Raw genomic sequence first — 56,445 nt, 5'->3', positions numbered from 1 at the left:
TGACCGCCGCCGAACTTCCCGCCCTGCACGCCGCCGTCCTGCGCGAGTGCGACGCACGGGACGGCCTGGCCGACGGCCAGATCGACGACCCTCGCGCCTGCGAGTTCGATCCGCGGAGCCTGCGCTGCGCGGCCGGGAGCGACAGCGCCGGCTGTCTCACCGACGCGCAGATCGACGCCGTACGCAAGCTGTACGACGGACCACGCGACGAGCGCGGCCGGCGGATGTACCCCGGTGGTGAGCCCGTGGGTTCGGAAGCGAACTGGGCTCGCTGGGTCACCCCGACCGCCGCCGGTGCCCCAGCCGTGGCCGAGGGCAACGCCACGAACGCGCTGAAGTACCTCGCCTACCCGTCCGCCCGGCCGTCGGCGACCCTGCGCGACCTGCTCTACGACTCGGCGACGTTCCGTGAGATCTACCAGCGGGCCGGCATCTACGACGCGAGCGACCCCGACCTGACGGCCTTCCGCGCCGCCGGCGGAAAGCTCATCCTCTGGCACGGCTGGGCCGACCCGGCGATCTCTCCGTACGGGACGATCGCGTACTACCACGCCCTCACCGAGCGCATCGGCGGCAGAGAAGCCACACAACAATTCGCCCGCCTGTTCATGCTGCCCGGTGTCGCCCACTGCGGTGCCGGGCAGGGGCCGGACGCGATCGACGCGCTCACCCCCGTTCTCGCCTGGGTCGAGCACGGTGTGGCCCCCGACCGGCTCGTCGCCACGAAACGCCAGGACGATGATGTGGTACGCACGCGGCCGGTCTATCCCTATCCGGCCGTCGCACGCTACGACGGGAGCGGCAGCACCGACGACGCCGCCAACTTCGCCCCCGCGGCTCCGCCCACGCGCTACTCCGACGACATCGCCTGGCTCGGGTCGTTCCGCTCCGGCTACGAGCAGACCTGCGGCTGGCACAACGGCCACTGGTCCTGCACCCCGGCCCGAAAGCCGGGCTCGAGCCGGTAGGTGTCGCGCCGGTGCTCGCCCCGCCGGGCAAACCCCACACCAACCCCGACGCGACGGTGACTCAGCTCCCGACGGGCACCGGGATCAGCTGGGCGGTGACCTAGGTAGGTGTTCGTCGCGGGTCGGCGGTAGAGGTCAGGATCATCGTGGAAGCCTCACTGGCGGGCGTCCAGGTCGGTGGTTGGTTGATCTGGGGCCGGCGGTTCCGCGGAAGGCGCGCGGCTGCTGGCCAGCACCTTTTGGAGGGCGCCGGCCACGTCAATGGTGCTCGCCACCAGGTCTATGTGGTCTTCGTGGGCCTGTCGGAGGGCGGCGAGGAGGTTCCGGCTCGTTTTCGATCACCTCCTTCAAGGATTCGTAGGCGTGGCGGCGGTGGGATCGCACGGTGCTCGGCTGGATGCCCAGGATGCCGGCGATGCCGGCGTCGTCGAAGCCGTCCAGTTCCAGGGCTATGACGGTGCGCTGCTTGTCCGGCAGGTGCTTCAGCCAGCGCACCAGGCGGTCGCGGCTGTCGATGTCGTCGTGTGGGTGGTCGTTGCGTTCGTGGCCCCAGCCACCCCTGACCGCCCGGGGCAGTTCCTCGCGTTGTCGGCGGCAGGTGCGTAAGGCCACGCGATAGGCGGCCGTGCGTATCCAGGAGGCCGGGTGTTCGATGCTTGTCCAGGCGGAGTAGGCCGACGTCATGGCTTCGGACGCGGCGTCTTCGGAGTCAAGGGCGGAGAATCCAGCCGCGCGGAGGAATGCCACCACCCGCGGAAAATCGTCATGAAAGTACTTTTCGAAGGCGGGCTCGACCGTGGGCCCGGATCGGCGGGAGGTCAACGCACTCGGATCCTTCCTGGCCGCTCGACGGATCTCAGGCGTGCGTCGTTGGACGCCGAAGTCCCATCAGCGGTCGTGCCGGTGCATAGCAGGAACGGTGGAGCCACTGCGGAGGTCCGGGTGGACGGCGCTGTCCCCTAAAGGTTCCGCGGCGGCGATAGTGCTTCGGCTCTTCAGTGCATGTTGCGAGGCCGAGTGTGCAACGAATATGTGAGTCGGGACGTGTTGTTCGCGGGCCGCCTGCTATCCGCCCGGTGCCGCGCCGGTGCCGGCGGGTGTGCGCTGCTGCTCGTTGCCGCTGTCGACGTGGATCGGCGGCGGCACGACAGCGGTGCTCGGCGGCACGTAGATCTCGCCGTTCTTGCAATAGACGATCACCCGGCGTACGGCCCCGCCCCCGATGTACGCGCCGGGGTTGCCCTGCCGGGCGAACTCCGCGGCCACCTCGGCCCGGGTCACGTTGGGCGCGGTGATGTGCGTCTCGACGTCCCGGAAGCCGAACCGGACCGCCTTCTCGCGGGCGACCACCGCGGACTCGTACACCGCTGCCGTGCCCGCCCGGCCGGCCTGCGGCGGCCCCTTGAGCTGCAGCGGGCGTGGCGGCCGGCCGATCGTACCGTCGATGCCGCCGAAGCCGTCGCCGAACAGCTCGACCGGCTCGCCGGTGGCCCGGGCGATGCCCTGGGCCTGGCTGATCTCGGTGGCCGACGGTGGCACCTCGTTGTAGCGGATCCGCACGTTGCCGCCGGCGTCCTGGGAGTGTGCCATCACCGGGTCGAGTGGGTTAGAGCGGTTGGTGGCGTTGGCCCGGTCCTGTGCCGCCTGGGCGTCCGCGACGTCCGGCTGCTTGCCGATTTCCCGGGCGGCCACCCGGCGCAGCTCGTCCGGCGACATGGCCTTGAGCCGCGCCTCGAACTCGGGGGTGAGCTTGCCGGCGGCGCGTTGGCCGGCGATGAACCGGTCGAACGCCGCCTGATCGCTCGCGGACAGCCGGGCCCGCCCTTGGAATTCGACCGCCTCGCGTGCGACCGGCGGCGCGCTCGGGGTGTCCACCACCGGCCGGGTGGTCGGCGGGGGGTTCGGCAGCCCGGCCGCGGCCCGGGCCCGCAGCTTGATCCGTTCCCGCACGGCGGCCAGCGCTCCGGCCGCCCGGGGGAAGCGGGCCACGAAGACTTTGGCCAGCTTCTGGCCGACCGCGGCGATCAGCACCAGCGCGAGCGTGATGCCGAGTGAGATCACCGAGTCGGCCATCACCCCGTAGTCGTCGCCGAGCTGCTCGGTCGTGCGACCCGGGCGGCCCAGGTTGGACCATGCCTTGGCGATGCTGGCCACCTGGACGACCACGTCGGCGGCCAGCAGCGAGAGGCCGACGGCCAGCATGGCGCCTTCGCCGACGATCGGGGTGCCGAGGATCGACCCGGCGATGAACGCGGCGATGGACAGCTGGGCGAACAGCGTGGACAGGATGGCCATGAGCTCGCGGGCGGCGCGCAGGCCGGCGTCCACGGCGTCACTGAACCGGCCCGCGAACAGGTCCGTCAAGGCTTGCCCGGCGGCGCTGAGCATCGGCGGCAGGTGCCGGTAGAGCGAGACGAACGGTACGAAGATCTCGAGCAGTACGTTGAGGATGACGCTGCCCCAGTTGCCGGCCAGATAGGACAGCCGCGCCTTCAGGAACTCCCACAGGATGTCTCCGTGCGACGGCGATGCCGCCTCCTGCTGCCGGGCGGGCACGGGCGTGGCCTCCTGGCGCTGGACCGTATGCCGGCCGCCCGGCGCCGCGGCTGTCTCGTCGCGTCCGCCGCCGAACAGGGGCGCCACGTGCTCGCCGTACATCTGCTCGGCCTTGGCCGGCACCGTGGCGATCATGGCGCCGACCTGGGCCCGGTACGGCGCGACGAAGGCGCCCGGGTCCTTGACCGCCCGCGCGATCCCGGACAGCACCTTGCTGCCGGTGACCCGCAGCAACTCGCGGACCTTCCCGGCGTACGCCAGCACCGCGCGACCGGCCGCGATCAGCCCGCGCACCAGCCCGCCCAGCCGGTCCCGCAGCCAGCCGCCGGCCGTCCGCAGCGCCGACCACAGGGCCCGCAGCGCGCCGGCCGCGAGGTCACGCAGCCGGTCGACGAGCCGGCCGAGCGCGGCCCGGGCCGCGGCGACCGCCCGCCGGATTGCCCCGACGGCGGCGCGGGCCGCGCCGGCCAGGCGCGCGCCGACCCGCCCGGCGATCTCCCGGGCGGCGTCCACGAACCGGGCGACGCGGTCGGCGATGGCCTGGCGGACGCGGTCGAACAGGCCGCGTACCCGGTTGAGGGCCGCGTCCAGCACCGACCGTGCCGCCGACGCCACCGCGGACAGGCCCGAGCGCACCGCGCCCACCGCTCGTCCGGCCGCGCCCTTGATCCGGCCCCACAGGGAACGCTGCACCGCCTGCACCGGCGCCGCCGCCGGGGCCTGCGCCTCGCTGCGGGCGGTCGACATGATCGACGTGGCCTCGGAGTTGGCCGCGCCGGCCTGCTGCTCGATGTCGGCGCCCGCGCCCGCCCGCAGGGTACGCAGCTCGCCGCGGGCGGCGGCGGTGACGCGGCCGCCTTCGGCCCGCCACGCGAGCCGGTGTTCGGCGACCTCGCCGGCCGTCCGGGTGCCGAGGTCCCGGGCCTCGCCGCCGACCGCCTCCTGTTCCGTGTCGACGGCCTCGTCGTGCGCGGCCCGGGCGTCGCCGGTCGCTCGCGTGTGCTCGGCGACGGCCGCGTCCCGTTGCTGCTGGGCGGCACCGGCGGCGGCTGCCAGCCGGCCGCCGAACCCACGGTCGAGCACGCGCGCCACGGCCGGTTCCAGGGCCGGCAGACCGGCCAGGTCGGGTGCCGGCGCGGGGGCGGAGGGCAGTGGGCCGGTGGTGAGCGCGCCGATCGCGGCGGGCGCGCCCAGCGGGCCGATCCGCATTGCGTCGGCCTGCCCGGCCGCGTCCTGCCCGGCGGCGTCGACGGCAGCGCCCTCGACCTGTTCGCGGGCGGCCAGCCCGGCGGTGGTGGGCCCGGTGGCCAGGCTGTCGCCGTCGGCGGCCGGGATCGGCGGCGCCGCGCCTCCCGGTCCGGCGACCGCCGGTGCGGGCGGCTCGGCCAGGTCGGGCTCCGGGGTCACGGGCAGGCCCGCGGGTGCTGATGCCGCCGTCAGTAGAGCGCCCGCCCCCTCGCCGGCCTGCTGATGCGCGGTGGTCATGCCGGCCGCCAGGGCGGCCACGTCACCGGCCAGGGTGCTGGGCTTGATCGCGCCGGCGCCGCCGCCCGCGCCGGCCCCGCCCATCAGTCCGGTGACCGCGCGGTTCCCGGCGGCACGCTGTAGTGCGAGCACGGCGCTCATCGGGCCGGCGGCGGGCGTCCGTCCGCTCCGCGGTTTCGCGGCCGGCGTGCCGTCGCGGTCCGCTGCGGTGTCGGCCCGGCGGTCCACGGCGCGACCGTACCCGTCGTACCGGAATGATCACTATCGGTGAAAAGACACGGATTCCTGACCGATCAGGTCAGGTGCCAGCCGGCGACGTGCTCGAACTGTCCGAGGTAGACGCGCGCGGCCTCGGCGACGCCGCCGTCGCGGGTGGGCAGCCGGGTGGCGGCGATGAAGGACTCCGGGTCGCCATCGCCGCCGGTCGTGGCCACGAGCTGGAGGTCGTCGTCGACGAACCGGCCGCCACCGGCGATCGCCGCCGCCAGCGCCAGGGCCAGGCCGGTGACCACGGCCGCGGCCCGCCGGGCCGGGCTGAACACCAGGCCGCCGCCACCGGCCGCGGTCGGCAGGATCACCACGAGCGGCTCCGCGGCCGCGCCGACCGCCTCCACCAGCGGATCGGGGACGCCCGGCCCGACCAGCGTGGACCGCAGGCCGGCTTGGTCCAGTGGCCGGCCGGGATCCACGACCCGGCCCCACTCGCGACGGCGGCCGGCCACCAGCGCGGGCGCCGGGACCTCGGCCAGCCCGAGCAGGTCGGCCTCGACGCGGCGGGCGCCGGTCACGAGGTCGCTCAGCGGCAGCGGCCGCCGGATGCGGGCCTGGAAGTCGAGCGACACGGCCTTCAGGCTACCGGCATCACCACAAGCACTTCGGCGTCGAGGCCTGATGCGGCGTCAACCCTGGGCGGCGGCCGCGGCGAGTTCCTGGTGGCTGCGCAGGATGCAGAACTCGTTGCCCTCCGGGTCGGCCAGCACCACCCAGCCGCTGCCGTCGGGTTTGCGGAGGTCGCTGACCTGGGTGGCGCCGAGCTCGAGGAGGCGGTTCAGTTCCTTGTCGCGGGCGCCCTCGACCGGGCGCAGGTCGAAGTGGATGCGGTTCTTGACCTGCTTGGCGTCGGGCACCTCGATGAACAGCACCGAGTGCCGGCCGTCGGCCGAGAAGATCGGGCATTCCTCGTCGCCGGGGCGGTTGGGGTCGTCGGGGTTCTCCCGGTAGTCGAGGGCCTTCTCCCACCACTTCGACAGGGTGTAGGCGTCGGTGCAGTCCACGGTGGTGTGCGAGATGAACGAGGTCACGCACCCCAGCCCAGCAGAGCCGACGCCGGTACGGCAACTCGAATGACCCGGAAGGGCCGTCAGTGTCGGATACCAGCGTTCAGAATGCCGGCCCAGGCGTCGTCGTCGTCCTCGATGCCGATCGAGACGACCAGGTGGCACAACATGCCCCGGGCGAAGAACATCTGGACCGGGCCGTCCTCGGCGCCGGACCAGCGGGCGACATCGGTGACCAGGTCGCGGTAGGCGGCCCGGACCACGGTGCGGATCGCCGGTTCGGCCGCGGCGGCCGCCTGGGCGTGCAGTTGCACGCGGAGCAGGCGGCCGTCGGCGATCAACTCGACGTAACGCTCCGCCATGGCATCCAGCAGTTGTTGCGGGGTGGCCGTGCCGCGTTTCTCCGCCGCCTCGTGGAAGGCCTGGCTGATCAGCCGGAACGCGTGCGCGATGGCTTCGGTGAACAACTTCTCGCGGTTGCCGTACAGGCGATAGACGTAGGGTTCGGAAATCGCCGCCCGCCGGGCCACGTCCTGGACGCTGGCGCCGTGGTAGCCACGTGCGGCGAAGACCGTTACGGCGGCGTCGAGCACCTCTTCGCGGCGAGCGGCACCGGTCGATCTATTGCTGTTAGGCACGTGACTCAGCGTAGCCGGTCCTCGGGGTGCTGCCGAATGACGGCGACAGACACCAGGAGGGCGGCGGCGCTGAGGGCGGCCATGACCACGAACGGGGGACCGTAACCGCCCAGCACGGTCAGGGCGGCGAGGCCGACGGCGCCGCCGACCTGGCGGGTGGCGTTGATGAGACCGCCCGCCAGCCCGGAGTCGGCCGGCTCGACCCCGCTGGCCGACAGGCCGGTGAGCTGAACGAACGCCGTGCCCAGGCCGAGGCCGATGAGCAACGTCGGCGCGATCAGGTCGAGGAACAGGCCGGCGTCGGCCGGCGTACGGGAGAGCCACAGCAGACCCGCGCCGAGCAGCGCGAATCCGCCGAGCAGCGTGACCCGGGGGCCGAAACGCCGGGCCAGACCGGGTGTGACCGAGGAGCTGAGCATGATCATGATGGCCATCGGCAGCTGCGTCAGGCCGGCCCGCAGCGGTGAGTAGTGCAACACCTGTTGCTGATACAGCGGCAGCACGTAGAACAGGCCGATCCAGACCGCGCCGAGCAGCAGCATGGTCAGGTTCGCGCCGGCCACCGCGCGGATCCGGACGACGCGCAGGGGTATCAGCGGCTCGGCCGCGCGGGCCGGCCACGCGACGAACCCGGCCAGCAGCACGGCCCCGGCGATCAACGCCACCGTGGGCCCGGCCGCGGGCACGCCGCCGACCCCGTACGTGAGCAGAAGCAGCCCCGCGGTGAGCGCGACAGTGCCGGGCAGGTCGAGGCGACGCCCGGGTTCGGACCGGTCGGAGCGCACCGTGCGGGCCGCGCCGGCCAGCACCACGATGCCGAGCGGGACGGTGGCCAGGAAGATGCCACGCCAGCCGAACGCCTGGGTCAGGACGCCGCCGAGCAGCACCCCGGCGGCGCCGCCGGCCCCGGACACCGCACCCCACACGCCGAGCGCGCGGCCGCGTTCCCGGCCCGGCGGGAAGGTGGCCAGCACGAGGCCCAGGGCCGCCGGGGCCAGCAGTGCGGCCGCGATGCCCTGCACGGCCCGGGCGATGATCAGTACGGCGCCGGAGCCGGCCAGGCCCGCGACCGCCACAGCGACCGTGAACAGCGCGAGCCCGCCGAGAAAGACCCGCCGGCGGCCGGCCAGGTCGGCGATCCGGCCGCCGGGCAGCAGCAGGGCCCCGAAGACCAGGACGTACGCGTTGACCACCCAGGCCAGGCCCGAGGCCGACAGGTTCAGGCCCTCGCGGAGCTGCGGCAGTGCGATGTTGACGATCGAGGTGCTGAGAACGACGAGGAACTGGGCCGCGGCGAGGAAGGTGAGCGCGGCCCAGGCGGCGCGTCCGGTGGTTTCGCGTACGCCGGTCATGGGTCAGCCGATCCGCGAGTCCGGGATCCAGGAACCGTGGATGCCGCTGGGTACCCGCCGGGGCAGCGCGACCGACGCCGTCACGGACAGATCGTGCGCGTCCAGGACGAGCAGTTCGGAGGCGTCCTCGCGAAGGTCGCTGACGATCGTCAGGAGCCAGCCATCGTCCTCGGCGATGCCGTTCGCGGCCGGCACGAACACCGCCTCGCCGGGCTGGCGACCGGGCCCGGCCGGGTGGACGATCCGCTCGCCGGTGGTGGTGTTGAGCTTGACCAGGGCGTACTCGTGCAGACCGGCCCCGGGAAAGCCGGCGTGGTAACTGATCGCGCTGGCCCGGCCGAGCCGGTCGTTGTTGATCGTCGGGAAGTCGGTGGACAGGTCGTCGAGGTCGGTGCTCCGGGCGGTGCCGCGGGCCGGGTCGAGGATCCAGCGGGTGGCGGTCGCGCCGGTGACCGGCACGTCGGGGCAGCCGGGCGAGCCGACCCACCACTTCCACGAGGTTTCCCAACCGGCCCGGTCGTAGCGCGGGCCCTCCAGGACGACTGTGCCGTCCGGGCCGTCGTACGCGTTGGTGGTGTGCAGCACGGCGGCGGGCTCGACCGCGATCCAGGTGACGTCGACGGATCCGTCCCGCGCCATCACGCCGATCCGCGCCGGGTAGTCGTCGTGCCACCGGTAGGGGATGCCGGAGGTCTCGGCCTGGTCGAACACCACGGGCAGGTCGAGCCAGACGACCTTGGTCTCGGTGATCGCGAAGTCGTGCATGAGGCTGGGGCCGGCGCCCGGCACGACGTCGCTGCGCACGATCGTCCCGGTGGCGTCGGCCACCAGGTACGTCAGGTAGGGAGGGAAGGGGGAGTAGCTGAAGAAGTAGAGGTTCCCGTTGTCCGGATCCTCTTTGGGATGGGCCGTCATGGCCGAGGTGAGCTTGCCGCCGAAGTCGAACGGGCCGACCGTGTCCAGGCCGGGGGTGACCTCGAAGGGCAGGTTGGCCTCCTGGAGGGCCAGCAGCCGGCCGCCGTGCTCGATGATGTGGGTGCCGGCGACGCTGGCGGTCAGGTCGACCGAGCCGTCCGGGCGTACCAGCGGGGCGCCGTCGAGGGCCGGCGTGCGTACCCACCGGTTGCGGTACCACCGGGCCTGGCCGCCGGCCAGTTCCACGCCGTGCAGCATGCCGCTGCCCCGGAACCAGTGTGTCGGGGTGATGCCGGGTTTGGGGTTGTGGCCGTTTCGCAGGTAGCGACCGTTCAGCTCGGGCGGCACGGTACCGCTGATCTTGAGGTCGGTCCCTTCGATCTCGTCGGGGACGGGCAGGTAGTGGTCACTGATGTACGGCTGGTAGCTCACGGTTCCTCCGATAGTGAGTGTGTCCTCACACTCACCATGCCCGGCCCGGAGCTGACTCCAAACATTCAGAGTCAGGGGGTACGCCGTGCGCGGCCGGGGCCGGGCGCGCCGGCGAACGCCTGAGCCATCGACATCCACTCGGCGGCGGCGTCGCCCTCGATCGTCAGCGTCGTGTCGTCGACGTGGCGGCGCTGGGTGACGACGAGGCAGAAGTCCAGCGCCGGCCCGATGACCCGGTCGGCCGCGCCCGGATCGCCCCACGTCCAGCCGGTGCCGGACGGCGCCCGCAGTTCCACCCGTACGCCGGCGTCGGGGGTGGTCCGTCCGCGCAGCGCATAGCTGAAGCCGCGGGTCGAGACGCCCAGGTGGGCGATGTGGCGGAGCCGGTCGGTGGGTGTCCGCCCGGCGCCGAGGGCATCGGCCACGTCCTGACCGTGCGCCCAGGTCTCCATGATCCGGGCGGTCAGCGCCGAGGCCACACTCATGTCCGGGCCGAACCAGGGCAGCCGCGTCCGGGCCGGCAGGCCGCCGTAGACGTCGAGCAGCGCGGTCCGGGCGGTGGCGAACCAGTCCCGCGCCGCCGCGGCGGTCAGGTGGGCGTGGCCGGCGGCGATCCGGTCGGGGAAGTCCATGCCCGCGGCCATGAGCTCGGCCGCCTCGGTCCGGAAACGATCGCCGTCGGCCACCGCCAGCACGGCGGCGTCGTCGAAGAAGGCGAGGTGGGTCACCTGGTCGCGGATCGTCCACCCGGCCGCCGGGGTGGGCGCGGCGAACGCGGCGTCGTCGAGCGGGTCCAGCAGCGCCCGCAGGTCGAGCGTCTCGGCGCGCAGATCGGCGATCAGATCGCCGACGGAGACGGGCATCGCCGGCCTCCTTCAGCAGGTCCGCGGCAGGGGAGTCGTCAACGCGCCTCAGGCGGAGCCGGCGAGTGCGGTGACCGTGCGCGACGGGCTCGGCCGGCCCAGAATTCCGGCCATCCATTGGCTGGTGGCGACCAGTTTGCCGAGGTCGATGCCGGTCTCGATGCCGAGGCCGTGCAACTGCCAGACCAGGTCCTCGGTGGCGAGGTTGCCGGTGGCGCTCTTGGCGTACGGGCAGCCGCCGAGCCCGCCGGCCGAGGCGTCCACGGTGGTCACGCCGTGCCGCAGGGCGGCCAGCGTGTTGGCCAGCGCCTGTCCGTAGGTGTCGTGGAAGTGCACGGCGATCCGGTCGACCGGTGTGCCGGCCTCCCCGAGGGCGTCGAGCAGGGCCACGACCTGGCCGGGGGTGGCGACGCCGATGGTGTCACCCAGGCTCAGCTCGGTGCAGCCGAACTCCATCAGCCGGCGCGCCACGGCCACCACCTGGGGGATCGGCACCTCGCCCTCCCAAGGGTCCCCGAAGCACATGGAGACGTAGCCGCGTACGCCCAGACCCTCCTTGCGGGCCCTGGCCACGACCGGCTCGAACATCAGCAGCGACTCGTCGACGGTGCGGTTGAGGTTGCGCTGGGCGAAGGACTCGGTCGCGCTGGCGAAGACCGCGACGTCGCGGACGCCCAGGGCCAGGGCGCGGTCGAGGCCGCGCAGGTTGGGGACCAGGGCCGGGTAGCGGACGCCCGCGCTGAACGTCAGCCGCTCCAGCAGCTGCTCGGCGTCGGCGAGCTGGGGAATCCAGTTGGCGGGTACGAAGCTGGTCACCTCGATCGAGGTGTGTCCGGCGTCGACGAGGCGTTCGATGAACTGCGCCTTGGCCTCGACCGGCACGACGGCCGACTCGTTCTGCAGCCCGTCGCGCGGGCCGACCTCGTGGATGGTGACGCGCGACGGCAGGCCGGTCAGGGGCGTGACGCCGTAACGCGGATCCGGTACCACGTCTCCTCCTCGGACGGCTGGGTCAAGACCTTACGAACCTAACTGACCGTCCGTACGGTCAGCAAGGTTTTCGTATAGTTGTCCGGTGACCGCCCGGAACCCGCGTACGAGCTCCCGCGACGCGATCCTGCGCGTGTTCGCCGAGCAGGTGGCCGAGCGCGGCTACGCCGACACCAGCCTGGGCGACGTGGCCGCGCACCTGGGCCTGAGCAAGGGCACGATCGTCCACCACTTCCGCAGCAAGCAGGCGATGCTGGGCGAGCTTCACGTGGCCTATTTTGGCCGGCGCTTCGCCGAGGCGGAACACATCCTCGCGGAGCTCGACGACCCCGTCCGGCGGCTGATCGCGATCATCTACGCGTTGCTCAAGTCGCACCGGGACGACCGCGCCGCCAGCCTGGCCTGCCTGCGCGAGCTGGTCCGGTATTTCGAGGGCGAGCTGAACGAGTACGTCCGCAAGCAGCGGACGGCGTACACCGACATCCTGGTCGGCGTCCTGCGCGACGGTGTCCGGCAGGGCCTGCTGCACACGGCCGACCCGGGGATGACCGCGCTGCACATCTTCGGCATGTGCAACTACGCCTGGAGCTGGTACAGGCCGGACGGGGCGCGGTCGGTGGAACAGATCGCCGCCCAGTTCGCCCGGGAGACCCTCGGCGGTCTCACCCACCCGGCCACCGACGACCCCGGTCTGACGGAAAAAATCGACCAGGCCCTCGCGACGGTACGCCGCGCGCCCACCGGAATCCCGGACGCGGCGGTCCTCCGGGGCTGACCGGCCCATTCCACGGCTGAACGTCAGGCGATTGCGCGACGGTAAATCGTCGGTTTACCAGAGTGCATTGGATTTTCGTACCCGGTGCGAATTAGCGTCACTGCCTGCCGCCGGACCTGGCGAAGTTCCTATGGAAAGGACCACATTCCCTTGATCGACTGGGTGGTGCTCACCGAGTCACTGGGTTCGTCCTGGTGGCTTTATCTGATCCTGATGTCGGTGTCCCTTCTGGACTCCTTTCTGCCGCTGATCCCGAGCGAGCCCGTCATCATCCTGGCCGGCGTCTTCGCCGCCACCGGCGCCACCAACCTCGCGCTGGTCATCGTCGCCACCTCCGTCGGGGCCTTTCTGGGCGACCAGATTCCGTACGCGTTCGGCCGGGGGCTGGGCGGCCGGGTGCTGAAGCGGCTCCGGCCCGGCACCCGGCGACGTGCCACGCACGACTGGCTCTCCCGGAACCTGGACGCGCGCGGCGGATTCGTGCTGGTGAGCACCAGGTTCATTCCGGTCGGACGGTACCTGGTGACCATCACCACCGGGATGGTGCGCTACAGCTACCGGCGCTACGTCCTGTTCACCGCCATCGGGGGGACCGCCTGGGGCGCCTACACCGTCATGACGGGCTATGTGGGCGGCGTGCTCTTCCAGGACAACGCTCTGCTGGCCTTCCTCGTCGGCATCGGGCTGGCCGTGCTGGTGTCGGGGGTGATGGAGGTGATCCGTCGTGTCCGCGCCCGGGACGCGGTGGCGTGAACGGCGCGTTGTTGCGTGCCGGTAAATCGTGGCTTTACCACATGGCAGTGGATTGCGATCAATTCGCGAATTAGGGTGGCGTCATGAACATGTTGCTCGACCATCTGCGGATCAGTGACGTGGTCGCCAATTTGGCCCACGCCCAGGACTCCAAGGACTGGGAACGGTTTCGCGGATTGTTCGCCGATCGCGTGACACTCGATCTGACCGGGCGGTCCGGTGAGCCTGTCGAGGAGTTGACGGCCGACGAGATGACCGCCATGGGCCGTAAGATAATCGACGGTTTCGCCTGCACGCACCACGCCAGTTCGAATTTGCTCGTCGAGATTTCCGGTACGACAGCGTCGTGCCGGGCGCATATGGTCGCCTATCACCATGTCCCGACCCCGGGTGTCGACCATCTCACCATGCGGGGTTACTGGCATCTGGAGCTCGTAAATGACGACGAGAAATGGTTGATCCGCCGGTGGACAATCGTGCGGACAGCGCCGTGGGAAGGCAATCAGGACCTGTATCGCATCGCGCGTGAAGGCGCCTAGCTCGTCAGTGTTCGCCGCGGCGCCACTCGCTCAGGGCGATCAGCGTCTTCGTACCGTTGATCCCGCGGCCCTTGCGGAGTTTGTTGATGACCGCCTGCAGGTGCTTGTGGTCGCGCGCCCGCAGATGCACGAGGGCGTCGAGGTCGCCCGCGATCGACCAGATCGACTCGACCTCGGGCAGGTGCTGCGCGATCTCGACCATGTCCTCGGGCGTGCCGCTGCCGAGGTAGCGGACCTCCGTGAACGCCTCGACCTGCCAGCCGAGCTTGGTGTGGTCGATCTGCACGCTGAACCCGGTGATGATGCCGAGGTCGCGCAGGCGGTCGACCCGCCGCTTGGTCGCGGCGACGGAGAGGCCGACCTCCGCGGCCAGCGTCGTGAAGGTGGCGCGGCCGTCGCGCGCGAGCAGGCGGAGGAGCTCGTGGTCGATCTCGTCGGTGCTGTCCGGGTCCATACGCGCAAAGAATAGCGGCACCTTCGCACATTTTCCTCCGACGGACGGACCGGATCCTGACAAGCGCGGGCATCGAATCAGCGGAGGTCCAATTCGTGGCATCAGGCATCGGCGTGGAATTCACGTACCGTCGTCCGGGTCGTGTGGGGTATGCGGTTCCGCTCGTCTTCCCGCAGCACTTCCGCGGGAACATCGCCAACGGGGACCCGCTGCTCGTGAACACCATTGCGGCGCAGCCCGACGTCATTCCCTTCGACAACACCGGGATCGGGGCGAGCAGCGAGACCCCGCGAACGGTCGAGTGGATGGCGCCGGACGCGCCCGCCGTCCTCGGCGCTTCGTGTTGTACGACCAGGTCAACGGCCAGTCAGGCCGCGCCGAACCAGCGCTTCAACGACTGATCGAGGGTGCCGGCCCGCGTTCCGGCCCACGCGACGTAGCCGTCGGGACGGATCAGCATCGCCTCCGTACCCGAGGCCGGCTCTACGGCGACGGCCGTGACCCGGTCGCTCCACGGGCGGAGCGCTCGCTCGAACTCGTCGTCCCGAGCCGGGTAGATCAGCACGGGCCGTGCGTCGCGGAGCAGGTCCGGCAGCCGCGCCGACCGACCGCCGGCCAGGGTGAGCGGGATTGACGGCGCGAACCGGCCGACGACGCCGGACGGCTGATCGACTCCCATGTCGTACGGGACGTCGGAACCGGCCATCAGGTCGGCGATCCGCCGTACGTTGCCGCGGTCGGTGAGGAACTCGGTGAACAGTTCCCGGAGGGCGGTGACGTCGGAGCCGGGGGACATCAGGGCGGTCTGCGCCTGGGTTTGCGTGAAGACACGCCGGCCGAGCGGATGCCGCTCGCTCTCGAAGGTGTCGAGCAGGCCGTCGGGCGCCCATCCATGCAGGTCGGCGCCGAGTTTCCAGGCGAGGTTGGCGGCGTCCTGAAGGGCGAGGTTCAGGCCGGGGCCGCCGGCGGCCGAGTGCACGTGCGCGGCGTCGCCGACCAGGAAGACCCGGCGGTCCCGGTACCGGTCGGCGACCCGGGTGTTGCGGCCGCTGATCCGGCGCAGCAGGGTCGGTGCTCCCTCGGGCGGTGGGCTCAGGGTGACGGCGACGCCCAGGACGCGTTCGATGCTGGCTTCCATCTCGGCGAGGGTCATCGGCTTCCCCGGGCCCGGGTGGCTCTCCTCGGGGTGATCCTCCCATTCGGCCGTGTACACCAGTGGCCGCTCCGGGTTCCGCATCGCGATGGTGAGTACGCCGCGTTCGGTGCGATGGAACGTGTCCGGGATCGTGCCGAGCCCCTGGACGTGGACCAGGCCGGGGCCGGCCGGGGTGAGCTGCCTGGTCGGCGCGATCAGGGCGGTGCGGTCGACGATCCGGCGGTCCGTGTGGCCCGGGAAGCCGATGCCGGACTGCTTGCGTACCGTGCTTCGCGCTCCGTCGCTGCCGACGAGATAGCGCGCGGTCAGGGTGCTCCCGGTCCCGTCCGACGTGTTCGTGACCGCGACCTCGACGTGGTCGTCGCGCTGCTCGAACGTGCGCAGCTCGAAGCCGCGGCGAAGGTCGACGCCCAGTTCGGCGGCGCGCTCGTTGAGGACCCGCTCGAGATCGCGTTGATTGATCGGCAGCAGGTACATCGGGTTGTCCTGGCCGAGCACGTGCAGCGGCAGCGGCAGGGCGCCGAAGAAGAAGGCCGGCGCCGGCACCGGGACCGGTGTGCCGCTGCACCTCTCGAACAGGCCGCGGTGATCGAGCAGCCGTACGACCTGGCCGGTGAGCCCGTGTGCCTTGTCGCCCTGGTTGATCTCGGGCAGACGCTCCAGGACGACGGGGTTCAGCCCGGCCAACTTGAGTTCGCAGGCCAGGAAGATCCCGACCGGCCCGCCTCCGACGATGACCACGTCAAGCATGGTTTTCCTCCCTCTCGATAACACTACACCGTGCAGTGTAGCTCAGGGGGAGTACCGGTTTCATGCCACACCCGTGTCGGGCGGCGCTGACGCCTCTCGATGATCAGTAGAACTGTTGGCAACCGGCCCGCTGCCCCTCGTGAGGAGAACGCCATGTCACTGATCACCGACTACGACAGCAACGGCTACGACTACCGGTCCTACTGGGACGACCGGGACTACGAGGCCTGGGCCGAGGACCACGCGCTGGAGAACACGGTGCCGTGGCTGGGGAGTCCCGAGTGGATGGTCGACTTCGGCGGTGGTTTCGGCCGGAACGCCAAGCACTACCGCACGCGGGCCCGCCGTTACGTCCTCGTCGACTACTCGACCACCAACCTTCGCAACGCCGCCCAGGGCTTGGCCGGTGACGTCGCGGACGGGCGGGCGTACCTGATCCGGGCCGACCTCAACCGCCTGCCGTTCGTCGACCACGCGTTCGACGCCGCCATGGTCGTCCGGGTCCTGCACCACCTGAGCGATGTGGAGGGCGCGCTCGCCGAGATGGGCCGGACCGTCCGCGACCGCTGGCTGCTGGACATCCCGATCAAGCATCACGTTCTCGGCCTGGCCCGCGCGGCCGTGCACGGCGACCTGGCGGCGATGCGCGGGCCGGAACCCGTGGTCACCGGCCACAGCGAAACCCCGTTCTACAACTTCAAGCTCTCGGTCGTACGGCAGCGGCTGCTCGACGCCGGTTGGAACACCCGCTTGGCCGGCAGCGTCAACAACCTGCGCCGCTGGGACCGGTCCCTGCCCCCGGCCATGGTCCGCACGTTGCGCCCGGCGGTGCAGGCGGTGGAGACGGCCGTACGCCACGGCGGTCGCGGTTGGTTCGGCCCGAGCCAGTTCGTGTACGCCAACCGCAACACCAACGAGCTGGCCCTGCGGGCGACCGACTCCCTGGCGGCCCGCATGTGCTGCCCGGCCTGCGGCGGCTGGCTGGACTGGACCCCGGACGCCGCCACCTGCGAGAGCTGCTGGTCGGCCTATCCCTGCAGTGACGGCTTCTGGGACTTCACCGTCCGGGCGGCCTGACGTCCGGATGTCCTCAGGCCCCCCGAACGACCAGTTTCGGCAAATTACGGACAAAAGACTTAAACGGCATTTACCCTGCACTTGTTCATTGCGATGCGGGGGAATCGATGCTGCGACACCGAGGAAAAGTCAGGGCGGGAGCGGTAGTGCTCACGCTTGCCGGCGTACTCATCGGCGGTACGCCGGCGGCGGCCGCGCCGCCCTCGACCACACAGGTGCTGCAGTTCTACGCGGGGACCGGTACGGCCGGCGCGGCGGTGCCCGGACCGTACGCGTCCTCGCCGCTGAGCTCGCCGATGGGAACGGCGTTCGACAGCCAGGGCAACATGTTCATCAGCACCTACGGCACCAACAACTGCCAGGTCCTGAAGGTGACACCGGGCGGCACGCTCTCCGTCTTCGCGGGCAGCGGCCCCTGCGCCAACGCCACCCCCGGCCCGGCCACGGCGAGCGGGCTGAACAAGCCGACCAACCTCGCGGTGGACAGCCAGGACAACGTCTACGTCACCGAGGACGTCGGCAACCGGCTCTCGAAGATCACGCCCGGCGGCACGCTCAGCATCGTCGCGGGCAACGGCTCGTCCAGCGGCGCGGTCGTCGAGGGCCCGGCGACCCAGTCGCCGATGCGCATCTCCGGCCTGGCCCTGGACAACTCGGACAACATCTACCTCGGTGACTGGGTCCACGGGCAGATCCTCAAGGTGGACACCGGCGGCAACCTCACCATCGTGGCCGGCAACGGCACCACGACCGTGACGCCCGGCCCGGCCCGGCAGTCCGGCATGCGTGGACCGTACGGCGTGGCCCGCGACAGCCAGGGCAACATCTACGCCACCGACTACTACCTGCACTACGTCTACAAGATCACTCCCGGTGGCACGCTGTCGATCTTCGCGGGCAACGGCGGCACGGCCGTACCGACGCCCGGGCCGGCCACCAGCTCGGCGCTGTACCGCCCCTGGGACGTCGACGTCGACGCCTCCGACAACGTCTACGTGAGCGTGGCCGGCGCCCCGTCGATCGTCGGCATCACCCCCGGCGGCACACTGTCGATCGTGGCCGGCACCGGTGTCAGCGGCACCACCCAGCCCGGCCCGGCCACCGCCACGCCGCTGCGTTCGATCACCTACATGAGCTTCGGCGGGGCCAACCTCTACTACAGCGACCTGACCGGGCAACGCGTCAACCGGCTGCTGGCCGGCACCCCGCCCACCGCCCCGCTGAACCTGCAGGGGACGCCCAGCGCGGGAAGCGTCGCGCTGAGCTTCGATCCGCCGGCCAGTGACGGCGGCACGGCCATCCAGTCGTACGAGGTCTCCACCGACGACGGGGCCAACTGGGCCACGCTGAGCACGTCCGGCTCCGGACCGATCACCGGCACCGTGTCCAACCTGACCGCCGGTCAGACGTACCAGATCCGCGTGCGGGCCAACAACGCGGCCGGCGCCGGCACGCCGAGCGCGCGAGAGACCGTGGCGGTGCCGGCCGGGCCGCCCGGCGCGCCGACCGCGCTGCAGGCCGACCCCCGGCACGCGGCCGCCGTACTGACCTTCGCCGTTCCCGCCAACGACGGCGGCGAGCCGATCACCTCGTACGACGTCTCCACCAACGACGGTTCCAGCTGGGCCGCCCTGCCGGTGACCGGGACCGGCGCGACCCGGACCGGAACGGTCGGCTCGCTGACCGACGGCCAGCAGTACACCGTGCGGGTCCGGGCGCGCAACGTCGTCGGGCCCGGAGCGGCCAGCGCCAGCGTGACGGTCACGCCCGTGCCGTCGGCTCCCGGAGCGCCCGGAAACTTCGCGGTGCAGCGTGGGAACGCCTCCGCCGCGGTGGCGTTCGACCCGCCCACCGACAACGGCGGCAGCCCCGTGACCTCGTACGACGCCTCGACCGACGACGGCGCGAACTGGAGCCCGCTGGTCACCACCGGCAGCACCCGGCTGACCGGCACCATCTCGTCGCTGACCAACGGTCAGCAGTACACCGTCCGGGTCCGGGCCCGCAACAACGCCGGCGCCGGTACGCCCACCGCCGCGCTCACCGTCACCCCGGCCACCACCCCCGGCGCGCCCGGCAACCTGCAGGCCACGCGGGGCAACGGCAGCGCCGCCCTGTCCTTCACCCCGCCCGCGGACACCGGCGGCGCCCCGCTCACTACCTACGACGTGTCGGTGGACGACGGCGCGAACTGGCAGGCACTCACCACCAGCGGCGCCAACCCGGTCACCGGCACCGTGTCCGGCCTGACCAACGGCCAGCAGTACGCCGTTCGCGTCCGGGCCCGCAACGGGATCGGCGCCGGCACGCCCAGCACCGCCGCCGCCGTCGTCCCCGCGACCGTCCCGGCGGCACCCACCGGCGTGCAGGCCACCCGGGCCGACCAGGCCGCGGAGGTGACGTTCACCGTCCCGGCCACCGGCGGCTCGCCGATCACGTCGTACGAAGCGTCCATCGACGATGGAGCGAACTGGGCCACGCTGGCCGTCACCGGGACCGGCGGCACCCGGACGGGCACGGTGTCGTCGCTGACCAACGGCCAGCAGTACTCCGTACGCGTCCGGGCCCGCAACACCGTCGGCGCCGGTACGCCCAGCGGCGCCGCCACCGTCACACCGGCCGGCGTCCCCGAGGCGCCGACCGGCGTGAGCCTGGCGCCCGGCAACGGCCAACTCGACGTCACCTTCACGCCCGGCGGCGACAACGGCAGCACGATCGGCGGGTACGAGGTGTCGGTCGACGGCGGCGCCTGGACCGCGCTGGCGACGCAGCCGGCCACGGGCGGCGCCCTGACCGGCACGATCACCGGCCTGGTCAACGACACCGCCTACCAGGTGCGCGTACGTGCCGTGAACGACATCGGGCCCGGGCCGGCCACCGCCGGAACCTCCGGCTCGCCCGCCGCCGCGGTCCCGGACGCGCCGACCGGCCTGCAAGGGACCGGCGGCAACGGCACCGCCACGCTCACCTTCACGCCCGGCGGCGACAACGGCAGCACGATCGGCGGGTACGAGGTGTCGGTCGACGGCGGCGCCTGGACCGCGCTGGCGACGCAGCCGGCCACGGGCGGCGCCCTGACCGGCACGATCACCGGCCTGGTCAACGGCACGGTGTACGCGGTCCGCGTACGCGCCCTGAACCAGGTCGGCCCCGGTGCGGCCACCGCGCCGGAGAACGTCACCCCGGTCGCCGCGCCGGCCGGGCCGCCCGCCGGCCTGAGCCTGTCGTCCCGCGACGGCGGACTCGGTCTGCGGTTCACGCCACCCACCGACGACGGCGGCAGCGCCGTGCAGACCTACCAGGTCTCCACCGACGGCGGCACGACCTGGGCCGGCCTGACCACCAGCGCCGGAACCGGCGGCACCCGGACCGCCACCGTGACCGGGCTGACCAACGGCGTCTCGTACGCCGTGCGGGTCCGTGCCGTCACCGACGCCGGACCCGGCGCGGCCGGCGACCCGGCGACCGGCATGCCCGGCCTGCCCGCCGCGCCGCAGAACGTCGCCGCGGTCGCGGGCGTCTCCTCCATCACGGTGTCCTGGAGTCCCGGCACCGGCAACGACGTCCCGGTCACCGGGTACCGGGTGATCGCCGATCCGGGCCCGGCCACCTGCCGCCCGGCCGCCGGCCAGACGTCCTGCGTGCTGGGCGCCGTAGCCGGCCAGGAGTACAAAGTCCGCGTCGTCGCCGAGGCGGCCGGTGCCCTGGAGACCTCGTCCGGGCCGGCCGGACCGGTGACGCCGTCGGCCCCGCCGGTCACCGCCGAGCCGCCGGACACCGACCTGACCCTGACCACCGACCGCGGCGACATCAACGAGGTCAGTCCCGGGGAACGGCTGACCCTGATCGGCACCGGCTTCGCGCCGTACTCCACGGTCACGATCACGCTCTACTCCGACCCGCAGGTGCTGGCCACGGTCACCACCGACGGCGACGGCGCGTTCCGCTACACCGTCGACGTTCCCGCCGGCCTCAGCGCCGGCGATCACACCCTGGTCGCGGCCGGCGTGGATCCGGACGGCAACCCGTTCAGCCGGACCCTGTCGGTCACCGTGGCCGGCGACGGCGATCAGCTGCCCATCACCGGGACCGACATCAACCGGGCCATCCTGACCTGGCTGCTGCTGCTCGGCGTCGTGATGGTCGCCCTCGGATCCGGGGTGCGGGTGCTGGTCCGCCGGTCCGAGCCCTGATCCACGGAAGGCCCGGGCCGAGCTTGATCAGCTCGGCCCGGGCCGATCAGGTCGCCGGTGACACGCTCCTGATCCGTTCCAGGATGTACGCGGCCAGTTCGTTCGGCGCCTGTTCGGGGATCCAGTGCGTAACGCCGTCGAGCACCTTGAAGTCGTACGGCCCTGACACCCAGCGGCCGGTCAGCTCCGCGGCCCGGCGGCCGATGGCGACGTCGCCGGTGCTCCAGACGTATGTCGTCGGAACGGTGATCGCCCCCGTCGTACGTCCCACGGAGGCATCGAGAGGCATAGCGCGGTACCAGCGCAGCGCGGCGGCCAGCCGGCCGGGGTCTTCGACGAGCCGGTCGGCGTACGCCTCAGCCGTGTGATCGTCGAGGCCGGCGCGTTTCAGCATCGCCACCGCGAGCCGGCCGTCCCACGCCCGGATGGCGGCCTCGGGCAGCCACGGCACCTGGAAGAACCCGACGTGCCAGGCCTGCCGGAACTGCCGGCTGGTCAGCATGGCCTTCACCATCGCACGCGGATGCGGCGCGGAAACAGCGGTCAGGGTGTGCAGGCGTTCCGGCCTGGTGGCGGCCACCATCCACGCGACCCCGCCGCCCCAGTCGTGGCCCACCAGGTGCACCCGGTCAACGCCGGCGGCGTCGACGAGGGCCACGACGTCGGCCACGAGCTCGCCGAGCCGGTAGGCCCGCCGCGGCCGAGGCCGGGCCTCCGGCGTGTACCCGCGCTGCTCGGGCGCGATGACCCGGTAGCCGGCCGCGAGCAGTTGCCGGGAAACGCCGGCCCACGTTCGCGCACTCTGCGGGAACCCGTGCAGGAGCACGACCGTCTCCGCGCCCACCGGCCCCTCGTCCAGCACCTCGAACCGCATACCGTCGCGTGCGAACGACTCCACAGCGTGGACGCTACCCGCCCCCGGCCCGCCGGCCTCAGGCGCCCGAGGAACTGCTCGCTCGTGCGCGGCGCGCGTCGGGGGCGGCAGGTGGCAGGGCATTGCCGGGATCGACGCCCTGCTGATAGTTCCGCAGACGTCGATCGCGACGCCGGCGTTCGCGCTCTATCCAGTCCTTTCCCTCCGCGGCGACCGATTCGAGAATCTGCAGCGCCCCGTTGATACCGGCGACGTCGAGCGCCAGCTCCAGGAGGTTGCGTGGATCTTCCCTGACCCGATCGATCAGGCCTTCGTCGAAGTTCTCCGCGCGGACCTTGATCAGCTGATCGTTGACCAGAGCCAGCTCGAACGTGCGGCTGAGCACCAGTGCGTCACCGACCGGACGGTGGCCCGGGCTGTCCGTGGGCCGGGGCGTGGCCGTTTTCGCCGCGGAGCGGCCGCCGCCGAGCCGCATGCCGAACTCCTTGACCCGGGCGGACGCGAACGCTCCGTAGTGGAAAGCAGTCCGTTCCTCGTTGCCGATCATGCCGGTCAGGAAGTCCGACTCCACAGCGAATTGACGCACGCCGCCCTCGGTGAGAAGAAAGACGCGGATGATGTACCTGGAGTAGCGCGGCGGCCCGCTGACGACCCGGGCGCGGGCGCACGGCGGCCTGGCTTCGGTGAGAATCGTGTGCGCCAGGACATCGCGGCTGGTCAACCTGTACCGACGCATCGCCAGTTGTCTCACATGAGCCTTGTCGTAGTCGAGCCATCGTGCCATCTCGCTGTCGTCCGGCCGGTCCGCGAGTTCTCGCCGGTGTTCCTCGTAGGCGGCATACTGCCGCGCGTAGTCGCTGTCCGCTTGGCCGAGCTCTTCGCGGCGGCGGCCCACCTCCAGGTAGAACATCGTCGCCCCTCGGTAGGTCAGGCTGGCGCCGAGGCACAGGAGTGGCACCGCCAGAATGGTCACCGGCCAGTCCACGACGAAGATCTCGGCGACGACGACACAGAATCCGCCGCCCCCCGCCACAAGTCCCAGCACGGTGAGAAGAACGGTCCGGCCCGCGGCCCGCGGTTCGGTGCGGTCGTCGGGCAGGGATCCCGAACTCCACCGGTCGAACGTCACCTTGGCATGCCACATGATGAGCCAGACGATCCGGTCGAGTCTTTTCCGTCTCCCGTACAGGTCGACGATTTCTCGCTGGACAGCGTTCTTGATTCTCTTGACGCTGCGGTCCCAGTGTTCTCCGTCCGGCTTCTTCCTGGGCCGATAGGCTTCAAACGCGGCGTCGACCAGAGCTCTGATCACGAGGATGTTGGCCCGGCTCCGGCCATCCCCGCCGGGGTTGCCGCTGTCGCTGGAAATCGGCTTCTGACGGGCGGCGACGCGCCGGTACCGTTCGCGTTGCCGCAGCGTCTCCCACCGGCACCGGACGGCGAGGAATCCTCCGCCGGAGCAGAGAAGCAGAGCGGTGACGACCGGCGGTGTGCCGGCTTCAGCGACGACCGGGACGAGCAGTACGAACGCTGCAGCGCAGAGTGCCACGCCGAGCACGAGCAGGAACCAGGTCAGCTCGTTCAGGGCGACCTTCTTCGGTTCCCGGCGTACCGGAGTGGCGGGGTCGGCCCAGAAGAACTTCCACGCTCGTTCGCGTCGTCGGTTGCCCGTCCGGTTGGCCTCCAGTTCGGAGGCGTACTCGGCGTCGATCTGATCTTGGATTCCGCCCGCCAAGATCATGTCCAGGTGGCGGCGGATCTCCTCACGTCGTGGTCTCGGCAACCGGTCGAACTCGCTCATCGTGCGTGTGAAGGCGTCCGGATCCGGCTTGCCCCGTGATTCCTGTTCCGCCAGACAGTGCACCAGCATGTGTACGACGGTCAGCGCGTTGCGCCACGGTTCTCGCGGGCCCGGGCCCTGGATCAGTTCGAAGGCGGTGGAGAGGCCGACGAAGTCGTCCTTGTCCAGGCGATCGAACGACCGCTGACCGAGAATGGCGAGCGTCCAGTAGTAGGCGACCTCGGTCGTGCGGAGACCCTCCATGAACGCCTCGCGGAAGAGCTTCTCGGCCCGAGGATGTGCGTTGCCACGCAGGTAGTTCAGGCCGACCCGGCGCTTCTCCTCCGGGGAGTCCTCCCTGAGGTTGTAGAAATATATGTTGCCGTGGACCGAGCCGACCTGCATGTTCACTTCGGCGTCCTGGGCGACGTTCGAGTAGTAGGCGTCACCGCCCGGCGTCATAGCGCACCTCGCAGTGCCAGCTCGATGATCTCATCCGCCTGGGCGATCAGGTCCGGCGCGCCGTCGACCTGGCGGCGGATGCCGTGCATCGCGGCGACGAATTCGCCGTCGTCGTCCGACGCGGCATGGGAGGCCAATGCCCGGCAGATCTCCGCGCGCACCGCTGTCGCCGCGTCGCCATCGAGATTGCCGGCCCGCTGTGCGGCACGTACCGCCTTGCAGAACTGCTCGACACGCGTGGCCAACTCCGACGACGCCTGGGGCGGCGCGCCGAAGCTGACGTTCCCGACGACCTTGGAGATCTGGTTGGCCGGTCCGACGACGAAGCCCTCGATGCTGTTGGTGAACGTCTCGTTCATGACCTGCTCCTTCCGGTGGTCCGACGAACTGTCAGTTGTGGACGGCATGGTCTGTCGCTGAGGTTCGGCAAGGTCTCGGTCCTGCCTCAGAACTTTTCGGTGGATGTCCTGGAGGGCGGCCCCCGGGCGGGTTCCGAGCTCCTCGTCGAGTTGGTCTCCGATACGTCCGAAGGTCGCGAGCGCGTCGGCGGTCTGCCCGGCACCGTGATAGGCGATCATCAGCTGGCCCGCGATCCGCTCGTCGCGGGGAAAGGCCACGTTGAGCGAAACCAGTTCGGGGACGAGGTTGCTGTGGCGTCCCAGCCGGAGTTCCAGGTCGATGCACTCCACCAGGTCGCTCAGGTACGCCGTGCGTAGCTGGTCGCGCTGGTCGCGCACCCAGCGTCCGGTGAGGCCCGCGAAGGGCTCGGTCGCCGGCGGACCGCCCTCGGCGCCCCATTCTCGGAGGGCGCCGCGGTACTGCTTCACGGCCTTGGCCAGTTCGCCCGCTTCCTGACACGCTCGCGCGGATCGGCGCAGATCGTGGAACCGGAGCAGGTCGACCTGCCCGTGGCGAACGTCCGCGCGATATCCGTGGCGTTGCGGCGGAAGCAGCATTTCGTCGCCGCCTGCCTCACGGAGGGCCCGCCGCAGATCGGAGATCAGCTCATGCAACCGCGGGCGCGCGGCCCGGGGTACCGCGGTGTCGGGTTCGTCGGCCGGCCACAACCGGTCGATCAAGGACTCGGTGCTGATGAAGCGCGGTTCGCTGACCAGGATGGACAGCAGCAGCTGATGTATCGCGCCGCCGATCGCGACGGTCCGGCCGTTGAGCCGCACTTCCGGTGGACCTAACAGTTGAAATTCCATCGAACCCCCCAGAGCGGCGCACGGGCCAGCGCGGCACCCATACGCACCTATCGGCGGCCCAGTTCGGGACCCAGGCCGTGTTGCGACAACAGAGGTGGCCGGCGGCAGATGGCCGCCGCGACCGGCGAAAGCGAGTGATCCGAGATGGCGCAGATCGACCGGATCTGGCAATGGAGCGCAGGGCTCTGGCTGAAGAGCAGCCGCAGTTACGGCAGCGGCGAATGTGTGGAGGTGCGGGCGCGGGACGGCGGCATCCAGGTCCGGGATTCCAAGGATCCTGACGGACCGCGGCTGGCGTTCAGCCGGCGGGAGTGGGCCGCCTTCGTGGCCGGCGTCCGGGCGGGCGAATTCGATCAGTTCTGTTGATCCGCGTGGCGTGAGCGAGATGCCGTGCTCCGGTGGGGCACGGCATCCCCCACCGGTCGAACCCGTCACGGTCGGCCCCCGCGCAGTTGGGAGGCCCGGGCCGCGATCAGATCCCGGGCTGAGTCTCCGAAGACGGCCATCCGGCTCAGTAGCGACCACTGATTCTCGTAGAGGGTCACGTCGGACGGTTTGACGGCGAGCACGTTGGCGTGGACCGTCTCGATCGAGACGTAGGTCTGGTCCTCGGCAACCCCGTCGTAGATGACGAAGCCGTGCGGGATGGCCGTGACCGCGGTGGCGTGGTGCGGGATGACGCCAATGGGGATCGACTCGACGGTGATCAGCGCGGCGATCCGCTCGAGCTGGGTCATGAGAACCTCATTCGGGCCGGGGGACCAGTGGAGAGCCAGTTCGGTGACCAGGAACTCGAATCGCTCGCCGTTGCCGTACAACGCCGCGTGACGGTTCATGCGGCCCGTCACCGCGGCGGCGAGATCCTCTGGCGTGTAGGGCACGGCCGACATACGGAAGACGCTGGTGGCGTATTCGACCGTCTGCAGCAGGCCCGGCACGATTGACGGTTGAAAAGTGCGTATCCGGCGGGCGGCGGTCTCCCGTTGACCGATATCACCCTGAAGGTGGGGCCGGTCCGTCAACAGGGTCTGCCAGGAGTGAACCTCGGCATGCGCTGCCTCGGTCAGCGATCGCAACCGGTCCCTGGTCTCAGCGGTCGTGCCGACCGCCTCGGCCCACGCGGTGACCTCGGGCATCGTCGGCGTGATCGTGCCGACCTCGATCCGGGAGATCTTCGATTGGCTGAGCCCGGTCCGCGTGGCCAGCAACCGGCCGGAGACACCGGCCTGCTTGCGCAGCTTTCGTAGCTCGCTGACCAACTGAATGTGTCTCGGACCGAACCCGTCGGGAGTTCGGGTGAAGGGCATGCCTTTCACCCCCAGGAGCGATGATTCATCTTGATTCAATTTGAGTTGAAGTGATGCTCGCAGCCATATCGACGCCCGTCAAGACACGGACGCGAGAACGGCATGCCGCAGGGGCCGAGACGATCATCGCCTCGCGGGCGGGCCGGCAAGGCCGGGCCGCCCGAGGTCAGGCCTTGACGGATGCCGCCGACGGACCGGCGTGGAGAGCCTGCTGGGATCAGAAGGCGTGGCAGGTGTCGGGCTCGCCCGGGCGGATGCCGTAGCAGCCGTACTGCAGGCCGTCGGCGGGCTGATCGAGGACATTGCCGGTGAAGTAGGCCAGGGAGACCCAACCCCATCGCCCGTTGGCGGCGCGCGTGTACGCCCACCAGAAGTTGGTGCTCGAGTTGTGGGTGTGCGACTCGCCGGGCTGCTGGCCCAGGAACCAGTTGGCGCCGCCGTGGGCGAGGCTCCCGACGGGGGAGGAAGCGTGGTCGGGCCGGCTCATCACCGGGGCGTTGCCTCCGATGAGGGTGCAGTACTGGCCGTAGAGCCGGGCCGCGGCGATCCAGGACGGAACGCCGCAGTCGCCGCCACCGCCGACGGCCGTGTTGGCGATCCAGTCGCCCAGCAGTGTCACGTGGTCGCTGCCGATGTAGTCGACCCCGGCGTACAGCGCGTCGGTCCAGGAACGGCTGCGGTCGGGACAGTCGACCGGGTCCGACAGCCGCACCCGGTGCCCGGTGCTCTGGGCCGTGACGATGTCATCCCAGTACGTCGCCTGGATCGGGTCGCCGGTGGAATTGGTGCAGTCGGCGGCCGGGCTCGGGAAGCTGACCACCGGGACCAGGTCGGCGTTGTACTGGTCCTTGTCGACGTCGAGGCTGCCGTCCAGGAACGTGTAGATGTCGGACTGTCGCTGGAGCAGCCCGCGGACCGTGTCGTATCCGCCGGCGCCGGCCGGGAACCGGTCGTCGTTGTGGCCGCCGGTGATCACGATCTGCACCGGTCCCCACCGCCGAGCCGTCTGGTCGACGTGAAAGAGCATGCCGCGGTACGGGGCGAGCGTACTCATGATCTTCTTGGCGATGACCAGCGGATTGTTCCCGTCGGCGGCCGCGGCGGCCGGGTTCGGGGGCAGCGTGCAGCCGGCCGGCCCTTCGACGCAGTTGATGTCGATGAGCAGCAGGATCGGCCGGTTGAATCCCGGGTACACCCGCCCGGCGTTGGCCTTCACCTGGGCGCTGAACCGCTGGAGGTAGGCCGGCTCGAAGGGCTTGGCGGTGATCGCGGTGCCGCGCGGGTCCCGGCAGACGTCGCCGGTGAGGCGATGGCACAGCACCAGGGTGTCGTCGCGCAGGACGACGTCGGTCTCGATGCTGGTGAAACCGTGGTCGAGCGCGTCCTGCAGTGGCCGTGCGTTGAGATAGTCGTTCTGCGCGTGCCCATGTTCGAGGGGTGTCACCCCGCCGTCTCCGGCCTCCGCGGTCGCGGCGGGTTCCGCCGTTTCCGGCCGGCCGGCCGGCTCGTCGCGGCGGAGGATCAGCACGGTGGCGAGGCCGGCGAGCACCAGCGCGCTGAGGGCGCCGGCGACCAGCGCGCGGCCGCGGCCGGGACGGCGGGTGGTGAAGTACGCGTCGATGACGACCGGTTCGCCGGCCGGCGTGGGACGGAGCGCGGGCACGGCGCTCGGGGCGTTCTCGTCGGCCTGCCGGGCCGCGTCGACCAGGGAAGACACGTGGGCGCTGGCGACCTTGACCCGGGCCACGTCGGCGTCGTCGAAGGGCTCCCCGGCGATGAGGTGACTGGCGCGTGCGACGGCCACGACGAGAACCGGATCGGTGATGTGCTGCGGATCGCCGGCCAGCACCGCGGCCACGTCGTCCTTGTCGACCGACAGGCCGGGGGCCAGGCGGTGGGTTCGGATCACCTCGGCCAGATGACGCAGGGAGGCGGGCTGCCGGCGACGCCGCGGCGGCGGTGATCCGGGCGGTGCGGTGTACACGCCGACCTGGGCCGCGTGCGTGACATAGGCGTTGAGCTGGGAAGCAAGCAGTTGTGCGGCGCCCCGGACCTCGGTCCACCACGGCGACAGCGGTTCCCGCACCTCAGCCTCACCTCTTCGGCCCGCCCAGCCCATCGACGACGACCATTATGCCTATCGAGGCGGAGACCCGACGAAAGTGTGCGGAAAGTGAGCGGTAAGGGCGAGCTGTGAGGCTCAGGTGGACCGACAGCAGTCGTCACGAGAGGACCACCATGCACCGCATGACCAAGATCGGCACGCTCGCTCTGGCCGCGACCGCCGTCGCCGTGGCCGTTCCCGGGGTCGCGCTGGCCGGCCAGGCCAACCCGGTGGAGGGCTACACCAGCACCGGCACCGGCTGGACGTCGTACACCAATCAGCGTCACGACGTCGACGGCGGGACGATCACCTTCAAGCCCAACAACCTGTCCAGCGGCGGCGTCTGCATCCGGCTCCGGAGCGCGCGTACCGGCTCCGTGTTCAGCAACACCATCTGCTGGACCGACCACTCGACCCGCACCCTGGCCACCGGCGTGCTGGCCAACACCACGTTCACCATCGACGCCCGCAAGCAGGCCTCCGGCTCGGACACCTTCTGGTCCGGGACGATGAACTACTGATGAGCCGTCACTTCCGCCTGTTCACGCTGGCGGTCGTGGTGGCCGCCGGCATCGCGGCGCCCGCGTCGGCAGCGGGCGCCGCGACGCCGGTCAAGTCCGACACGCTGGGCTTCTTCCACCCGGCCGACCGCACCGCCCGGTTGCGCACCTCGTTGTCGGCCGGGCCGCCGGACGTGCTGCCGTACGCGATCGGGGTCAGCGGCGACGTCCCGGTCGTCGGCGACTGGAACGGCGACGGCGTCGACGGCACCGGCTTCTACCGCACCGGCGACCACACGTTCCACCTGCGCGAGGTGCTCGACGCCACCGGTCCGTCGGACTACGCGTTCGTCGCCGACTTCGCGCTGCCCGGTGACGTGCCGGTGATCGGTGACTGGGACGGTGACGGGCGTGACGGGATCGGCACCTACCGTCCCGGTGACCTGACCTTCCGGCTGCGCAACGTCCGCAACAGTGGTCCGGCCGACTATCAGTTCCCATCGGGGGCGGCCGGGGACAAGCCGGTGGCCGGTGACTGGAACGGCGACGGCAAGGACAGCGTCGGGCTCTTCCGGCCCAGCACCGGCAACTTCCACCTGCGTAACGCGCTCAGCTCCGGAACGTCGGACTACGCGTTCGACCATCCGAGGGTCGACGCCGGCGACCTGCCGGTCGTCGGCGACTGGGACGGTGACGGCATCGACACGGCCGGGGCGTGGAGAAATTCTTCGCGTACGTTCACCGCGCTCGCCGCCAACACCGCGACGGCCGGGGTGGTGGCGTCCTATGTCGCCGGCAGTAGCGGGGATCAGCCCCTGGCCGGGGACTTCGAACTCGACGTGGCCAACCCTGATCCGGCCCAGCTGGCCCGGGTCTACGGCTTCTACGCCGACCCGGCCGCCCACCCCACGCAGTGGGTGGCGGCCAACGGCGGCGACGCCCGGGCCGGTCCGATCCGGCAGTCGATCGCCGGACGTCCCGGTGCGAGCTGGTTCGGCAACTGGAGCGGCGACATCTACGACGCGGTCGACGCGTACGTGTCGGCGGCGGCCGCGGTGCATCAGGTGCCGATGCTTGTCGCGTACAACATTCCGGACCGGGACTGCGGGGGCGCGTCGGGCGGTGGGGCGGGCAGCCCGGCGGCGTACCGGGAATGGATCGATGACTTCGCCGCCGGTGTGGGTGACCGCCCGGCGCTGGTGATCATCGAACCCGACTCGCTGGCTCAGGCCTATCCCGGGTGTATCCCGGACAGTGCCAAGCTGCAGACCAGGTTCGACCTCATCGGGTACGCCATCAACGCGTTCGGCGGCCGCGCCTGGACGTACGCGGACGGCGGCAACGCCAACTGGTGGAGCGCCCAGGAGATGTCGGCCCGGCTGACCCGCGGCGGTGTCGCCGACGCGCACGGCGTGGCGGTCAACGTCTCGAACTTCTACACCACCGCACAGTCCACGACCTACGGCGACGCGGTCCGGGCCGGTGTGGGCAAGCCGTACCTGATCGACACCAGCCGCAACGGCGCCGGCGGTACGCCCGGCGACTGGTGCAACCCGGACAGCGCCCGGCTGGGCTCGCCCTCGAAGACCGGGACCGGGGGAGCCGAGTTTCTGGTCTGGGTCAAGGTGGCCGGCGACTCGGACGGGCCGTGCGGCATCGGCGCGGGCATACCGGCCGGCACCTTCAGCCCGGCCCTGGCCGTGCACCTCGTCAACGGCAGTTGAGGGTAAGGGCGAGGTAAGTCCACTCTGGAAGAAATGAGTCTGACGGTCGATTTCCGAGAAAAGGAAGAACGACGTGAGACTCAGACTTACCGCAGCGCTCTCCGCCGCTGCTCTGATCGGCAGCACTCTGGTGGGGGTGACCGCGGCCCAGGCCGCGGTCACCTCCTTCATCCGGGTCAATCAGGTCGGTTATCCGGCCGACGGGCCCAAGACCGCGTTCCTGCTCGGGACGACCGCGCAGGCCGGCACCTCGTTCCAGGTGGTCGACGGCGCCGGGACGCAGGTGCTGGCCGGCACCGTCGGGGCCAGCCTGGGCTCGTGGAACAGCTCGTACACCGCCGTCGCGCCGATCGACTTCTCGGCGCTGCGGACCGCGGGCCAGTACAGCATCCGGGTCAACGGTGTGACGACCTCGCCCACCTTCTCGGTCGGGACGGCCGGCGGCCTGTACGCGCCGGTGTCGGCCACCATGACCAAGTTCTTCCAGGCCAACCGCGACGGCGCGAACGTCCTGCCGAACGTGCTCAATCGCAAGCCGTCGCACCTCGCGGACTCGTCGGCCACTGTCTACAAGAAGCCGGTGTTCGACGAGGAGGGCGCCATCGTCGGGGGCCTGACCAAGGCGCAGACGGCCACGGTCGACGTGTCCGGCGGCTGGTTCGACGCGGGTGACTACCTCAAATTCACCCACACCGCGGCGTACGCACTCGACACGCTCTTGATCGCGCAACGATCCGGATCGCCGGACTCCACCCGGGCGGCCGAGATCGACTTCGGGCTGGACTGGCTCGACAAGATGTGGGACGACAACACCTCCGTCCTGTACGCGCAGGTCGGCATCGGTGGCGGCGACAACGAGACCTACTTCGGCGACCACGACACGTGGCGGCTGCCCGAGACCGACGACACGATCACCGACCCGGCCGGCACCGACCTGTACTACGTACGCCACCGGCCGGTGTTCCGGGCCAACGAGCCCGGCGCGAAACTGAGCCCGAACCTGGCCGGCCGGGTGTCGGCCGCCTTCGCGATCGCCGCCCAGGTGCACGCGACCAGCGATCCCACCCGCGCGCGGTCCGAACTGACCAAGGCGGCCGCGATCTACGGCCTGGCCAAGACGACCTCGGTCGGCGAGCTGGTTACCACCTTCCCGCACGACTACTACGGCGAGGATCTCTGGACCGACGACATGGCCTTCGGCGGCGTCGAACTGCACCTGGCGGCCAAGGCCCTGGGCGACAGCCGGGCGGCGTCCTGGCTCACCCAGGCGGCGCAGTGGTCGCGGCAGTACCTGGACGGCGACGAGCACGACACGCTGAACCTCTACGACGTCGGCTCCGTGGCCAACGCCGACCTGGCCACCGTCATCGGATCGGGCGCGGCCGTCACCCGGGCCGAGCTCGTCGCCTCGCTGGAGCAACAGCTGGACGCGGGCGTGGCCCGGGCCAACGCCGACCGGTTCCGCGCCGGGGCCGTCTACAACGACTACGACTCGACGTCGCACACGTTCGGCCTCATCGCGCAGGCCGCGCGATACCGCGACATCACCGGCAGCACCAAGTACGCGACGTTCGCCCAGCAGCAGGCCAACTGGGTCCTCGGCGGCAACCCGTGGGGCACCTCGCTGATCGTGGGCGTCGGCAGCACGTACCCGAAATGCCCCCATCACCAGATCGCCAACCTCGTCGGCACCGGCTCCGTGCTGGCCGGCGCCGCGGTCAACGGCCCCAACGGCACGGCCACCTTCGACGAGCTCGAGCCGGGCGACGACGTTCGCGCCTGCCCGGCCGACGGCGTGGACCGGTACGCGGCGTTCAACGGCAACGGCGCCCGCTACATGGACCGTGTGGAAGCGTGGATGAGCAACGAGCCGGCGATCGACTTCACGTCGACCGGCGCGGTGGCGTTCAGCCTGCTCGGGCCGGGCGGACCGGGCGGACCGGGCACCGGGCCGGCACCGCACGCCGACACCATCGGCGTGTTCCGGCCGTCGAACCACACGGCGTACCTGCGAACGAGCATCACGCCGGGCAACAACGACGTGCCCGCGTTCGCGATCGGTGACGGCTCCCAGGCGCCGGTGATCGGCGACTGGGACGGCGACGGCGTCGACGGTTGGGGATACTTCGACCCGGCCGACCGCTCGTTCCACCTGCGCGACGCCCTGGACGCGGACGAGGAGCCGGGCGTCGTCTTCGTCGCCGGCTATGCGGCCAGCGGGGACGTGCCGATCGCCGGTGACTTCGACGGCGACGGCAAGGACACCGTGGGCACCTGGCGGCCGAGCGACCAGCTGGTGCGGCTGCGCAACTCGAACACCGCCGGTGCGGCGGAGGTGACCCAGTCGTTCGGGAAGTCGACCACCACGCCGCTGACCGGTGACTGGGACGGCGACGGGCACGACAGCCTGGGCTACTACGATCCGGCCGACCGGTCGTTCCATCTGCGCAACGCGCTGACCGGCACCGGCCCGTCCGACTTCACGTTCGTGTACGGGTCGGTGGGCGACAAGCCGGTGATGGGCGACTGGAACGCCGACGGCCGGGACACGGTCGGCATCTGGCGTCCGTCGACCAAGGAATTTAACCTGCGCGACACGAACCAGCCCGGTGACGCTGACGTCCGGGCGGCGTACGGCGCGACGACCGACCGCCCGATGGTGGGCGACTGGCGGTAGTCACGGTGAAGGCCGGGCGTACGAGGACGCCCGGCCTTCACCGTTGTTCAGCTCCAGTTGCCGGCGACGGCGAGGTCGCCGGGCTCACCCCAGTTGTTGAGCGTGTCCACGCCCCGCATGTACCACTGCTTGGTGCTCGGGCGGCGGACTCCGGGTTCGTCGATGCCGTCACCGTTCCAGTCACCGGCCACCGGCTGGTCGCCGGGCTCGCCCCAGTTCTCGACGTGGCCGCTGCCGAGCAGGTACCAGCGCTTCTCGCTGGGCCGGAACACCCCGGGCTCGTCCCGGCCGTCGCCGTCCCAGTCGCCCGCCACCGCCTGATCGCCGGGCTCGCCCCAGTTCTCGACGTGGCCGCTGCCGAGCAGGTACCAGCGCTTCTCGCTGGGCCGGAACACGCCCGGCTCGTCCCGGCCGTCGCCGTCCCAGTCCCCGGCGACCGGCACGTCGTTCGGCTCCCCCCAGTTGTCGACGTGCCCGCCGCCGTGCAGGTACCAGCGCTTCTCGCTGGGCCGGAACACGCCGGGCTCGTCGACGCCGTCGCCGTCCCAGTCGCCGGCCACCGGCAGATCGCCCGGCAGACCCCAGTCGGCCAGGCTGCCGTTGCCCCGGAAGATCCAGTCGTTGGCGCCCGGCCGGAACACACCCGGACCGTCCGGTTGCCGGGCCGTCCACCAGGTCGTCTGGCGGCGGGCGCCGGCCCAGCTCATCTCGAAGTGCACGTGGTTGGTGTGGCAGCCGCTGGCCGAGCCGTCACAGGAGTACGCCTCCCACGTCTTGGCCCCGCTGGGCGTGAGAAAGATGATCCGCCGGTTCCAGATGATGAAGTTGATACCGAGGCGGCGGGCCATCGCGTGCTTGTTGCCGTACTTGTCGGTGGCCAGCAGCCAGTTCAGCACCGTGTTGACCTTGTCCACGTCGGCCGCGTCGGTCGCGTCGTTGCCCCAGTCCCAGGCCCGGCCCTGATCGTGGCCGCCCGGGCTGCTCAGGTCGCAGGCCTCCACGAAGTCGATCGTGTTGCCCAGGCCGTACCGGTTCTTGATGAACGAACGGAAGTCCTGCAGGCCCGGTTTGATCCCGGCGTCGCAGCTGCTGACCGGGTCGTTGGCGGCGTAGGGGTCGATCGCCCGGTTGAACGGCGGGATGACCGGTGGCGTCGCTGCCTGTGCCGCGGCCGGCGTGAGGGTGACGACGGCGGCTGACAGCACCGCCGTCAGGATCGCGTTGCGGCGCAATCGTTTTCGCACGGATGTTTCCTCTCCATCGGGTCTCTGAGGTCGGGTCCCGAGGCTAGGAAAATCCGCTTACCGGCGGCTTATTCGCAGGGTAAGTCTCCGGCAAGCACGCACGCCTAGCGTCGGCCGCACTCGCTCGTACCCGACGGAAGGAAGTGCTGTGAGACGCATCCGAACCCTGGTGGTGGCGGCCACCCTGATGACCGCCGTGCTCGGGCCGGCCGTACCCGCGCTGGCGGCCGCACCCGGCGGGGGCATGACCCCGGCGATCGCGGCGGCGTACGCCACCAAGACCTGCGGCGGTGTGCAGCCCATGGACACGGCGCTCGCGAACCGGCTCAACCCGCTGCTCAACGGCAAGCTGAAGGGCTACCTGACCGGGTACCGGATGTCGTGCGCGCGGCGCATCGTCGAGACGGTCCGCGGGCGTGGACTGGCCCGGCGGGCCGCGGCCATCGCCGTCACGACCACCATCGTGGAGTCCACCATCGAGAACATCAGCGAGGAAGTGGACCACGACAGTCTCGGTCTGTTCCAGCAGCGGGCCTCGTGGGGGACGGCGGCGCAGCGTACGGATCCGGTCTGGGCGACCAACGCCTTCCTGAACCGGATGATCGCCCTTTACCCGAACAACGCCTGGAACAACACCGCCAACCCGATCGGCGAGATCTGCCAGCGGGTGCAGGTGTCGGCGGTCCCCGACGCGTACCAGGTGCAGGCGTCCGACGGCAGCACGATCGCCTACAACATCCTGGACGCCCTGGCCGGCCGCGCGGACCGTCCCGGGGTGTTCCGGCCCGGCGCGAACGACTGGATCCTGCGGGGGGCGGGCACGCTGGCCGACTGGGGCGTGCCGGGCGACCTGCCGGTGGCCGGCGACTGGGACGGCGACGGCGTCGACGAGCCCGGCGTGTTCCGGCCCAGCGAGAAGCGGTGGTACCTGCACGGCGGCGGGCACGTCGACAACTGGGGTGAGCCCGGCGACCGCCCGGTGGCGGGGGACTGGGACGGCGACGGCCGGGACGAGCCCGGGGTGTTCCGGCCCAGTGAGAAGCGCTGGTACCTGCTGGGCAACGGGCACGTCGAGAACTGGGGTGAGCCCGGCGATCAGGCGGTGGCGGGGGACTGGGACGGCGACGGCCGGGACGAGCCGGGCGTGTTCCGGCCCAGTGAGAAGCGGTGGTACCTGCTGGGCAGCGGCCACGTCGAGAACTGGGGCGAGCCCGGTGACCAGCCGGTGGCCGGTGACTGGGACGGTGACGGGAGGGACGAGCCGGGCGTTCGCCGCCCGAGCACGAAGCAGTGGTACATGCGGGGCGTGGACACGCTCAACAACTGGGGTGAGCCGGGCGACCTCGCCGTCGCCGGCGACTGGAGCTGACCTAGGGATGTGCGGGCAGGACGCGCTGGCGCAGAATCCGCAGGTAAGCCTCGCGCAACTCCGGGCCGGACTCGATGCCCAGCTCATCGGCGAGCAACCGCCGGGTGCCGGCGATGACCGCCAGCGCGTCCGCCTGCCGCCCGCAGGCCGCCAGCACGAGCGCGAACTGCGCCTGCACCCGCTCGTCGAACGGCGAGCCCTGCGCCAGGTCGTCCAGAAACGGAAGCGCGGTGTACGGCTGACCGGCCGCCAGGCACGCCTCGGCCAGCCCGACCACCGCCCGTACCCGCTGCCCCTCCAGCCGGCGCACCGTCGCCCGCTGCTGCAACGACACCGCAAGGTCGGCGCCGATCCGGCCGCGCCACAGCGCCACCGCCGACCGGAGCAGTTCGATGCGGGCGTACGGGTCGGCGGCCGCTTCCGCCGCGGCCAGCCGCAGCCGGAACTGTCCCGCGTCGACCAGCGCCGGGTCGACGTCGACGGTGTAGCCCTGCGCGGTCAGCTCCAGCCGGTGCCCGCCGCGCAGCCATCGGCGCAGCTTGTGCACCGACACGTGCATGGCGGTGGGGGCGCCGGACTCGCGGCGCCCCCGGAACAGCTCCATCAGCTGCCCCGCGGGCACCGGGTCGTCCTCCACCAGCAGCAGAGCCAGCAGCCCCCGAAGCTTGGGCGCGGTCAGGGGGCCGGCCGGCGACGGCCACCAGACCTTCAGCGGGCCGAGCACTCCGAACTCCATTGTCGCCTCCAGGCGGGTCGCGATCGGGCGACTCACATGCTGGTTCGGCGTGGACCTGCTCGACAACGGCTTGCTGTCCGTGACCTGGTCTTATCTGTCCCCAAAGACAGCTAGGCCAGGTCAACGCGCCTCGGGTCAGCGGTCCTGTCGCAGGTCGACGACGACGCTCTGGTAGGCGTCGGGCGTCACGGCGAAGGAGCCGTAGTAGGGGTAGTTCATCTCGACGATGAGGAACAGGTTGGTCGCGATGACCGTGCTGGCCATGATCAACAGGGCGCGCCGGACGAAGCCGTCGTCGAGGCCGAAGAACAGGCACATCGTGAGGACCGCGCCGGTCGAGACCAGAACCCCGAACCACATCACCGGGGACATCCGGCTGTCGTCGGCCTCGGCGTCCGAGGCGTGGTGATATTGCTCGGCCCGGCCGATCTGATCGATGGCGTGGTTGACGAAGAAGCGCTGCGCCTCGGTCGTCGGCCGCAGCGAGCCGACCAGGGTGGCTAGTTCGCTCAGGTCGGCGGTGCGCTCCCGCTCGGTGCCCTGCTCGTGCCGGGCTTCCCAGTCGGCGACCAGAGCCGACTCGTAGCGGATGACGCTGTCGGTGAAGGTCCGGCGGGTCTGCTCGTCGAACACCACACTGCCGGGTATGACGGCGGTCATGCCCGCCGCCTCCTCGCGGACGGCGTCCTTCGCGTCGGTGTAGCCCTCCCACAGAGAGACCACGCAGAGGCCGATCACGATGGCGTACGCGACACCGACCAGCGAGACGATGACGCCGGTGACGTCGTTGTGCTGGAGGAGCCGCCGGTGCGGCAGCGTGCGGTGGACGATGATGTCCAGGACCAGGGTGACCGCCGGGACCCCGATGATCAGCACGGTCCCCACCAGCCACGCCGACAAGTCCCGTACGAGCCAGAGTTCCACGCCATCACCGTAGGCGGCCGGCCGACCGGGCGGCCCGATATTGAAACGAAACGTGTTACTCGGCCGGCCGGCGATTGCCGCGGCGAATGACGAGCCGCAAGCCCGACCAGATCTCGTCGATCGCGCACACCTTGTTGTCGACCAGCCCGGTCGGCAGCGCGACCTCGCGGACCACGTCCTCGGTGACGTCCGTGGGAACCTTCGACGCTCGTTTCGGCCAGGCGACCCAGAAGCCGCCGTTCTGGGCCATGCCGCGTCTGACCTCGTCGAGCCGGGCCCGCAACTCGTGGCGCTCGGTCACGAACAGCACGATCACGTCGATCGGCGCGTCGGCGGCCAAGCCGTGCCGGATGACCACGTCGCCGGGCAGGCCATCGAGGGTGCCCTCGAAACCGGCCGGCGCGTCGAGCAGGGCGACTCGGTGACCCGGTCTGATGCCCAGCTTGCGGTGCAGCGGCGTGCCCGAGTAACCAGCCATGTCAGCCCCGTTGCCCGACGTTGTCGAATACCGCTGGATAGTAGCCCGTACGACTGAGGGGCAGGCGGATCCCGGTCTGCCCCTCAGGTGTCTGGTGGTCTTACCGGCTTACCCGCTTGGCCCACAGCGGGGCGACGATGGCGACCAGGACGATGGCGGCGGCGATCTGGAGGATGTGCCGGATCCAGTCGAATCCGCCGGTGTCCCGCACGCCCAGAGCGGAGGCGATGAGGTTGCCGACGATGGCGCCGATCACGCCCAGGATGATGGTCAACCAGATCGGGATGTTCTGCCGGCCCGGCAGAACCGCTCGTGCGATGAGACCGATGATCAAACCGGCGATGATGGCCCAGATGAACGACATGGCGTGCCCTCCGGTGAATGTCTGAGTGCTGCGGACCAGCGTGTTTCCTCAACCCGCGTCCGGCAAACACACGCGTCGAAGTTTGCTGCTGAGCGCGGCAACGGAACCCCGGAAGTCACACGGACAGAACGCGGCCGGGTTCAGGTGCGGTAGGCGGCGACCGTGGTACGCATTTCCTCGGCGGTGCGGGCGAGCTCGCCGGCGGTGCGCTGGGTGGCGGTGGCGCCGGTGGTGACCTGCCGGGCGGCCTGGGCGACGCCCGAGATGGTGTCGGCGATGCTGGCCGAACCCCGGGCGGCCTGGCCCACGCTGCGGGAGATCTCGCTGGTCGTGGCCGTCTGTTCCTCGACGGCGGAGGCGATCGTGGTGGTGTAGTCGCTGATCGTGTTGATCACCTGGGCGATGCGGGCGATGGCGTCGACGGCGCCGGTCGTTTCGGCCTGGATGGCGGCGACCTGGGTGGTGATTTCCTCGGTGGCCTTGGCGGTTTCCTGGGCCAGGTCTTTGACTTCGGAGGCGACCACGGCGAAGCCTTTGCCGGCGTCGCCGGCGCGGGCGGCCTCGATGGTGGCGTTCAGGGCGAGCAGGTTGGTCTGTTCGGCGATCGAGGTGATGAGCGCGACGACGGTGCCGATCTGGGCGGAGGCTTCGCCGAGCTTGGCGACGCTGCTGTTGGTGTCCTCGGCCGTGCGGGCGGCGTTGCTGGCCACCCCGGCGGCTTCGCCGGCGTTGGTGGCGATCTCCCGGATGGAGATGCCCATCTCCTCGGCGCCGGACGCGACGGCCTGCACGCCCTGCGAGACGGTGGTCGCGGAGTCGGAGACGCTCGCGACCTGTGCTGAGGTCTCCTCGGCGGAGGCGGACAGCTGCCGCGACACGGCGGAGAGTTGTTCGGAGGCCTCGGCGAGCTGCACGGAGCTGCGCGTGACGTCGCCGACCATGCCGGCCATCGCGCTCGTCGTCTGGTTGAGGGTGCCGGCCAGCTGCCCGATCTCGTCGGCGCTGTCGACCCGCACCCGGGCGGTGAGGTCGCCGCCGCCGATGCGGGTCAGCGTGGCCACGCACCGGGCCAGGGGCCGGGTGATGAGCCGGGTGATACCGGCGGCGCAGGCGACGCCGGTCAGGGTGCTGGCGATCAGGAGGACGATCACCCACCAGCGGGTGGAGCCGAAGCGGGCTTCGGCGCTGGACTCCTGCGCGGCGGCGCTGGCCACCGTCGCCTTGGACAGGCGGGTCAACGCGGCGCTCACCGGCTCGGCCACACCGTCGCGGCCGGCGCGGGCGCGGCTGACCGCGGCGCTGTCGCCGCTCTGGATGGCGGGGAGCAGGGTGCCGGTCAGCCAGCCGTCGTAGGCGGTCCACGCGGTGCTGAACTGGGCCAGGTCGGCGGCCTCGGTGGAGGCGGTGACCTGGTCACGGTAGGTGGTGACCGCGGTGTCGACCGCGGCCTGGGCGCCGGTGAGCGCCTGTTGGGCGGTCGGCCGGGCGCCGCCGTCACCGGCCAGGGCCAGATCGTCGGCGGCCAGCCAGGTCTCGTACACCGCGGCGCGTAGTTCTCCTATGGCGTCGAGCTCGACACCGTGCCGGTAGACCCGGCCGACCTGGTCGTTGGTGGTGCCGAGGCTGGACAGGGCGAACAGGCCGTCCAGCACGCTGAGCCCGGCGATCAGTAGCACCGCCGCCATCACCTTCGTACCGACCCGACGATCGGTCAGCAGCCGCGCCCAGCCCGGCCGTCCCGACGCCGCACCCTCGGCCGATGCCCGCATCACCACGCAACCCCCGCGTACCCGTGCTCGTCGTGGTCAGCAGATCACGGTCCCCGGCGCCGCGGATGCCGATCCGCCGAATCACCGCGCCCGGGGAGAGCCGCGGGCACGGACGGCTACGGGCCTGTGGGAGTGGAGATCGGGCAGCTGCTCGCCGGCAGCTTTCTGGTCCTCACCCACTCGACCGCCGAGATCCACGGCGCCATCGCCCACAAGCGAGCCGCCCGCACCTTCGCCGCGTCGCTAGAGCCGCTCGGGCTCGACGGCACGGTCTGAGCGGGCGGCCTCAGCCCACCCCGGCCGGGCGTGCGACGTCAGTCACCGGCCGTGATCGCGGTGCGGGCCAGGATGTCGCCGGCGATCCGTGCGGGTGCCTCGATGTGCGGACAGTGGCCGAGATCCGGGTATTCCACGAGGTCGGCCCCCGGATTTCGGCGGCGGATCTCGTTCGCCACCCGGCGGCCGGAAATCGGGTCCTCCATGCCCCACAGGAATGACAGTGGCACGGCGGTCCCGGCGTAGACGGATTCGAGGCGGTCCCGGTTGCCGGCCCGCTCGGGGATGTACCGCAGGATCCGTGCCGGGGCGTCCCGCCGCGGATCCGCGGCTCGCAGCGCCCGGTAGTGCAGGCCGGCGAGCTCGGGGTCGAGCGGGTGGCCGGGCGAGAAGCACTCGGACCACGATCGCGTGAACGCCGATCGACTGATCGTCCGGGCCAGCACGGGTCCGATCCCGGGCCACAGCATCGCTCGCTGGGTCCTCGTCGGCCGGTACTGCTCGGCGTACAGACCCGCGTTGAGGAAGACGCACCGGTCAACGGGGAGCGAGGCTCGGGCGAGGAGCTCGGTGGCCACGATGGCGCCATAGTCGTACGCCACCAGGGTCACCGTGTTCAGGCCGAGGCCGGCCAGGACCTCCTGGGCCAGATCGGCCTGTTCGAAAACGCTGTAGTGGTGACCACGGGGCTTCTCGGACGCTCCGAATCCGAGAAAGTCGAAGGCCACCACCGTGTGCCGGCGTTCCAGCGCCGCGCTGACCGGTGCCCATTCGAAAGACGAGGCGGGAAAGCCGTGCAGTAGCACCACCGGGCTGCCGGTGCCGGCGACGTGGACGAACACCTCCCGGCGTACGCCCCGCACCGCCGGATGAACGACCCGGCCCTGCCGATGCCAGTCGGTCAGCTGATCGCTCATGTCCTCACCCGTTCCGGCCCGTTTGCTAACCTAGTGATCGCTAGGTTAGCAGCAGGGAACGCGAGGGAGGCGTGGATGGGATCGACCAGAGCCCGTACGTTCGCTCGGATCAGTTCGGTCGAACAGCCCCCGAGCAAGCCGAAACAGCTGGATACGGCGGTTGTTCTCGGCGGCAGCGTCGCCGGGCTGATGGCCGCGCGGGTGCTCGCCGACCACGCGCACTCGGTCGTGGTCATCGAGCGCGACGAGGCCTCGGACGATGCACCCCGGCGAGGGGTGCCGCACGGCACTCAGCTGCACACCTTGCTGCCGGGCGGACGGCGGCAGATCGACCGGTGGTTCCCCCGGTTCACCGAGGAGGCGCTGGCCGCGGGGGCCGTGTGGGCCTCGGCCGAGCAGCGCTCGACCTACATCGACGGCGTCCGCAAGGTCCGCGGTTCAGACGCCGACATCATCACCGCCACCCGGCCCTTCATCGAGGGGCAGCTCCGCCGGCGGTTGCTCGCGGTGCCGAACGTCAAGACGATCACCGGTCGGGCGACGGGCCTGACCTTCGACGACTCCGCCGTGACCGCCGTCCGCTACGAATCCGGCGGGACGGCCGGTGTCGAACCCGCGAGCTTCGTGGTCGACGCGATGGGCCGGTCGAGCCGGCTCAGCGACTGGCTCGAGGCGGGTGGCTGGGACCGGCCACCCATGATCCGGCAGGTCACCGGCATCAACTACGCCACCGCGCTGTTTTGTCGTACGCCCGAGCCGGCGGAGAGGACCGCGAGTTTCGCGCTCTGCAGCACCGAGTTCGGGGGTGACCTGGCCGGGGCGGTCTTCTTCGCGGTGGAGAACGACCGCTGGATGGTCATGATGGGTGGGTACGGCGACCTTCGACCGGGCCGGACCGCCGAGGACATGATCCGGCGTTGCCGTGCCGACTTCCCCGCCGATTTCGGCCGGGTCGTGGCGAACGGCATCATCGGCGAGGTGCTCACCTATCGGCAGGCCGACAGCCGGCGCCGTGAGTTCGCGGCGGCCGCGAACCTTCCGGCGCGCCTGGTCGCCGTCGGTGACGCGGTCGCCTCGTTCAACCCCATCTATGGGCAGGGGATGTCGTCGGCCGCGCTGCACGCCTCCTGCCTGTCGATGTTCCTGCGGTCCGACCCGGCCCTGTACGCCCCGGCCCAGCACTTCTTCGACCTCCAGCGGGTGGTCGTCGACGCCGCCTGGAGTGTCTCCGCCGGCCCGGCCACCGCGGGGCGCCGTGATCGGGTCACCAGCTGGCTGACCCGGCAGATCGTCGACGCGACGGTCGTCGACACGAAGGTCGCGCGCGTGTTCGAGGACGTGACCCACATGGTCCGCCATCCTGACCACCTGGCCGCACCCGCTGTGTTGCGCCGCTTGTTGTCCGCCCAGCGCCGCCGGCGGCCGGCTCCCACCGCGCCGATGCGGTCGCTCTGACGCGGCGGCCCAGTGACAAGGAGAAATCAGTGACACCGCGGAAACGGCTCCCGGCCGCGCAGAGACGCGCGCTGATCCTCGATCGAGCGGCCGAGGTGTTCGCCGAACGCGGCTACTCCGGCACCTCGGTCAACGAGGTCGCTCGCCGGTCCGGCGTGTCGATTCCGGTCCTCTACGACCACTTCCCGTCCAAGCTGGCCCTGTTCCGCAGTGTCCTCGACGACGAGTACGCGCGGTTGCGCGACGTCTGGGGCGACGATGACGGCGCCGGGATTCCGGTCGAGAAGAGGCTTGCCGCGGCCCTGGACGCCTGGTTCGCCCACATCGAGCGGCGCCCGAACGTGGCCCTCGTGCTCCTCCGGGCGCCGGCCGGCGATGACGAGGCGCAGCGGGTGCAGGACGCCGCGATCCGGGACAGCCGGTCGGCGTTGTTGCCGTTGGTCGTCCGGCTGTTCGAGGAGTCGGCGCCCGGCAGCGATCCGCTCGACGCCGAGATCCTGGTCGAGCTGGTCACCGCCTCGCTGCGCGCCCTCGCCCTCTGGTGGCACGACCGTCCCGAAGTTCCGCGGGCCAAGCTGGTGAGCTCCATGATGGACACGCTGGGAGCGGGAATCGGGCGGCGACTGGACCGGTCATCGGGACAGGTGCCGCCACAGCCGGGGGAGTAGCGATGCGGAGACGCTCTGCCAGGCTTGCACCTCCTCCTCGGACAGCGGCTGCGGCGTGCCCGCGGCGGAGGCCCGGAGCCAGGTGTCACAGGCCGCCTGGACCAGCCACATCCGGCTCACGGCGAGGCCGGGGGAGCCGCCGGTCGTCACGGCGCCATTGCCCCGCAGTAGCAGGGCCGAGCCGTGGCCCAGGGCCGACGCGGCGGCCCGGGCGAGTTGCGACGTACGCAGCAGCTGGGCCGGCCGGTGGACCGGGATCCGGGTGCCCAGCCAGGCGGCCTGACCATGCAGCACCGGGATGCTGCCGGCCGCGGCGGCCGCCGGAAAGGCGGCCGGCGGCATGGCGCGGGCGACGGCGGTGACGTCCGGACGGCTCCGGTAGATCTCCAGGTGCGCCCAGGCCTCCGGGGGTACGCCGGCCGGGAGCGTGTCGGTGGCGAGGTCGATCCGGTGCAGGCCGGCGACGGTGATCGTGGCCAGGTCGTCGGGCGGGGTGATGGTGACCGTGTCGTCGACCCGCACCGAGACGTGGCCGAAGGCTGTCACCAGGCCTTGCCGTGCGAGGACGTGTGCGGCGGTGACCAGTTCCTCGAGCATCTCGATCTCCCTGTGAATCCGTCTGGTCAACCATGACCCTCGGACGTAAAGTGTATGTAGTTTTGGGAAGGAGAGCCATGATCACGGGACTGCACCACTACGCGCTGGAGGTCCCCGACCTCGAGGTGGCGGACGGTTTCCTGCACGACTTCGGCCTCGAGACCAGCGACAAGGACGGCGTTCTGATCGCCTCCTGCCCGGGCCGCGATCAGGAACAGGTCCGGATGACCCGGGCCGATCACAAGAAGCTTCAGCACGTCACCTTCACCGTGGCCGGCGGCGGGCTGGACGTCCTGCGCGAACGTCTCGAGACCGCCGGAACCCCGGTCCTGGCCGAGCCGCCCGCCGGAGCGAGCGGCGAGGGTCTGTGGGTCACCGACCCCGACGGAACGCCGGTCCAGTTGATCGAGACCGATCCGGCCCCCGCCCGCACGGCCATCGGTGTCGGGTCGAACGTCGGCGGGCGTCGCGACCGCGTCGGGCAGCGCGCCTGGACCGAGCTGGGCAAGGACACGACGCCGCAGCGGCTGGGGCATTCACTGCTGTTCACGGCCCAGCCGGAGGCGATGGAGGCCTTCTACACCACCGTGCTCGACCTCCGGGTCAGCGACCGGATCAAGGGTCTGGTCACCTTCCTCAACGCGGGACCGGGTGACCACCACGTCTTCGGGTTCATCCGGAGCACCCACCGCGGCTTTCACCACGCCAGTTTCGAGGTCCCCTCGATCGACGCCATCGCGCTCGGCGCCGACCGCATGCGCTCGCGCGGACGCGACGCGGGCTGGGGACTCGGCCGGCACACCGTGGGATCGAACTTCTTCCACTACATCCAGGACCCGTGGGGCTCGTGGATCGAGTGGTTCTCCGACATCGACCAGATCGACGACTGCTGGATCGCCCAGGAATTCGACGTGCCGCCTCACCTGTGGGGAGCTCCGCCACCCCGGGAGTTCCTGCAGAACCGTGAGCCGGCCGTACCCCAAGCCCAGTCCTGACTCAACGAGGAGCACACCGTGGTTGACGCACGAACGATCGCCCAGGACCTGCAGACGATTTTCGACGGGATCGACACCCTCGACCCGGACAACTTCGTCCGCCATCTCACCGAGGATGTCGTCTTCCAGTTCGGCAACAACGATCCCGTGGTGGGACGGGAAGCCGTCGCGGAAGGCGTCCGGGCCTTCTACACGACGATCGCCGGCATGCGCCACGACGTCCGCAACGTCTACGTCGACGGCGACGTGGCGATCGCCCAGGTCGACATCCTCTACACCCGCCACGACGGCAAGGCGGTCACCGTACCCAACGCCGACATCCTCACCTTCGACGGCGACAAGGTGCGGGACTGGCGGATCTACATCGACCTGACGCCGGTGTACGCATGATCGAGCTGACCGACATCGCCTACGTCCGGTCCGGGGTCACGGACCTCGACCGGGCCACGCGGTTCGCCACCGACATCGTCGGGCTGGAACTCGCCGAGCCCTCGGAGAGCGGGGTCGCCCACCTGCGGGCCGATCACCGGCACCACTGTCTGGCCCTGGTGGAGGGCCCGTCCGGCGTCCTCGCGTCCGGGTTCGAGGTCGCGGACTCCGACGCTCTCGCCCTGGCCGAGACCGAGCTCGAGGGCCGGGGCTTCCGGGTCACCCGCGGGACCGCCGGCGAGGCCCGCTCGCGCCGCGTCCGCGAGTTCATCGGCTTCGACGATCCGTTCGGCAACCACCTCGAGCTGGTCAGCCAGCCGGAGACGATCACGCGACCGGTGGCGCTGACCCGCACCTCCGGTATCAACGAGTTCGGGCACCTGTGCCTGGACGCACCGGACGTGCACGAGGCCTACCGGTTCTGGAACGGCACCTTCAACGCGCGTGTCTCCGACTGGATCGGCGACAACGCCTGCCTGATGCGGATCGACCCGGTTCACCACAAGCTGGCCGTCTTCCGGGGCGACGAACCAGGGCTGTGCCACATGAACTTCCAGGTGGACACGATCGACGACGTCTTCCGGAACTGGCACTTCCTGCAGGAGCACGGCGTACAGATCGAACAGGGGCCGGGCCGGCACCCCCAGTCGACCGCCGTCTTCCTCTACTTCCTCGGCCCCGAGGGGTTCACCTACGAGTACTCGTTCGGGGTGCGCCGCATCGAGGACGAGGCCGCCTGGCGTCCACGCACCTTCGACCCGGACGAGCCCGGATCCATCGACATGTGGCTCGGCCCGACCAAACGAGTGTCGACCCAACGCCAGGTCGTCAAGACCTCGGTGCACTAAGGCGTTCGCCTCGCACTCGGCCGGGTCTAGAACACGCCTCAGGAGGTTCCATGTCCTTACCGTTCGACACGGTGACCATCGACGTCGCCGGTGTCCCCACGACCGTCATCGACACCGGCGAGCCGCCGGCCGGCCACGTCCACCCGCCGCTTCTGCTGCTGCACGGCTCGGGGCCGGGTGTCACCGCGACGGCGAACTGGCGCACGGTGATTCCGGCGCTGGCGCGTACCCGCCGGGTGATCGCGCCCGACCAGCTGGGCTTCGGCGGGACGGCGACGGGGGAGGACCGGCAGTTCGGCCGGGCCGCCTGGACCGGTCACGCCGAGGCGCTGCTCAAGAGCCTGGGCGTCGACACCGTCGATGTGATCGGCAACTCGATGGGCGGCGCGATCGCGCTCTCGCTGGCGCTGGCCGGACCGGGCGCGGTACGCCGGGTGGTGCTGATGGGCACGATGGGCGTGCCCATGACGCTGCCGGTGGGCCTGGACACCGTATGGGGCTACACGCCCGGCCTGGACAACATGCGTACGATCATCGATCTCTTCGCGCACGACAAGTCGCTGATCACCGACGACCTCGTCGAGATGCGGTACCGGGCGAGTCTGGAGCCGGCCGTGCGGGAGTCGTGGTCGGCCATGTTCCCGGCGCCACGGCAGAGGTGGGTGGACGACCTCGCGCTCAGCGGCGTGGAGCTGGCGGCGGTGCGGCAACCGGTTCTGATGGTGCACGGCCGCGACGACCGGGTGGTTCCGTGGCGGGATTCCAGTGAGCCGCTGCTGGCCGCGCTGCCGGACAGCCGGCTGCACCTGCTGTCCGGTTGCGGCCACTGGACGATGATCGAGAAGACGGCCGACTTCCTCGGCGTCGTCACCTCATTCCTCGACCAGCCCTAGGCTGACGCGACGGCGGCGAGGGTGGCCCGCCAGGCCGCCTCGTTGTTGTCGACCATGGCCACCGCCTGCGGGACGGCGCGCGGTTCGAATCCGGGAGCACAGTCGGCCAGCACGTGCAGCGCCGTCCGGGCCAGGTGGTGGGCCAGACCGCTGGTGACGTCGTTCAGCCGGCGTTCGATGAGCGCGTCGAGGATCTCGGTGTGCTCGCGATCGCCGGCCGCGTCCCAGGTCCGGGGCTCCGCCGCCTGGTAGATCCGGATGTAGCGCGCGGCCCGGTCGGCGTGCAGCCGCAACTGACGCTGGAGGGTGTCGCCCGCCCCGGCGGTGAGGGTGCGGTGGAAATCGGCGTGGACCTCGATCCACCCCTCGATGTCGCCGCGCTTGGCGCAGGCACGCATCGTCTTCAGTTGTTTCTGGGCCGTGCGCCGGCGTTCCGCGTCGAACCGGTCGAGGGTCAGGGTGATGCCCAGCACCTCGAGCAGGATGCGGCTGCCGTAGACCTCGTCCAACTCCTCGGGGTCGAGTTCGGCGACGCGGGTGCGCTGGTTCGGCTCGACCGCGACCAGTCCCTCGGTCTGCAGCAGCCGCAGCACCTCACGCAGGGGCGTCCGGCTCACTCCGAGCTGCTGCGACAGGGTTACCTGAGAGAGCTTCGAGCCGGGCCGGAGGGTCCCGTCGAGGATCCGGTCGCGCAGGTACGCGTGGACGTAGGGGATCGCCTGGCGGGGCTCCGGGATGACGACCCGCTCGATGCCCGGGATCAGCGTGGTACGTGGCATGAAGCAATCATTCCTCACCTCGTGAGCCGGTGGAGACCAGCCGGAAACCTTGACGCTGACAACAAAGTGCATACACTTTCGTCATGGGTAATTTTACTCCCCACCCTGGTCAGCCGGTTCCGTGGTCTCTCATCTCCTATCGCAACGGTCCGGCGGCATCGATCGCGGTGCTCCGGCCGGACGGGGTGGTGGTCGCCCCGCCCGAGCTCAAGCAGTGGGAGACGATGCTCGACCTGCTCGACGACTGGGACGCGGCCGAGCCGGTGCTCCGCGAGGTGCGCTTCGAGGGCGCGCCGACGGTGACGGCGGAGAAACTGCTGCCGCCGCTGCGGTACCCCCGCAAACTCATCTGCGCCGGCGTCAACTACCGGCGGCACATCCAGGAGATGGGGGCCGAGATCCCGGCCGAGGGCTGGCGGCCGTTCTTCTTCCTCAAACCGCCCACGACCACCGTCGTCGGCCCGGACGACCCGATCGTCGTGCACGACCCGGAGGTCACCCGGTACGACTGGGAGGCGGAGCTGGCCGTGATCATCGGGCGCGGCGGGCGGGCGATCCCGGTCACCGAAGCGCTCGACCATGTGGCCGCGTACGCCGTCGCCAACGACGTGACGGCGCGCGGGCGGCACAAGCGGACGGTCGTACCAGGAGCGCCGTTCGTCTACGACTGGGTCGCCTCGAAGGCGATCGACAGTTCCTTTCCGATGGGACCCGGTCTCACCCCGGCCTTCTTCGTGCCCGACCCGCAGGACCTGCGGCTGAAGCTGTGGGTCAACGACGAACCGCAACAGGACGAGACCACCGCGGACATGATCTGTACGGTCGCCGAGCTCATCGCCGAGGCCAGTCAGGTGATGACCCTTCAGCCCGGTGACGTGATCGCGACCGGCACGCCGGCCGGGGTGGGCGCGCCGCGGGGCCGCTTTCTCCGCGACGGCGACGTGGTCCGGGTGACCATCGACGGTCTGGGCGCCATTCAGAACACCGTTCACGAGCCAGGAGCAGAAGCATGATCTTCGTTTCCCACGTACGCCCCGTCAACGAACCCGGTGAGCCGGTGCTCGACCGGGACGCGGTCTGGCAAGGGCTGGTTCTCAAGGCCAACAACGCGCTGCCCTTCGTACCCAACATGACCTACTGCGAGGTGATCGGCACGATCTCGCCGACGGTCTTCGACCGGGAGATCGATTTCCGCGGCGACCGGTTCACCGAACGCATCACGCTCGAAGAACCGCACCGGGTGGTCTTCACCCGGACCTCCGGCCCGGTCCTCGGCACCATCGCCAACGAGATCGAGGCCGACGAGGCCACCGGTGACCTCCGCCTGCGCTTCAGCTTCGCGCTGACCGTGTCGGCCGCGGTCGGTGGATCCCCGCAGGAGAAGGAGTACGCCGACGGCATGACCGGCGACTACCTCAAGGCGGTCCAGTCCACTCTGGAGGCGATCCGGCGGCTCGCCCGGGAGGGGCAACCCGGATGAAAGTCATCATCGACACCGCACGGTGCAACGGACACGGCGAGTGCGTCATCGAGGCGCCCGACGTCTTCGACCTGCCCGACGACTCCGACGTCGCGGTGGTCCGCGAGGAGTCCCCGGACGACACACGACGGGCCGAGGTCGAACGGGCCGCCGCGATGTGCCCGGTCACCGCCATCCTGATCGAGGGCTGACATGGCCGGCGTCGTCGTCATCGGGGCCGGGCTGGCCGGCCTGCGCGCGGCCGAGTCACTCCGGCAGAACGGCTATCAGGGCTCGCTGACCATCGTCGGCGACGAGGAACACGGCCCGTACAACCGGCCGCCGCTCTCCAAGGACCTCTTGCGCGGCGCCGTCTCCGAGGAATCCTGCCGGTTCGACACCGCCGGGCTGGACGCCACCTGGCTGCTGGGCCGGAGCGCGGTGCGTCTGGACGTGGCCGGCCGGCGGGTCACGCTGGACGACGGGAGCCGGCTCGGCTACGAACGGCTGCTCGTGGCCACCGGCTGCCGGCCCCGCCCCTGGCCGGCGCCCGTCCCGTCGGCCGGCGTGCACATGCTGCGGTCGCTGGACGATGCCCGCCGGCTGCGCCGGGCCGCACGCGAGTCCCGGCGTGCGGTGATCGTCGGCGGCGGCTTCATCGGATGCGAGATCGCCGCTACGCTGCGGGAACTCGGCCTCGAGGTGGTTCTGCTGGACACCGCTGAGCAGCTGATCACTCCGCTGGGGCCGGAACTCGGCCGGCGGGCCCGGACGTGGCACGAGGACGCCGGCGTCGCCGTCCACCTGGGAGTGCGGGTCGAACGGTTCCTCGGTGGCGCCCGGGTGAGCGGCGTACGACTGGCCGACGGCCGGGTCTTCGACGCCGACCTGGTCGTGATCGGGATCGGGGCCGTGCCGAACACCGAATGGCTGGCCGGCTCCGGTCTGCGGCTGGAGTCCGGTGGCGTCCTGTGCGACGAGCGCTGCCTCGCCGCCGGAGCGCCGGAGATCGGTGTCGTCGGTGACATCGCCGCCCGGCCGGACCCGTGGACCGGGCAACCCCGGCGGGTCGAACACTGGACGAACGCGGTCGACACGGCGATCACCGCGGCCACCAACCTCTTCGCGGGCGCGGGCGCCGGCGTGGTCCACCGCTCGATCCCGACGTTCTGGACCGACCAGTACCACTACAAGCTGAAGGCGGTGGGATGGCCGGCCGCCGCCGACAACGTCAGCGTGGTCGCCGACGAACCCGGCCGGCAGCGCTTGGTCGCCGAGTTCCACCGCGCCGGGCAACTCGTCGCCGCGGCGACCGTCAACGACCACCGAGCCCACCTCCGTTACCGCCGCCGGCTGGCCGACGTGGCGACTCGCCCGGAACGGTTGCCGCTCTCCGCCTGACACCGAAGGAGCAACAATGACCGTCACCGATTGGGTGCCGAGCGTCGCGATGAAGGACGTCGCCACCGGCACCGCCGAGACTGTTCTGACCGCCTACGAGAGCATCCTCGCCGAGGGTTCCGTCGCACGCTACGACGACGGCGTGGGCAACGTGATGTGGGGCATCTTCTCCTACGCGGAAACCGAGCAGGCCGCCGTGGACTCGGATGTCTTCAGCAGTGTCACAGTGCCCGAGGGCGCGCCGAGGATTCTGCCGTTGATGGCCGATCCGCCCGAGCACGGCGCCTACAAGCGGTTGTTCAACTCGTGTTTCCGCCCGGACCGCATCGCGCCGATCGAAGCCCGGATGCGGCCGGTGGCGGCCGAGCTGATCGACTCGATGATCGGCGCGGGCACCGTCGACCTGGGCGCCACGTTCGTCTACGAGTTCCCGACGCGCACCCTGTGCGAGTTCATCGGGCTGGGCGACGAGTGGAAGTTCTACGGCCGGTGGGCGAGCGAGATGGAAAAGGCCACCTCGGCCGGGGTACGCAATGCCGGCTCACGCCTTCCGGAAGAGCTCATGGCCGAGATCGCGCCGCCGCTGCTCGCCCTGATCAACGCCCGGCGCGAGACCCCCGGCACCGATGCGATCAGCCGGATCGTCACCGCCGGCCTCGACGGGGCACTGCTTCCCGACGACGTGGTCGTGGGCCTGGTCATCGCCCTGTTCCTCGCCGGTCTCAACACGACCGCCAGCGGCCTCGGCAACCTCATCTACCGCCTGGCCCGGGACCAGGAGTCCCAGCAGTTGCTGCGCGAGCACCCCGAACTGATCCCCGAGGCGATCGAGGAGGGCGTGCGGATCGACAGCCCTCAGCAGGAGATGCCCCGCCGGACCAAGCGCGACATCGACGTCGGCGGCACGGTGATTCCGGCCGACTCCGCGGTCTTCCTCAACTACGGGTCGGCCAACCTCGACCCCAAGGCCTGGGACAACCCCGAGGTCTTCGACATCCGCCGCGCGGACAAGCGGCGCCATCTGGCGTTCGGGCGCGGACAGCACTCCTGCCCCGGCTCGCCGCTCGGACGCATGCAGATGCGGGTCGTGCTGGAGGAGCTCCTGCGCCGGACGTCGTCGTTCTCGGTGGCCGGCCCGGTCGAACGGCTCACCTGGCCGCGGCTCTCGGTCGAACGTCTCCCGCTGCGCCTGGTGCCCGCCGATGCCGCTTGAGGGCCGGCTGACCTGGGCCATCCGGGCGAGCTTCCTGGACTACATCGCCGCGCTGAGCGACGGCCGGGCGGTGCTCAGCGACGGCGCCCGGGTCACGCCCGGTGAGGGGATCGTCTTCCCGGTACGCGACGCCGACGTTTCCGGCGGCGTCGGCCGGGTGTCCACGCGCGGGGCGGTTCGCTTCTTCGGGCACGGCGGTGCGCTGGACATCCGCATCGCGGATCCGGAGCTGGAACTGGGCGACTCGTCGGGAAGCATCACCGTCGAGTCGCCGGCCGGGCCCAGCGTCATCGCCCGTTTCGCTCTGGTCGCGCGGCCCACCGCGGCCGAGATGCGCTGGCTGGCCCACGACGTCGGCCTGACCGAGGCGGGCGCCGACCTGTTCTCGCGTGTCTATCGGCCCGGTGAGCCACTCGACCCGTTCACGGTGACCATGTCGGCGGACACCGTGGCCCATCGATTCTTGCCCTGACTCTTGGCCGCGTACATGGCCTCGTCGGCCATTCGCAGGAGGTCGCCGCCGTCGGACGCGCCGTTGGAGAGCGCGATTCCGATGCTGACACCGACGGTTACCTCCGCCGTGGCCAGGTAGATCGGCTGAGACAACGCCGTGATGGCGCGATCGGCGACACTGACGGCGCCGGCTGTCTGCCGTACGCCGCCGATCAGGAGAACGAACTCGTCGCCGCCGACGCGGAACGCGTTGTCCGTACCCAGGATGATCCCTCGGAGGCGGGCCGCGATCTCGACCAGCAGTGCGTCACCGGCCTCGTGGCCGTAGCTGTCGTTGATCGGCTTGAAGCCGTCCAGGTCGAGGAAGAGCACGGCCACTGCCGGCTCGGGACGAGCCAGTGCCTGGTCCAGGGCCTTGTGCAGCGCGGCCCGATTGGCGAGGCCGGTCAACGCGTCGTGGTCGGCGCGGTATTCGAGCATCTGTCGCTGGGTGTGCCTGATGTCGATGTCTCGCTGGTTCAGGATGACGCCCGCGACGTCGGGGTCGTCGAGCAGGTTCACGGCCACCACCTCATGCCACCGCGACTGTCCGTCGACGTGCCGGAAGCGCATCTCCGCCCGGTGCTCGACCAGCGGCTCGGCGAACACGGCGGCGGTCAGCGCATCCGCGACCGGCCGATCCGCGGCGTCGACGTAGAAGAACGCCCGCCGGCCGACCATGTCGTCCGCCGGATGTCCCAGCGTCAGCCGTGCGGATGGCGACGTGAACGTGATGAGACCGGCGGCGTCGACCACCGTGATGACGTCGGTGCTGTTCTGCACCAGTGATCGGAACCGGCGTGCCTGGGACCGGGCCGCCGCTTGTGCTCGCTCGGTGCGGGCATCGGCTTCCTCGCGCGAGGCGAAGGCCAGGCCCAGCTGCCGGATGACGACCAGGCTCAGGAACAGCGTCAGGAACCAGGCCACGAAGGAAACGGGCTCGGGTAGGTAATTCTCGACCAGACCGAGCCGGATGGCGCCCTGCCCCAGCGTGCTACCGGCGATGGTGAACGGCACCGCGAGTCGCCAGGCCCGTGCCCCGGACCACCGTAGGTGCGACACGGTGGCGACGACGTAGGCGGCCGTGACCAGCGGTCCGAAGCCCGTCACGTAGGCAACGAGAGTCACACCGACACCGAGGTGGAGCGCCATCCGCACGGCGAGGCGGTTGCGCAGATCGCCGCCCGCGAGCCACCGCTGGACCCGCGAGGACTGCATCAGCAAGGCCGGTGTCAACAGGGCGACGAGCGTCTGATCCGAGAAGCCACCGGCCCAGCCGAGGTGGTTGGCGACGAGGAAGACCGCTGTGCCGACGATCCCCTCGACGAGTTCGTGCCGCAACAGGCGCGCGACGCGCCGGCCGGAAGCAGGTCTCACGGACGCCTCAATTCCTCGCCTTCCTTTCGGTGATCACGTCGGCCGCCGGCGGGGGAAACTGAGGTTCCGGTAAACGTCAGGTGTTTGGGCTGGGTCAGGCCGGGATGATCGCGTCGAACTCGGACCGGCGGACCGTCGTCTTCCACTCGGTCACGGTGTATTCGGTGATGCCCTCGGCGATCAGCGGGTCGGTCGCGACCACGGCTTCGATCGTGGCCCGGTCGGCCGCCCGGGCCAGGATGACACCTCCGTCCCAGGGCACGGCCGGGCCGGCCAGCAGGAACGTTCCGTCGGCCATGTTCCGGTCGATGTAGGCCCGGTGGCCCTGGTACGCCTCCTCGAAGTCCTGCGGCGACTTCTGGAAGCGGTGACGCAGGATGAACAGGGTCTTCGGAACGTCGCGTCCGAAGACTCGCGGGCTGGGGCTGGGCTGGTCGATCTCGCTCACGATCACCTTCCTGGTGCTTCGATGAAGAGGACTTCAGTGGGTCAGTACAACGCGACCGACGTTGGCGGCCGATTCGAGGTAGTGGTGCGCGGCCGGTGCCTCGGCGATCGGGAAGACCGCGTCGACGACGGTGCGGAAGCCCCGCCGCGCTTCCCGCCAGAGGGCCTCGACCGTCTGGGGCGTGCCCGTTCGGACCCCGATCACGCGGATGCCGATGCTGTACGCCTTCTGCAGGTTCAGCGGCACGGTGTGGCCGAGGAACGCGCCGGACGACACGACCGCCCCGCCCGGGCGCAGGGCGTCGAAACCGTGCTCCCAGACCAGGGGCGCGCCCAGGTTGTCGATGAGCAGGTGCGCCCCGTCGCCGCCGAAGGCCTCGCGGGCCTGCCCGGCGAAGCGTTCGTCGACGGCGTCGAAGACATGCTCGAAGCCGAGCTCACGCAACCGCGCGCGCTTGCTCTCGTGCCGGGACGAGACGACCACTGTCGCCCCGAGGTGCCGGGCCAGCATGGCCGTGGTCGTGCCGAGCCCGCTGGTGGCGCCCTGGACGATGACGTTGGACCCGGGCCCGACGCCGCCGGCCCGCTCGAACTGGTTCACCGCGACCGGGCCGACTCCGACGATCGCGGCGGCCATCACCGGATCGACGCCGTCCGGCGCCACGTGGACGTTGCCGGCCGGCACCACGGCGTACTGTCCGTAGGCGCCCGGCCGGTGGGTGCCGAGAATCTCCACCCGCGGCGAGATGTCGGCGTGACCGGAGCGGGTGAACTCGTCCTCGCCGGTGAGAATGACGTGGAAGACGCCCACGTGGTCGCCCACGGCGACGTTGGTCACGCCGTCGCCCACCTCGGCGACGGTGCCGGCGTGGTCGGCTCCGAGCAGGTGCGGGAAGGTGAACTTCGCGTAGGGATGGCGACCGGACCGCGCCACCACGTCGAGCAGCCGTCCGAGCGCCACCGCGCCGACCTTCACCAACACCTCACCGGGCCCGGGCCGTGGCGTCGGAACCGTCTCGAAGTGCAGCACCTCGGGTGGCCCGAACTCGCGGAACAGCATGGCCCGCATCTGTTCCGGCGCGCCGCCGTCGACCGAGGGCCAGTCCGCCGTGAGTGGTGCGTCGGTCGTCGTCATCTCGTACCTTCTGTCCTATCGCGATGCTCTTCCGGAGTGTCGAGGCGATGTAAGTGCATGCACTCTGACTCGGAAGCTATAAGGGCAGACGGGCCGCGACGACCTCTTGTCCCGGTGACCGGAACACCTGGTTCAGAAGTGAATTCCGGGACGGCGGGCGATCAGGCGGGAGACGGCCAGGGTCGCGGTCTGCACCGCCGGTCCGACCCGCCGCGCGTCCAGGTTCCCCACCCAGCCCGCGGCCGACAGCGCGGCCACCGGTTCGCCGCCGGCGCCGCGAATGGCCGCGGCCGCGCAGGTCACCCCGGCCGCGCTTTCCTCACGTTCGTACGCGATGCCCTTCGCGCGGACCCGGGAGAGCTCACGCCGGA

General features: G+C 70.8%; 54 protein-coding genes (2 of these 54 running past the window's edge). 25 read left to right on the top strand and 29 right to left on the bottom strand.

Features of this window, described 5'->3' with window-relative positions:
• Positions 1–968 carry the 3' portion of a tannase/feruloyl esterase family alpha/beta hydrolase gene (locus tag ACGFIO_RS28775; protein WP_392830358.1) on the top strand. 757 nt of this gene lie to the left of the window's left edge, so 968 of the gene's 1,725 nt are visible here — the last part of the coding sequence; its start codon lies off the left edge, out of view; it ends in the stop codon at positions 966–968.
• Between the two features lie 258 nt (positions 969–1,226).
• Here the strand turns inward: ACGFIO_RS28775 and ACGFIO_RS28770 are convergent, their stop codons facing one another.
• The 9 genes from ACGFIO_RS28770 to ACGFIO_RS28730 form a co-directional block, all read right to left on the bottom strand.
• Positions 1,227–1,790, bottom strand: coding sequence for an RNA polymerase sigma factor (locus tag ACGFIO_RS28770; protein WP_392830357.1), 564 nt, complete (start codon positions 1,788–1,790; stop codon positions 1,227–1,229).
• A 243-nt stretch (positions 1,791–2,033) separates the two neighbouring features.
• Positions 2,034–5,237 carry a hypothetical protein gene (locus ACGFIO_RS28765; protein WP_392830356.1) on the bottom strand — a complete coding sequence of 1,068 codons (3,204 nt, stop codon included), beginning with the start codon at positions 5,235–5,237 and terminating at the stop codon, positions 2,034–2,036.
• A gap of 65 nt (positions 5,238–5,302) precedes the next feature.
• Positions 5,303–5,851, bottom strand: coding sequence for a hypothetical protein (locus tag ACGFIO_RS28760; protein ID WP_392830355.1), 549 nt, complete (start codon positions 5,849–5,851; stop codon positions 5,303–5,305).
• A gap of 57 nt (positions 5,852–5,908) precedes the next feature.
• Positions 5,909–6,310 carry a VOC family protein gene (locus tag ACGFIO_RS28755; protein WP_392830353.1) on the bottom strand — a complete coding sequence of 134 codons (402 nt, stop codon included), beginning with the start codon at positions 6,308–6,310 and terminating at the stop codon, positions 5,909–5,911.
• Positions 6,311–6,369: 59 nt separating this feature from the next.
• The gene (locus tag ACGFIO_RS28750) at positions 6,370–6,924 is read right to left on the bottom strand and encodes a TetR/AcrR family transcriptional regulator (RefSeq protein ID WP_392830351.1); all 555 of its coding nucleotides are present in this window, start codon (positions 6,922–6,924) and stop codon (positions 6,370–6,372) included.
• Between the two features lie 5 nt (positions 6,925–6,929).
• A complete protein-coding gene (locus ACGFIO_RS28745) occupies positions 6,930–8,276 on the bottom strand; it encodes an MFS transporter (RefSeq protein WP_392830350.1) in 1,347 nt (448 codons plus the stop codon).
• A 3-nt stretch (positions 8,277–8,279) separates the two neighbouring features.
• On the bottom strand, positions 8,280–9,623 hold the full coding sequence (locus tag ACGFIO_RS28740) for a carotenoid oxygenase family protein (protein ID WP_392830348.1): 1,344 nt from the start codon (positions 9,621–9,623) through the stop codon (positions 8,280–8,282).
• A 71-nt stretch (positions 9,624–9,694) separates the two neighbouring features.
• Positions 9,695–10,486: a TIGR03084 family metal-binding protein gene (locus ACGFIO_RS28735; protein WP_392830347.1), complete on the bottom strand. Its 792-nt coding sequence runs from the start codon at positions 10,484–10,486 to the stop codon at positions 9,695–9,697.
• A gap of 48 nt (positions 10,487–10,534) precedes the next feature.
• Positions 10,535–11,476 (bottom strand): hydroxymethylglutaryl-CoA lyase, encoded by a 942-nt coding sequence (locus ACGFIO_RS28730; RefSeq protein WP_392830345.1) that lies wholly within the window; start codon positions 11,474–11,476, stop codon positions 10,535–10,537.
• Between the two features lie 85 nt (positions 11,477–11,561).
• On the opposite strand from ACGFIO_RS28730, the gene ACGFIO_RS28725 reads away from it, so the two are divergent.
• The 3 genes from ACGFIO_RS28725 (at position 11,562) to ACGFIO_RS28715 (ending at position 13,543) form a co-directional block, all read left to right on the top strand.
• Positions 11,562–12,251 carry a TetR/AcrR family transcriptional regulator gene (locus ACGFIO_RS28725; protein ID WP_392830344.1) on the top strand — a complete coding sequence of 230 codons (690 nt, stop codon included), beginning with the start codon at positions 11,562–11,564 and terminating at the stop codon, positions 12,249–12,251.
• Positions 12,252–12,401: 150 nt separating this feature from the next.
• The gene (locus ACGFIO_RS28720) at positions 12,402–13,004 is read left to right on the top strand and encodes a DedA family protein (protein WP_392830342.1); all 603 of its coding nucleotides are present in this window, start codon (positions 12,402–12,404) and stop codon (positions 13,002–13,004) included.
• Positions 13,005–13,087: 83 nt separating this feature from the next.
• Positions 13,088–13,543 carry a nuclear transport factor 2 family protein gene (locus ACGFIO_RS28715; protein ID WP_392830340.1) on the top strand — a complete coding sequence of 152 codons (456 nt, stop codon included), beginning with the start codon at positions 13,088–13,090 and terminating at the stop codon, positions 13,541–13,543.
• Positions 13,544–13,547: 4 nt separating this feature from the next.
• Here the strand turns inward: ACGFIO_RS28715 and ACGFIO_RS28710 are convergent, their stop codons facing one another.
• Positions 13,548–13,997, bottom strand: a complete 450-nt coding sequence (locus ACGFIO_RS28710; RefSeq protein ID WP_392830339.1) for an Lrp/AsnC family transcriptional regulator — start codon at positions 13,995–13,997, stop codon at positions 13,548–13,550.
• Positions 13,998–14,092: 95 nt separating this feature from the next.
• Here ACGFIO_RS28710 and ACGFIO_RS28705 point away from each other — a divergent pair, with 95 nt between their 5' ends.
• Positions 14,093–14,398 (top strand): hypothetical protein, encoded by a 306-nt coding sequence (locus ACGFIO_RS28705; protein ID WP_392830338.1) that lies wholly within the window; start codon positions 14,093–14,095, stop codon positions 14,396–14,398.
• On the opposite strand, the gene ACGFIO_RS28700 is transcribed toward ACGFIO_RS28705, so the two are convergent.
• A complete protein-coding gene (locus tag ACGFIO_RS28700) occupies positions 14,365–15,903 on the bottom strand; it encodes an FAD-dependent monooxygenase (RefSeq protein ID WP_392830336.1) in 1,539 nt (512 codons plus the stop codon). The genes ACGFIO_RS28705 and ACGFIO_RS28700 overlap by 34 nt on opposite strands.
• Before the next feature lie 153 nt (positions 15,904–16,056).
• Between ACGFIO_RS28700 and ACGFIO_RS28695 the strand changes: the two genes are divergently transcribed.
• Positions 16,057–16,980, top strand: a complete 924-nt coding sequence (locus ACGFIO_RS28695) for a class I SAM-dependent methyltransferase (protein WP_392830335.1) — start codon at positions 16,057–16,059, stop codon at positions 16,978–16,980.
• A 146-nt stretch (positions 16,981–17,126) separates the two neighbouring features.
• Positions 17,127–21,173 (top strand): fibronectin type III domain-containing protein, encoded by a 4,047-nt coding sequence (locus tag ACGFIO_RS28690; RefSeq protein WP_392830334.1) that lies wholly within the window; start codon positions 17,127–17,129, stop codon positions 21,171–21,173.
• Between the two features lie 46 nt (positions 21,174–21,219).
• Here the strand turns inward: ACGFIO_RS28690 and ACGFIO_RS28685 are convergent, their stop codons facing one another.
• From ACGFIO_RS28685 to ACGFIO_RS28675, 3 genes are all read right to left on the bottom strand, one after another.
• Positions 21,220–22,071 carry an alpha/beta fold hydrolase gene (locus tag ACGFIO_RS28685; protein WP_392830333.1) on the bottom strand — a complete coding sequence of 284 codons (852 nt, stop codon included), beginning with the start codon at positions 22,069–22,071 and terminating at the stop codon, positions 21,220–21,222.
• Positions 22,072–22,105: 34 nt separating this feature from the next.
• The gene (locus tag ACGFIO_RS28680) at positions 22,106–23,917 is read right to left on the bottom strand and encodes a hypothetical protein (protein ID WP_392830332.1); all 1,812 of its coding nucleotides are present in this window, start codon (positions 23,915–23,917) and stop codon (positions 22,106–22,108) included.
• Between the two features lie 368 nt (positions 23,918–24,285).
• Complete coding sequence (locus ACGFIO_RS28675; RefSeq protein ID WP_392830331.1) at positions 24,286–25,497, bottom strand: BTAD domain-containing putative transcriptional regulator; 1,212 nt, start codon at positions 25,495–25,497, stop codon at positions 24,286–24,288.
• Between the two features lie 144 nt (positions 25,498–25,641).
• Here ACGFIO_RS28675 and ACGFIO_RS28670 point away from each other — a divergent pair, with 144 nt between their 5' ends.
• Entirely contained in the window at positions 25,642–25,863 is a 222-nt protein-coding gene (locus ACGFIO_RS28670; RefSeq protein WP_392830329.1) for a DUF397 domain-containing protein, read from the top strand.
• A 65-nt stretch (positions 25,864–25,928) separates the two neighbouring features.
• Here the strand turns inward: ACGFIO_RS28670 and ACGFIO_RS28665 are convergent, their stop codons facing one another.
• Both ACGFIO_RS28665 and ACGFIO_RS28660 read right to left on the bottom strand, forming a co-directional pair.
• Entirely contained in the window at positions 25,929–26,804 is an 876-nt protein-coding gene (locus ACGFIO_RS28665; protein WP_392830327.1) for a helix-turn-helix domain-containing protein, read from the bottom strand.
• Positions 26,805–27,021: 217 nt separating this feature from the next.
• Entirely contained in the window at positions 27,022–28,890 is a 1,869-nt protein-coding gene (locus ACGFIO_RS28660) for a hypothetical protein (RefSeq protein WP_392830326.1), read from the bottom strand.
• 161 nt (positions 28,891–29,051) lie between these two features.
• On the opposite strand from ACGFIO_RS28660, the gene ACGFIO_RS28655 reads away from it, so the two are divergent.
• From ACGFIO_RS28655 to ACGFIO_RS28645, 3 genes are all read left to right on the top strand, one after another.
• Positions 29,052–29,429, top strand: coding sequence for a hypothetical protein (locus tag ACGFIO_RS28655; protein WP_392830324.1), 378 nt, complete (start codon positions 29,052–29,054; stop codon positions 29,427–29,429).
• Positions 29,429–31,132, top strand: a complete 1,704-nt coding sequence (locus ACGFIO_RS28650) for a glycoside hydrolase family 6 protein (RefSeq protein ID WP_392830322.1) — start codon at positions 29,429–29,431, stop codon at positions 31,130–31,132. The genes ACGFIO_RS28655 and ACGFIO_RS28650 overlap by 1 nt, the downstream gene beginning before the upstream one ends.
• 73 nt (positions 31,133–31,205) lie before the next feature.
• A complete protein-coding gene (locus ACGFIO_RS28645) occupies positions 31,206–33,809 on the top strand; it encodes a glycoside hydrolase family 9 protein (protein WP_392830320.1) in 2,604 nt (867 codons plus the stop codon).
• A 47-nt stretch (positions 33,810–33,856) separates the two neighbouring features.
• Here the strand turns inward: ACGFIO_RS28645 and ACGFIO_RS28640 are convergent, their stop codons facing one another.
• Positions 33,857–35,053 (bottom strand): hypothetical protein, encoded by a 1,197-nt coding sequence (locus ACGFIO_RS28640; protein ID WP_392830319.1) that lies wholly within the window; start codon positions 35,051–35,053, stop codon positions 33,857–33,859.
• A 148-nt stretch (positions 35,054–35,201) separates the two neighbouring features.
• Here ACGFIO_RS28640 and ACGFIO_RS28635 point away from each other — a divergent pair, with 148 nt between their 5' ends.
• Positions 35,202–36,422, top strand: a complete 1,221-nt coding sequence (locus ACGFIO_RS28635) for a hypothetical protein (protein ID WP_392830317.1) — start codon at positions 35,202–35,204, stop codon at positions 36,420–36,422.
• Between the two features lies 1 nt (position 36,423).
• Here ACGFIO_RS28635 and ACGFIO_RS28630 read toward each other — a convergent pair whose 3' ends face one another.
• The 5 genes from ACGFIO_RS28630 to ACGFIO_RS28610 form a co-directional block, all read right to left on the bottom strand.
• Positions 36,424–37,158 carry a BTAD domain-containing putative transcriptional regulator gene (locus tag ACGFIO_RS28630; protein ID WP_392830316.1) on the bottom strand — a complete coding sequence of 245 codons (735 nt, stop codon included), beginning with the start codon at positions 37,156–37,158 and terminating at the stop codon, positions 36,424–36,426.
• Positions 37,159–37,293: 135 nt separating this feature from the next.
• Positions 37,294–38,082 (bottom strand): hypothetical protein, encoded by a 789-nt coding sequence (locus ACGFIO_RS28625; protein ID WP_392830314.1) that lies wholly within the window; start codon positions 38,080–38,082, stop codon positions 37,294–37,296.
• A 55-nt stretch (positions 38,083–38,137) separates the two neighbouring features.
• Positions 38,138–38,560, bottom strand: a complete 423-nt coding sequence (locus ACGFIO_RS28620; protein ID WP_392830312.1) for a DUF3052 family protein — start codon at positions 38,558–38,560, stop codon at positions 38,138–38,140.
• A gap of 100 nt (positions 38,561–38,660) precedes the next feature.
• On the bottom strand, positions 38,661–38,924 hold the full coding sequence (locus tag ACGFIO_RS28615; protein ID WP_392830310.1) for a GlsB/YeaQ/YmgE family stress response membrane protein: 264 nt from the start codon (positions 38,922–38,924) through the stop codon (positions 38,661–38,663).
• 140 nt (positions 38,925–39,064) lie between these two features.
• Positions 39,065–40,693 carry a methyl-accepting chemotaxis protein gene (locus ACGFIO_RS28610; RefSeq protein WP_392830503.1) on the bottom strand — a complete coding sequence of 543 codons (1,629 nt, stop codon included), beginning with the start codon at positions 40,691–40,693 and terminating at the stop codon, positions 39,065–39,067.
• 132 nt (positions 40,694–40,825) lie between these two features.
• Here ACGFIO_RS28610 and ACGFIO_RS28605 point away from each other — a divergent pair, with 132 nt between their 5' ends.
• A complete protein-coding gene (locus tag ACGFIO_RS28605) occupies positions 40,826–40,969 on the top strand; it encodes a hypothetical protein (RefSeq protein WP_392830308.1) in 144 nt (47 codons plus the stop codon).
• Between the two features lie 38 nt (positions 40,970–41,007).
• On the opposite strand, the gene ACGFIO_RS28600 is transcribed toward ACGFIO_RS28605, so the two are convergent.
• Positions 41,008–41,886 (bottom strand): alpha/beta fold hydrolase, encoded by an 879-nt coding sequence (locus ACGFIO_RS28600; protein WP_392830306.1) that lies wholly within the window; start codon positions 41,884–41,886, stop codon positions 41,008–41,010.
• A gap of 75 nt (positions 41,887–41,961) precedes the next feature.
• Between ACGFIO_RS28600 and ACGFIO_RS28595 the strand changes: the two genes are divergently transcribed.
• Positions 41,962–43,341, top strand: a complete 1,380-nt coding sequence (locus tag ACGFIO_RS28595; protein ID WP_392830305.1) for an FAD-dependent oxidoreductase — start codon at positions 41,962–41,964, stop codon at positions 43,339–43,341.
• Positions 43,342–43,370: 29 nt separating this feature from the next.
• Entirely contained in the window at positions 43,371–44,009 is a 639-nt protein-coding gene (locus ACGFIO_RS28590) for a TetR/AcrR family transcriptional regulator (protein ID WP_392830303.1), read from the top strand.
• Here ACGFIO_RS28590 and ACGFIO_RS28585 read toward each other — a convergent pair.
• A complete protein-coding gene (locus tag ACGFIO_RS28585) occupies positions 43,974–44,606 on the bottom strand; it encodes a class II aldolase/adducin family protein (protein ID WP_392830301.1) in 633 nt (210 codons plus the stop codon). The genes ACGFIO_RS28590 and ACGFIO_RS28585 overlap by 36 nt on opposite strands.
• A 77-nt stretch (positions 44,607–44,683) precedes the next feature.
• On the opposite strand from ACGFIO_RS28585, the gene ACGFIO_RS28580 reads away from it, so the two are divergent.
• From ACGFIO_RS28580 to ACGFIO_RS28565, 4 genes are read left to right on the top strand one after another with little or no spacing between them, the layout of a single operon-like run.
• Entirely contained in the window at positions 44,684–45,601 is a 918-nt protein-coding gene (locus ACGFIO_RS28580) for a VOC family protein (RefSeq protein WP_392830299.1), read from the top strand.
• Positions 45,602–45,619: 18 nt separating this feature from the next.
• Positions 45,620–45,991 (top strand): nuclear transport factor 2 family protein, encoded by a 372-nt coding sequence (locus ACGFIO_RS28575; RefSeq protein WP_392830297.1) that lies wholly within the window; start codon positions 45,620–45,622, stop codon positions 45,989–45,991.
• Complete coding sequence (locus tag ACGFIO_RS28570) at positions 45,988–46,878, top strand: VOC family protein (protein WP_392830296.1); 891 nt, start codon at positions 45,988–45,990, stop codon at positions 46,876–46,878. Before ACGFIO_RS28575 ends, ACGFIO_RS28570 begins: the two co-directional genes overlap by 4 nt.
• Positions 46,879–46,928: 50 nt before the next feature.
• Positions 46,929–47,771, top strand: coding sequence for an alpha/beta fold hydrolase (locus ACGFIO_RS28565; RefSeq protein WP_392830294.1), 843 nt, complete (start codon positions 46,929–46,931; stop codon positions 47,769–47,771).
• Here ACGFIO_RS28565 and ACGFIO_RS28560 read toward each other — a convergent pair.
• Positions 47,768–48,550, bottom strand: a complete 783-nt coding sequence (locus tag ACGFIO_RS28560) for a GntR family transcriptional regulator (protein WP_392830292.1) — start codon at positions 48,548–48,550, stop codon at positions 47,768–47,770. The two genes, ACGFIO_RS28565 and ACGFIO_RS28560, sit on opposite strands and share 4 nt — an antisense overlap.
• An 83-nt stretch (positions 48,551–48,633) precedes the next feature.
• On the opposite strand from ACGFIO_RS28560, the gene ACGFIO_RS28555 reads away from it, so the two are divergent.
• From ACGFIO_RS28555 to ACGFIO_RS28530, 6 genes are read left to right on the top strand one after another with little or no spacing between them, the layout of a single operon-like run.
• Positions 48,634–49,563, top strand: a complete 930-nt coding sequence (locus ACGFIO_RS28555; protein WP_392830290.1) for a fumarylacetoacetate hydrolase family protein — start codon at positions 48,634–48,636, stop codon at positions 49,561–49,563.
• A complete protein-coding gene (locus ACGFIO_RS28550; RefSeq protein ID WP_392830288.1) occupies positions 49,560–50,030 on the top strand; it encodes an SRPBCC family protein in 471 nt (156 codons plus the stop codon). Before ACGFIO_RS28555 ends, ACGFIO_RS28550 begins: the two co-directional genes overlap by 4 nt.
• Complete coding sequence (locus ACGFIO_RS28545; protein WP_392830287.1) at positions 50,027–50,221, top strand: ferredoxin; 195 nt, start codon at positions 50,027–50,029, stop codon at positions 50,219–50,221. The genes ACGFIO_RS28550 and ACGFIO_RS28545 overlap by 4 nt, the downstream gene beginning before the upstream one ends.
• A gap of 1 nt (position 50,222) precedes the next feature.
• Positions 50,223–51,410 carry an NAD(P)/FAD-dependent oxidoreductase gene (locus ACGFIO_RS28540; RefSeq protein WP_392830285.1) on the top strand — a complete coding sequence of 396 codons (1,188 nt, stop codon included), beginning with the start codon at positions 50,223–50,225 and terminating at the stop codon, positions 51,408–51,410.
• Between the two features lie 16 nt (positions 51,411–51,426).
• Positions 51,427–52,623 (top strand): cytochrome P450, encoded by a 1,197-nt coding sequence (locus tag ACGFIO_RS28535; RefSeq protein WP_392830283.1) that lies wholly within the window; start codon positions 51,427–51,429, stop codon positions 52,621–52,623.
• On the top strand, positions 52,613–53,095 hold the full coding sequence (locus tag ACGFIO_RS28530) for an HtaA domain-containing protein (protein WP_392830281.1): 483 nt from the start codon (positions 52,613–52,615) through the stop codon (positions 53,093–53,095). The genes ACGFIO_RS28535 and ACGFIO_RS28530 overlap by 11 nt, the downstream gene beginning before the upstream one ends.
• On the opposite strand, the gene ACGFIO_RS28525 is transcribed toward ACGFIO_RS28530, so the two are convergent.
• From ACGFIO_RS28525 to ACGFIO_RS28510, 4 genes are all read right to left on the bottom strand, one after another.
• Positions 53,017–54,492, bottom strand: a complete 1,476-nt coding sequence (locus ACGFIO_RS28525; RefSeq protein ID WP_392830279.1) for a diguanylate cyclase domain-containing protein — start codon at positions 54,490–54,492, stop codon at positions 53,017–53,019. The two genes, ACGFIO_RS28530 and ACGFIO_RS28525, sit on opposite strands and share 79 nt — an antisense overlap.
• 94 nt (positions 54,493–54,586) lie before the next feature.
• Positions 54,587–54,940 carry a YciI family protein gene (locus ACGFIO_RS28520; protein WP_392830277.1) on the bottom strand — a complete coding sequence of 118 codons (354 nt, stop codon included), beginning with the start codon at positions 54,938–54,940 and terminating at the stop codon, positions 54,587–54,589.
• Between the two features lie 33 nt (positions 54,941–54,973).
• Entirely contained in the window at positions 54,974–56,074 is a 1,101-nt protein-coding gene (locus ACGFIO_RS28515) for a zinc-binding alcohol dehydrogenase family protein (protein WP_392830275.1), read from the bottom strand.
• 132 nt (positions 56,075–56,206) lie between these two features.
• Positions 56,207–56,445: the end of an IclR family transcriptional regulator gene (locus ACGFIO_RS28510; RefSeq protein ID WP_392830273.1), read on the bottom strand. The gene runs 532 nt beyond the window's last position; 239 of the gene's 771 nt are visible here — the last part of the coding sequence; the start codon falls outside the window, past its right edge; the stop codon is at positions 56,207–56,209.

This window comes from Actinoplanes sp. NPDC049265 (assembly GCF_043197135.1).
GTDB lineage: Bacteria > Actinomycetota > Actinomycetes > Mycobacteriales > Micromonosporaceae > Actinoplanes.
The sequence above is the reverse complement of the archived record's forward strand: the minus strand, read 5'-3'. Positions and strand labels throughout refer to the sequence as shown.

What these genes read in the sequence shown, in the direction of transcription:
- ACGFIO_RS28585 (WP_392830301.1), bottom strand. Translation starts at nt 44,606, where the DNA reads ATGCTCGAGGAACTGGTCACCGCCGCACACGTCCTCGCACGGCAAGGC.
- ACGFIO_RS28570 (WP_392830296.1), top strand. Translation starts at nt 45,988, where the DNA reads ATGATCGAGCTGACCGACATCGCCTACGTCCGGTCCGGGGTCACGGAC.
- ACGFIO_RS28545 (WP_392830287.1), top strand. Translation starts at nt 50,027, where the DNA reads ATGAAAGTCATCATCGACACCGCACGGTGCAACGGACACGGCGAGTGC.
- ACGFIO_RS28715 (WP_392830340.1), top strand. Translation starts at nt 13,088, where the DNA reads ATGAACATGTTGCTCGACCATCTGCGGATCAGTGACGTGGTCGCCAAT.
- ACGFIO_RS28595 (WP_392830305.1), top strand. Translation starts at nt 41,962, where the DNA reads ATGGGATCGACCAGAGCCCGTACGTTCGCTCGGATCAGTTCGGTCGAA.
- ACGFIO_RS28665 (WP_392830327.1), bottom strand. Translation starts at nt 26,804, where the DNA reads ATGCCCTTCACCCGAACTCCCGACGGGTTCGGTCCGAGACACATTCAG.
- ACGFIO_RS28550 (WP_392830288.1), top strand. Translation starts at nt 49,560, where the DNA reads ATGATCTTCGTTTCCCACGTACGCCCCGTCAACGAACCCGGTGAGCCG.
- ACGFIO_RS28540 (WP_392830285.1), top strand. Translation starts at nt 50,223, where the DNA reads ATGGCCGGCGTCGTCGTCATCGGGGCCGGGCTGGCCGGCCTGCGCGCG.
- ACGFIO_RS28615 (WP_392830310.1), bottom strand. Translation starts at nt 38,924, where the DNA reads ATGTCGTTCATCTGGGCCATCATCGCCGGTTTGATCATCGGTCTCATC.
- ACGFIO_RS28630 (WP_392830316.1), bottom strand. Translation starts at nt 37,158, where the DNA reads ATGGAGTTCGGAGTGCTCGGCCCGCTGAAGGTCTGGTGGCCGTCGCCG.
- ACGFIO_RS28675 (WP_392830331.1), bottom strand. Translation starts at nt 25,497, where the DNA reads ATGGAATTTCAACTGTTAGGTCCACCGGAAGTGCGGCTCAACGGCCGG.
- ACGFIO_RS28535 (WP_392830283.1), top strand. Translation starts at nt 51,427, where the DNA reads ATGACCGTCACCGATTGGGTGCCGAGCGTCGCGATGAAGGACGTCGCC.
- ACGFIO_RS28650 (WP_392830322.1), top strand. Translation starts at nt 29,429, where the DNA reads ATGAGCCGTCACTTCCGCCTGTTCACGCTGGCGGTCGTGGTGGCCGCC.
- ACGFIO_RS28700 (WP_392830336.1), bottom strand. Translation starts at nt 15,903, where the DNA reads ATGCTTGACGTGGTCATCGTCGGAGGCGGGCCGGTCGGGATCTTCCTG.
- ACGFIO_RS28745 (WP_392830350.1), bottom strand. Translation starts at nt 8,276, where the DNA reads ATGACCGGCGTACGCGAAACCACCGGACGCGCCGCCTGGGCCGCGCTC.
- ACGFIO_RS28655 (WP_392830324.1), top strand. Translation starts at nt 29,052, where the DNA reads ATGACCAAGATCGGCACGCTCGCTCTGGCCGCGACCGCCGTCGCCGTG.
- ACGFIO_RS28555 (WP_392830290.1), top strand. Translation starts at nt 48,634, where the DNA reads ATGGGTAATTTTACTCCCCACCCTGGTCAGCCGGTTCCGTGGTCTCTC.
- ACGFIO_RS28580 (WP_392830299.1), top strand. Translation starts at nt 44,684, where the DNA reads ATGATCACGGGACTGCACCACTACGCGCTGGAGGTCCCCGACCTCGAG.
- ACGFIO_RS28710 (WP_392830339.1), bottom strand. Translation starts at nt 13,997, where the DNA reads ATGGACCCGGACAGCACCGACGAGATCGACCACGAGCTCCTCCGCCTG.
- ACGFIO_RS28530 (WP_392830281.1), top strand. Translation starts at nt 52,613, where the DNA reads ATGCCGCTTGAGGGCCGGCTGACCTGGGCCATCCGGGCGAGCTTCCTG.
- ACGFIO_RS28735 (WP_392830347.1), bottom strand. Translation starts at nt 10,486, where the DNA reads ATGCCCGTCTCCGTCGGCGATCTGATCGCCGATCTGCGCGCCGAGACG.
- ACGFIO_RS28560 (WP_392830292.1), bottom strand. Translation starts at nt 48,550, where the DNA reads ATGCCACGTACCACGCTGATCCCGGGCATCGAGCGGGTCGTCATCCCG.
- ACGFIO_RS28600 (WP_392830306.1), bottom strand. Translation starts at nt 41,886, where the DNA reads ATGAGCGATCAGCTGACCGACTGGCATCGGCAGGGCCGGGTCGTTCAT.
- ACGFIO_RS28695 (WP_392830335.1), top strand. Translation starts at nt 16,057, where the DNA reads ATGTCACTGATCACCGACTACGACAGCAACGGCTACGACTACCGGTCC.
- ACGFIO_RS28515 (WP_392830275.1), bottom strand. Translation starts at nt 56,074, where the DNA reads ATGACGACGACCGACGCACCACTCACGGCGGACTGGCCCTCGGTCGAC.
- ACGFIO_RS28680 (WP_392830332.1), bottom strand. Translation starts at nt 23,917, where the DNA reads ATGCTGGTGCACTGTCTGGCGGAACAGGAATCACGGGGCAAGCCGGAT.
- ACGFIO_RS28565 (WP_392830294.1), top strand. Translation starts at nt 46,929, where the DNA reads ATGTCCTTACCGTTCGACACGGTGACCATCGACGTCGCCGGTGTCCCC.
- ACGFIO_RS28610 (WP_392830503.1), bottom strand. Translation starts at nt 40,693, where the DNA reads ATGCGGGCATCGGCCGAGGGTGCGGCGTCGGGACGGCCGGGCTGGGCG.
- ACGFIO_RS28670 (WP_392830329.1), top strand. Translation starts at nt 25,642, where the DNA reads ATGGCGCAGATCGACCGGATCTGGCAATGGAGCGCAGGGCTCTGGCTG.
- ACGFIO_RS28620 (WP_392830312.1), bottom strand. Translation starts at nt 38,560, where the DNA reads ATGGCTGGTTACTCGGGCACGCCGCTGCACCGCAAGCTGGGCATCAGA.